We start from the raw sequence: 57,671 nt of genomic DNA, 5'->3' as shown, positions 1-57,671 counted from the left end.
TTCGCTGCGCAGCGAGGCCGGAATGTCGAAGATTTGCTTGATCCGGCCCGGGCGCGAGGTCATCACGGCCACGCGTTGGCCAAGCGCTACGGCCTCGTCTATGCCATGGGTGATAAAGACGATGGTCTTGCCGGTGGCGCGCCAGATCCGCAGCAGCTCGGTCTGGAGCGTCTCGCGCGTCTGGGCATCCAACGCGGCAAACGGCTCGTCCATCAGCAGCACCTCGGGATCGTAAGCAAGACTGCGGGCAATCGCGACGCGCTGCTTCATGCCGCCGGAGAGCTCGTGCGGATAGCGGCTGGCAAATCCGGACAGGCCAACGAGGTCGAGGAAATGCCGCGCGATCTCGCGTCGCTGCGCGGCCTTCAGCCCGGCGATGTCGAGCCCGAACTCGACATTCTCCAGGGCGGTGCGCCAGGGAAACAGCGCGTATTGCTGGAACACGATGCCGCGGTCGCGGCCGGGCCCTTTGATCTGCCGCCCGTCGAGCAGGATGCGGCCGCTGGTCGGCGTCGTCAGCCCACCCAACAGATCGAGCAGGGTCGATTTCCCGCAGCCGCTGGGACCGACCAGGGCCAGGAACTCACCAGTGCGAACATCGAGCGTGATGTCCTCGAGGGCGGTGAAACGGCCCAACGGGCCGCCTCCCTCGCCGCGCGTCACGAATTCCTTGCGGACGTGTTCGAAGCTGATTTTGATCGGGCTCGCTTGGGTCACTGGGCCTCCGCCGTCTTGCCGGGACGGAAATAGTTGAAGGCGTTGGTGTAGGTCTCGGAGGCCTTGACCTGGCCCGGCTTGAACAGACCGTCCTTCTCCAGCCAGTCGATCCACACCTGGATCTCGGCATCCGAGATCACCCCGCCTTTGCTCGCGACGCCCGTGCTCTTCCAGTATTTGATCGGCGTCGCGTCCTCATTACGTTTGCGCTCCGCGATGATGCGCCCGAAGCGCGCGCGCACCTCCTCGGGCGGCGTCGACTGCGCCCAAGCGATGGCGCGCGAAATGCCCTCGATCAGCTTGCGTGAGGCCTCCGGATTGTCCTTGATGAACTTGTCGCGCAGGACGTAGGAGCCGCCGGTGAAATTGCCGAACAGACCGGTGTCGTTGAACAGCGAGTGGATGCCGCCACGCTCCAGTGCCTTGTCGCGCAGCACGCCGCTAAGGGTGCTCACTTCGACCTGGCCCTGGCGTAAGGCCTGTTCACCGCTGACCGGCGGGATCGCGACCAGCGTCACCTGCTTGGCTTCCGCTGATGTCAAGCCGTTGCGGGCGAGATATTCGCGGAGCACAAATTCCAGATGGGCACCGAGCGTATTGACGGCGACCTTCTTGCCGATCAGGTCGCGCGCGGTCTTGATTGGGCTGTCGTCCCTGACGAAGTAGCCGTTATAGGTGTTGGCGTCCGAGCCGTAATAGCCGACCACGGCCTTGATGGGCGCCTTTGCCGCGATCAGCTTGAGGATCGCGCCGTAGAAAGCCCCGCCGATGTCGATATCCCCGGTCACCACGGTCTGGATGTCCTGTGGGCCGCTGATGGTGTTGCCGACCCATTTCAGCTTCAGGGGCGCCAGATAGCCGAGGTCGTCGGCGAGCTCGATGAAGGTCACCTGCCCCGCCCAGCCCTGATACCGGATCTCGCTCTTGTCGAGCGGCGGCTCGGCGAAGGCGGGAGCGGCAAGGCCCAATGCCAGCGCGCTGACAAGCAGCCGCCGTGCGGCGCTCCGTGCAGCACGATGCCGCGCTTGAAAAAATTGAAACAGAGAGTTCATGTGTCAAACCCGGTCAAGTGTTGGAGATCAAGCGGCCTTGGGCGCCTGCGCCTTCGGCGCCTTGACGCGCGTCACGCTGTGACGACCGTCGACGCTGACAGGCACTTCCCCATCGATGGTGGCGCGGCGGACGACGCGGTGCTGATCGCCATAATCGTTGACGGCGTAGTGCTGGGTTGCCCGGTTGTCCCAGATCGCGAGGTCACCGGCCTGCCAGGTCCAGCGTACGGTGTTCTCGGGCGCGGTGATGTGGGACTGGAAAAGCTCGAACAGCTTCTGGCCATCATATTTCGGCAAGCCGACGAAGCGCTGCACGAAGTTGCCGAGCACCAGGGTGCGTTCGCCGGTTTCGGGATGAACCCGCACGACCGGATGCTCCGTCTCATAGATCGTGCCGGTAAAAACCTCGTCGAAATGCTTGCGATCCGCTTCGCTCGCGGGCGTCTTCACCGCGTAGTCGTAAGCGTTGCTGTGGACCGCCCAGAGCTCGTCGGCAAGCTTGCGCAGCGGCGCCGGCAGGTCGAGATAGGCCGCCGCCGTGTTCGACCACACGGTATCGCCGCCGTATGGCGGGATCACAACGCCACGCAGCACCGAGATTTTCGGATAGGCATCGACGAAGGTGACGTCCGTGTGCCACTGGTCTGCACGACCGCCGCCACGACCTGAATCGAGCTCCAGGATCGATGAAGTGCCCTTGGTCGCACCGACCGTCGGATGCGGCACGAGCTTACCGAGCCTGATAGCAAAGCGCTCCTGCTCGGCATCGTCGAGATGCCCCTGGTTGCGGAAGAAGGTGACCTTGTGCTCCAGCAGCACATGATTGATGGCGCGAATGACGTCGTCGGACAAATCGCCTGATAATTTGACGTTCCGGATTTCGGCACCGAGCCGGGCCGCACGTTTGACGATATCGGCGCGCGGAATGACGTTGTCGATGGTGATCGGGTTGCTCATGATCGTATCTCTCATTGAATTCGTGGACAAAGCTCCGCCATACGCCGGTCATGCCGGCGGCGGCGGACAGTGACGGGTGGTTTCCTGGTTGGCCCTAGGGGATCACGTCGGCGGCTAGACAGTCGGCAGCAGGCGGATCCCGGCGGTACAGCTCTCCGCCATCGCCGCAGTGCGAAGCGATGCGCACAGCACCATTAGCCGGGCCACATTGCGAACGATGTTTGGATCGGATTGCCGCATGGTGAACGACCTCGCTTGGACGTTGCCGATGGTAAAAGCGATGGCGCTCCAGTCAATGAAACGAAACCAGCGTTGTTTTCGGCGCCGCGCAATGATCGCTTCGTTGGGACGGCGAGCACGGAAAGATTTGCGATCATGACGGCCCATGCGAGCGCCTCACATGCGCGAAGACGAGCAAAATCGAGCCAACGGACGCACGAAACGACGCGGTTCATTTGCCTTGATCACCAGCACGAACGCACTCATCTCCCGCTAGCGACGCGCTCGTATCGTTCATGCTCGCTTCGCCGACAACAACGCAAATTCATTACATCGACAGCTTTGCGAGCATCGACATAGAGTCAACTGCAACGCGCGCGGTGACGCCGCGATCCGGAGATAACCAACCATTGCGAGCCAGATGATGAGCAAACGCCAGCTTTCCCTCAACTTCTTCATCTATCCGGACGGTCATCACGAGGCCGCGTGGCGGCACAAGGCCTCGACGACGGACCGCATTCTCGACGTCACCTACTATCAGGAACTGGCGCAACGCGCCGAAGCGCACAAGTTCGACGCGGTCTTCTTCGCCGACGGGCCGGTGCTCTCGGATAACGTCCGCTACGCGCAGCGCTTCCGGCTCGAGCCGATCACGCTTCTCGCCGCGATCGCGTCGGCTACCACGCACATCGGCCTGATCGCGACCGCTTCAACCACCTACACCGAACCCTACAATCTCGCTCGGCTGTTCGCGTCGCTCGATCACCTCAGCCGCGGGCGTGCAGGATGGAACATCGTGACGACAAGCTCGCCACAGGCAGCGCAGAACTTCGGCCTGCCTGAGCATCCTCCGCATCACGAGCGGTACGAGCGGGCGCGCGAATATCTCGATGTCGTCACCGCGCTATGGGACAGCTGGGAGGACGATGCGCTCGTCAATGACCCCGTCTCCGGCATTTTCGCTGATACCAGCAAGATCCACGCGATCGACCATATAGGGAAATACTTCCGCGTGCGCGGCCCGCTCAACGTCTCACGGACGCCGCAGGGCCGGCCCGTCTATGTCCAGGCCGGCTCTTCCGAGGACGGACGCGCCTTCGCAGCGCGCTTTGCCGAGGCCATCTTCACGGCGCACCAGACGTTGGCGAGCGCGCAGGAGTTCTATGCCGACATCAAACGGCAGGCGCGTGCGTTCGATCGCAGCCCTGACCAGATCAAGATCCTGCCCGGCATCTCGCCGTTCATCGCCAGCACACAAGCGGAGGCCGACCGGCTTCAGGACGAGTTCAACGCGCTGATCCAGCCGGAGTTCTCGCTCGCCCAGCTCCGCCAGATGACCGGGCTCGACCTCGCCGGCTTTGATCTCGATGGCCCCTTCCCACGTCACCTGATCGATACCGACGGTGCGCATGGCGTTGCCAGCCGCTTCAAGCTGATCGTCGACATCATCGATCGCGAAAAGCCCACGATCCGCCAGCTGGTGCAGCGCCTCGCCGGTGCGCGCGGGCATTGGGTCATCGCCGGCCCCCCGGAAAAGATCGCCGACAACATCCAGACCTGGTTCGAGAACGGCGCAGCCGACGGTTTCAACGTCATGCCTCCGTGGCTGCCGGGCGGGTTCGACCTGTTCGCCGAACAGGTCGTGCCGATCTTGCGCAAGCGCGGCCTCTTCCGCCGTGATTATGCGGGCAGCAGTCTGCGCGATCACTACGGTTTGAGCCGCCCGGCCAGCCTGTTCTCGGGCGCCGTGCGGGCCATTGCGTGAGGGTGGAAAACCAGTCGGGCCGTGCGCACGTCGTCTCTTCAGCAAGGTGCGTTGCCGGTTTTGAACAGAATGTCCGCCTCAGAACCGTCCAGCCTGACCAATTCGCAGCGCCGAAACGCCAAGCCAGTCGTTGAAAGCAGCAAGAAAAAATGCCGTGATCGCAGCACGTCTGGCGATCCGTCGATAAGAACGCGGGCGCCAGTTTCGGACGCCTCGATTAGTATACAGTTGCGCCACCATCGCCCGTCCGCTGCCAGGAGGGTCATCCGATGTTCATGTTCAAAACGGACGAATCGGGTTCCTCTCTTGGTCGGGAGCATCAAGACTCCGCCTGACGGCGCCTTCAAACAAAATCATTGCAATTAGAAGTCGAAGAGCAGAAGGCCAGCGCACGTCTCTGCCCAGACCGAAACATCAAAGTAACTGTGGCTTGATCCGCGCCGGCTCCGATCTAGCGGTTCTCTATAAAAAGGTGAATGCAAACAGGCTTGCGCACAGGAGGACAAATCCCGCTCCAGTCAGGCCCAGGAAGCTTCCTGAGATGAGATCATGTTCGCGCATGAGTGCCTCAGCTGTCTCTGCCAGCTTCGAATCAGAGCAGGTTTGGAGCGGCTGTTGTTAGCCCGCTTGCTCGCACTTTTTCGGCTATTGCGCGTTGAAAATGCATTTTTTGGACACTGCTCGAGACGACTGAGGCGTGTTGCAGCAGCAGGCCTCGTTTAAGGCTTGGCATACGACTTAAGCTGCTTGGACGTTGGCCGTACAAGATGGTCCAGAACCTCCGTCCAGGTAGATGTGAGCGGCTTCATAATTGCGATAAGAGTTCGGGAGTATCCTTTCGACATGCGTGGGTCTCTGATTGTCCTTGCCATCTTTGCAATTATCTTGGCCGTGCGCGGACACCAGCGTGAGAGTGTCGCGTTGCGTCCGACGGAAGCCATGCCGCCTGTCAACGTACCTTAAGGCTTGGCGGGAGCAAGGAATGCGTTGGCAAGATGCTGATCATTTGGGGCGTTTATCTCGTCAGTCAGATTCGAAGAACTATCCGCCGGCGCCGGTCGAGGGCAGAGCGCGGTGAGCAGCGCTATCGGAAGCGTTGAGACAGCCCAATCCGCGGAAACGTTCCGCCGTGCCCGCGAGATGCGGCGAGAGCCGACACAACCATCTGTTTGACATGCGATGCGTTTTTTGGAGGTTGCCGTGACAAAGCTTAGAGTTCTACTTCCCGCCTGCATTACCATCCTGGCGGGCAGCACGTCGACTGCGCTCGCGTGGGGACAGCTCGGGCATTCCGTGATTGCTGAGCTCGCGCAGCGACATCTCACCCCGGCTGCCACGACCAAGCTCAAGGACCTGATCGGAGAGACCTCGTTGGCGTCGATCTCGAACTGGGCTGACGACTACAAGTTCACGGCAGAAGGGAAGAACACGTATCGCTGGCACTTCGTCGACATCGATGTCGCCCGCGCCACTTATGATTCCGCGCTGGACTGCAATGAGGCAAACAATCAGGGCACTTGCATCGTGCGGGGCCTGCCTGAGGCGATTGCGGTGTTAAAGGACACTTCGCGCAGTAAGGACGACAGGCTGCGTGCGCTCAAGCTGGTGGTTCATCTTGCGGGTGATCTTGAGCAACCGCTTCACGCAAGTGAACGGGATGGCGACCAGGGTGGTAACAAGTTGCACGTCATATTGCGTGCCAAACGCTCGGATGGAACGTCATACACGCGCGCATCGACGTTTCACAGCATGTGGGATGATTCTCTGATCGACCTTCAGGCCTATTCGTGGGGAAGCTATGCGGACGCAATCGACGGTGCATCGTTGCCGGCGGTTGAGCCCGCTCCCTATGATGAGGCACGCATCGCTGCTTGGGCCAATGACACCCATGCGCTCGGGATAAGGGCCTATCAGCTTCTGCCTCAAGGTGCGCCGGAGCAGAACGACGCTGGTCATCCCATTGAGCTCGGAGCGGAGTATGCCGCTGCCGTCAAATCAGATCTTGATGGCGAGCTGGCAAAGGGAGCTGCGCGATTGAAAGCCATCCTTGAGGATGCACTTGGAGATTCGTGATGTGAGGCGAGCGTTGACCAACAGACGCGTCCGATCACAACTTTGTTCATCTCTCGAAGGCAACGCGAAACGCCGCCGTTGATTTGATATTTCTGCGCCCTTATTTGCGTCCTAGAGGTGGCGTCGGCTGCTACAGCACCGCCAGCTCGTTTGATGAAACCAAGGCTGGAAATGCAGTCGACGACGAAGCATTTGGACGAGATGAGAGGACCGTCGGCTCCAGCTCTCGGGGACGGTTTCGTTGTTGCGCTATTTGGACGGCGGCCACAGCGGGCTATCCGCCCACTTCCGCGCAGCTGGATCGTGCAGGGGATCGCCTCCGCAGGCGAGGCAGACGTAGCCCGGCCGGCCGGGCGCCTCGTCGTCAGGCACGGCCGTCATCGGCTTGCCGCAGGTCGGGCACAGGGTTTCGGCTTGCGTAGAGCCTTGTGATCGGATTTCCCCCCGTGTCGCGCGGCGATCAGGATGGAAGGCGCTTCCTACCCAGATTGCCGCGCTACACCTCCGCTGTGAGCTTAGTTTCTCTGGCGCCGTGAGCTCAAGCAGATCCTTTAAATCCGTCCGACGCATCAGCAGGCCCTTGACGGAACGCGCATCCGGCAATGATATTCGGGTTATCAGTGATGTTGCGGGGGGGCGTCGTGGAAGAGTTCTATAGTGGCTTTGCGCAGCGGGCGCGCGATCTAGCAGAGAAAGCCGACCCATTCACCAAGCGGCGGCTTCTCGACCTCGCCCAGCGTTACGATCTGAAGAGCAGACCGGGATCGCCAGGCGTTCGGTCCCTCCCGCCGCCCCGCGCAACGCCGCCGACGGTGCTCTTCTCCGGCGCTGGCGAAGTGTGATCCAACCCTTCGAAGCGATTACCGCCCGCCCGAGACGGTTATCTTCTCCGGACTCTCATTACGCAGGTCCCCGAATTCTCTTGCTGAGATTATGGCAATTTTCTCATCATTTGTTGCAGAGAATAGCTTGTCAGCGCAATGATTAGCTTGCATAATCTCTGCAAGAGATGATGAGATTATGGCCTACATTCATGAACTGCCTGCTTGGCCCACATTCACTTGGGATATGCAGCGGATTGCAGACCGATTGGCGGCGGTCCGTCATAAGCAGGGCCGCCTGCTCGGCCGGATGGAGCGGCTCGGATTCCCCCTCAAAACTGAGGCTACTCTTCAGACCCTCACTGAAGAAGTGGTGAAGTCGAGTGAGATCGAGGGTGAGATCCTCGATCATGCGCAGGTTCGGTCCTCCATCGCTCGTCATCTTGGTATGGACATTGGGGGCCTTATCCCTGCCGACCGGTACGTCGAAGGCGTGGTCGAGATGATCCTCGACGCCACCGAACACTATGCCGAGGAGCTAACTGCCGAACGCCTCTTCGGCTGGCATGCCGCGCTCTTCCCCACTGGGCGCAGCGGTATGACCAAGATAGTCGTCGGCGCGTGGCGGACGGTCGAGACTGGACCCATGCAAGTTGTCTCGGGCCCGATGGGTCGCGAGCGCGTACACTATGAAGCTCCATCGGCCGAGCGTCTCGATGCGCAGATGCAGACCTTCTTGGAGTGGTTTAACCGTAATATCGTTAGCATCGATCCCGTGTTGAAGGCCGCTCTCGCTCATCTTTGGTTCGTGACCATCCATCCATTTGAAGACGGCAACGGTCGTATTGCGCGTGCGATCGCTGACCTTGCGCTGGCAAGATCAGAGCGGAGCCCGCAAAGGTTTTACAGTATGTCCGCGCAGATTCGGCGCGAGCGGAACGACTACTACTCAATTCTCGAGCGGATCCAGAAAGGAAACCTCGACATCACCGATTGGATGGCGTGGTTCCTGGATTGCTTAGATCGCGCCTTTGACAACGCGGATGCCATTCTCGGGAGAATTCTCCAGAAAGCGGACTTCTGGGATCGTCATGCGGCTCGCCAGCTCAATGAACGTCAACGAACTGTGCTTAATTGCCTGTTCGATGGATTTGAGGGCAAGCTAACGTCCTCAAAGTGGGCAAAGCTAACGAAGGTCTCCCAGGCGACGGCGGCAAGGGACATTGAGGAATTGATCGAACATGGCATCCTTAAGAAAGATGCCGCCGGGGGCAGAAGCACCAGCTACTCGCTCGTTGACACACACAGCTGATGGCGGAACGGGAAGGATGAGGAGGAAGAAGCATTTGAGAAGATCCTCTCAACGCAACTTAACCGCAACATCGACGTCGTTAATTCGTCGAGACAAGAACTCTCGTTGCTGAGGCTTCCTCAACACGGGTGATCGGCTCTATCAACCTGCTGATCGAGTAGGCCGGCTTGCCTGCTTACGCTGTGATGACCTATTGTGCAGATGTCCATCGATGTGCGGATGCCAAGCGCAAGTTCGTGTTCACGGCAATCTTGATCCTTCGCCGCCGCCGATCTCCTAGGGTGCTCGCCATTTACTGCGTTAACCTCGGACTCGTTCATCCTCGTCCTTAAGAGAGACTGTCGTTCTAGAACGCCGAAGTAGGGCAATTTGAAAGGCGTTGAATGCGATGATTGGCACCGAGACACGAACTGCAGCCGGCATTCTCACACTCACCGCTTTGCGCGGTATCGGCCCTGCTACGGCCGAGCGTCTCGCTGAACGATTCTCGCTTCTTGAAGCGATTTTGGGCGCCGAGCCTGCGAAGCTTCGATCGGTCGTTTCGGCCGCGGTGGCTGAATGCCTTCAGGAGCCCGCCGCCATTGTTAAAGCCAGCGAGAAGGCACAGCGAGTGCTCGACGAGGCGGATCGGCGTGGGGTGCGTGTTCTGTCGATCTTCGATACGGATTATCCAGTGGCTCTGCGCTCTCTTGCCGATCGCCCGCCCATCCTGTTTGTGAAGGGCCAGCTTCCGCCGCGCCGCAGCGTCGCTTGCATCGGCACGCGCGAGCCGTCCGAATTCGGCGAAATCGTCAGCGATAGGATCGTGGAGACACTGGTCGGCGCCAATTGGGCGATCGTGAGTGGCCTTGCGATCGGCGTCGATACGTTGAGCCACCAAAGCGCATTGCATCACGGCGGGCGGACCGTCGCTGTGATGGCGGGTGGTCTTGAGGGCATTTACCCGAAGCAGAATAGCAAGCTCGCCGAAGAGATTCTGGAAAAGGATGGCGCGCTGATCAGCGAGCAGCCTTTCGGCGTGCCGCCATCCCCGCGCAATCTTGTGCAGCGCGATCGCCTGCAAAGCGGGCTTTCGATAGCAACCTTTGTCATGCAGACAGACATCAAGGGCGGCTCGATGCACACGGTGCGCTTCACGATCCAACAGGACCGCGTGCTGTTTGCGCCAGTGCCGCAGGGCCGTCATGCCACAGAGCCTAAGAGCCAGGGCATCTTGGCCATGACGCAGTTGCCCGCGAGCCGCTTCGCCGAAGCTGTGCGGGCTGAAGGTGACTACCGACGCATACTCGCCGAGAGGTATGGCAACCGCCCGGTGGCTGTGCCGCTAGCCAGCAAGGAAGACTACGCCTCCATGCTTGGCTTATTGGAAAGCCGCTTGGCTGGTGGCGAAACCCAAACAGTCGCTCCGCCGTCGTCACCCACGCAGATGTCGATGCTCTAACGGCTGGGATGTTCCTGTTTGACCTCGACATGACGCTTTTCGATAGCTCGGCCATTGCGCAGCAACGTCGCTTTCAGATGTGGGACAATGTCCGGCAGAATATGCATCTGATCCGGCCGTTCCCCGCGCAAGGCCGCGCGGCGCCTCATGAGCTTCCCGCCCTTCTCAGGGCGGACGGACAGAGGATCGGCATCGTCACCTCTTCGCCTGAATGGTACGCGACTTCAGTCCTCCAGCAATTCCGCATCCCTTACGACGTGCTGGTCAGCTACGGCAATACCCAGAACCACAAACCCGACCCCGAGCCGATCCTGGAAGCGCTACGTCGTGTCGGCGTGGCTGCGACGACGGAAACGCTCTACATCGGTGATGATGTCGGTGACATCGAAGCCAGTTACCATGCCGGGGTGACTTCTGTTGCGGTCCGATGGGGGCCTACGTCAATCTTCGAGCTTTCCTCCAGTGCACCGGACGTCTTCATGTCGAAGGCATCCACCTTGCTGAGACGCGAACATTCCTGGCCGCGGCTATATTGGCGAAGCGTGAGCGCAGCCGTGTTGTCGCTGAAGAGTGATGATACCCACGCCAAGATTCTCGGTGAGGCCGTAGGTCGAGCCATCGCAACCCTCGACTGGGCACCGGACTATGTTGTGCCGGTTCCGATGAAGCCTTCTCAACAGCGCAATCGCTTTGAATTGCTGCTCAATGAGGCAGCAGATCATTTCGATGAGGACATCGAACTGGAGCTGAAGGGCCTGCGTGTCGTCAAGGAAATCGAGGGCTACAAGCAGATGAATTCGCTGGAGCGCGCCGAAGCAATCAAAGGCGCTTTCCATTCTAATTTCAGATGGAACAATAACAAGATCTTGCTGATCGACGATGTCTACACGACCGGGGAGACCACCGGGGAATGTGTCCGGACACTCGCCGCCAGCGGCGCCGGCGAAGTCAGGATCATGACGCTGGCGAAGGACCAGCGGGTATTTGCTCGCAAGACCTGCCCCGCCTGCGGTCGCTCTATGAAAATCCGGGAGAATCACACAACCCATTTCAAATTCTGGGGCTGCTCGGGTTATCCTCACCACTGCCAAAACACTGAAAACTTCTAGAGCATGATCCCGAGAAGTGTGCAGCGGTTTTCGGAGGCTCAAACAATAACCTAAAGCGCGACGAGGATTCATCTCATTCTCATCGCGCTTTAATGTGCGCGTGAGCGATTGATCCGCGCTCCAAGCCAGAAAACATGCCGAGCGAGCGCGGAACGAACGACGCCATCGACAACGACCGGCATTGAAGAAGAGGAAGACGGACGTGGATCTGAATGGCCAGCGGTTTGAGGCCCGTCCAATCAGACGTGCAGAGCTCACGCGAGATGAGAGTTGACGTTGACGAATAACCCGGCCGAACCGTTTCCACCCGTCTGCTCGTCGCTCACTCCGCTCGGGCGGTCTTGCGGGCACGCACAACATGATCCCGTGTAGAGAGTGCCAAACGGCGGCGGCTAAATCGCGTCAGGCGAGCCATTTTCCGGAGCGCCGCGCTCTGCCTGCTCCTGCAGCTCGCGTTCGGCTTGATGCCAGAATTCGAGTTCGCGCCCTTCCGGCCTGCCTGCTTTCTCCCAGAGCTCGTGGGCCTTGTTTTTGATCTGCTCTTCGGTCGGGAATGCCATGGCGGACTCCGCGGGGGCACGGTCCCGCCTTTGGGGGGCTTTGGGGGTATGCGGCAGGACCGTGGGGGCACAAGGGCCCTTTCATTGAACCGCCCAGAAGCCAGCATGTTCCAATAACCAGGGCGAGGCATGAGATGCGCCCGAGCAAAATTAGCGCGCTCCAACCTCAGAAGGCCGGAAGGCCTAGCTAAATTTCCCCTCAGCACGATCTTACCTTCACGAGCGTATGATGCGTTTAGATGCAGACGTGCGGGCCGCTGCCGGCCGCCTTGGCGACCGGCTCCATCCGCGTGCAGCCAAAGGCGTCGCTAGAACACCGGCTTGCTTGTTGTCATGCGCTGCGGCTCGCCAGCTACAATCGCATCGAGAAAAGCGCTGTTGATATTGGTGCCCTCGCTGACAGCAGGCGACTTTACTTCCATCGCCTCCAGGGCACGGGGCTCTGTTCGGTGACGCGCTATCTCGATCGATGCGCTCGATCAACTTCTGAGAAAAGGCTAGCTCAAGTATGCGATCATTCTTCTCGAGCGCTTGGCCTAATCGGATCCACCGTAGCTAAACCTGGTATATTTGCTTGAGATCCGGCATCTGTGCGAGGCCGTCTTTGCCGGTGGCCAGGATGTTCAACACGAACCTTGAAAGTCACAGCCACGCCCTTCCCTAGCGCCACATCGTCGGCGTCGAGCGAAGTGCCTCAAGCGCGACCTGCCTTAGGCGCTCCGCTGTTGTCTCACCCTTGGTTGCGGCTTCGATCAACTTGGAGGCGACATGGGCACGAAGGCCAGTTTCACTGCGGGAGATCTCCTGGCAGACCTCATCAAGCACGGCGCGGAGAAGGACACTCGTCGCTGGGTCCAACACGGGCGACTCCGAAAACGTGAAGGAAAATAAGGGCACGAGCAGGCACGTTGCAAATTTGATCTTTCGTCTGAAAGTAGGACAATATAAACTGTTAGCCCGGATGACGCACCCAGGCCGGGTGTCAACGAACACGGACGACATTGCGCAACTAGGGGCAAGAACGGACCCGGCTGTCCTGGCGGAATTCGGCGTTGAACTGGGATTTGTTGATGATTTTCACCGCAGCGGGATTGCAACAGGCCGATCCAGCTGTTCAGCACGCCCCCCAACGGTTGGATGTGAACCCATCCGCTAGGCAGGCGCGGCCGAGCGGGTGGTCCGGAACTCGCCGCGCGCAGACGAACAATGGATTCGATGTCCGACCGTTTTCCCTATTATGAGATTTTGCTCACTCGCCGTGGCCGCGGCTGGTTCTGGTCGCTCTCGACGGATGAAGGGATGCTGGTCATGGCAGGTTCAAAACGTAGCCGGCTGGCCGCCCGGTATGAGGCTAACAGGGCTTTGTTTTTGCTGCTCAGCGCGCCAGGCGGCGCGCGACATCCAGCTTCACCGCCGCGAGCTGGCGAGCGGCCAGGTGTGCGGCGTTAGCTGCTGCGGCGCCGTCCCGAAATCAACCAGATATGTTCGGAGAATGATGATGACGAAGCGCGGACCGAAGGAGCTATCTCAAGCCGGCATCGTTTTTCCAAAGAAACCTCGCCCGGCAAAAGCAAAAAAGCTGACGGCGACAATGAAGCGTCGTGCACTCAAGGTGCAAAAGGTCGAACGAGCTGCAACATCATCGCAGTGAGCGCGGCTGGGATCAGCACGCGCGCTGGAGCACCGCCCTGCCTCCTGGCGCGACGGAGATCGTGCTCGCTTATCACCGCGCGGTCAGCCTGCGAGCCTCCGTGGTATCGAGCAGGATGTTGTCGATCAGCCGGGTTGAGCCAACATAACCTGCGACACAAATCGCAGCAGGACGCGTCAGCTCGCTTGTAGCTGGCGTGAGCGTTTCGGCATCGACGATTTCCAGGTATTGCAGCTCGTCGATCTCTATAGTCTGCCTGGCGAGTGACAACAGCCGGATGGAATCGCGCTCGCCTGCCTGAAAGACAGCCTTTGCTGCGAAAAGGCCGCGGCTGATGGAAAGGGCGCTGCTGCGTTCAGGAGCGCTGAGATAGCGGTTCCGGCTGCTCATGGCGAGCCCGTCCGGATCGCGAACCGTCGGGACGGTGACGATTTCGATCGGGAGATTGAGATCGGTGACCATCCGCCGCACTACGGCACATTGCTGAAAGTCCTTTTGTCCGAAGAACGCCAGATCAGGCTGCACCATGTTGAACAGCTTGCAGACGACGGTCGTAACACCCCGAAAGTGGCCGGGCCTGAACGGGCCACAGAGGGGCTGTGCCGGTGCACCCGGTTCGACAAAGGTGTCGAACCCCGACCGATACACTTCCTCCGCCCCGGGAGCAAAGATAATATCGACGTCAGCCTCGCGGCACAGTCGTTCGTCTCGGGGGAAGTCCCGTGGATACACGCTGAGATCTTCCTTCGGGCCAAACTGGGCCGGGTTGACGAAGATGCTGACGACCGTGGTGTTGCAGCGTGCCCGGCTCGCTTTAACAAGCGCGAGATGACCATCGTGCAGGTATCCCATTGTGGGCACAAATCCGACGCGACCATTCGGTTTGTGACCAGCGAGGGCGCGGCGCAGCTCGCGGACGGTTTTTATGGTGCGCACGACGCTAAATTCCGTCCCGCTCGCCTGGCGTCCAGTTTGCGACGACCTCCGCCAGGGATTCCGGCAAACGGTAGGACTCCTGAGCGTCCGGAAATGTGCCCTCCCGGACATCGGTCGCCCAGCTTGCGAGGGCATCCTGCAAGACCTGAAATCCGTTCGAATAGGGGCGCACGAATTTCGGCCGGTGCCCCTCCGTCAATCCGACCACGTCGTGGAACACGAGTACCTGGCCCGAACATTTCGCTCCCGCGCCGATCCCAATGGTCGGAATCTTCAGGATCTCGGTCACACGCGCTGCAAGCTCGGCCGGAATGCCCTCGAGCACGAGCGCAAAGCATCCCGCTTGCTCTAACCGGTGCGCGTCCTCGAGCAGTTGCAATGCAGCCTCGCTCGTGCGACCCTGCACCCTGAAGCCGCCCATGACGTTGACGCTTTGCGGGGTGAGGCCGAGGTGTCCCATCACCGGGATTTCGCATTGGACCAGCGCGCGTATCATGTCGATGCGCTTGGCGCCCCCTTCCAGCTTGACGGCATCTGCTCCCCGTTGCAGGAAGCCACCTGCGTTGCGGATAGTTTCCTGCGGGCTGACATGGAAGCTGAGAAACGGCATATCAGCCACGAGCAGCGCACGAGGTCTTGTGCGCGCGACAGCCTCCAGATGATAGTTCATCATCGGCATGCTGACCGGAAGGGTATTGTCGTAGCCGAGACAGACATTGCCGACGCTGTCGCCCACGAGGAGGATATCGACGATGGAATCGGCAATCCGCGCTGTCACGGCGTCATAGGCGGTGGTCATCGTTATGCGCCGCCGTTCCTCCTTCCATTGTTGAAGGAGCGGAATCGTCACTCGCGCACTGGGCGCTTGAGATATGTGGCTCATCTGCGATCCCCGGTTGTGTTCAATCCGCATTCGTTGCAGCTGCGCTTCTTAGGGGAGACGACAGAAATGGGTCAATGGTCAATTTAAGAAAGAGAAAATGTCTCTCTGAATGGCAACATCAGCAGGCCGGAGGTTTTGATGATTGCGCGATCATGGTGTGAGTACTTCTTCGCGTAACCAAATCCCGCGGCGTTGAGCACGTGGAGGGGCGCAACTGTTCCGGTGATGGACGGCTTGCGGCGCGCGGCCGGGGACATTGCAGACGAGGTTAGGCAACAGAAACACGTCTATTGCACGCCGAACCAAAAATGCCGCGCGGGTCTTAGGGACGTCCGAAAGGCAGCAGCGTCCCTTGGGCGCCAATGGCTTGATCTCGGAAAAGGCGACACGGGAGTGGTCGTCAATGTAGACGGGCTGGGAGCGCCGGGTAATGCCGTCTCCGATCCCTCCAAAAACGCCACAGCGTTATGATGTCGATGTGAATGATCTCGCCTGGGCTTTCACGCTCATATCGGCCTTCCCCGCTCAGTCAGCTCCTCGCGATCCGGTTCAATTCTAAGCGACGAGGATGGCTGACGGCGGCCGTCGACACTTCGACCTGGTCGGCGATCTGCGTGCCGGTGTAGATGTCGGCGCAATGCGTCGAAGCCTGCACATGTGGCTGGCGGGACTTGGCGACGAAAGGGTCTGGAGGAGCGATTGCGCAACCAAGCAACACCTTCCGCGCGGAACCGCTTGACCTATTTTCAATCGTCTTCGGCAAGATGTTTCACAGGTCAGCCATCGGCTTGCGGCAGCCTACTCCTCCGCAGCATCGCCTATCGACCTTTGGGCATCAACGGCGCATTCTTGTGGGTGTTCATCCGGTCTCTCCCAGAACACTGCAGCTTCGGAAACTCAGCTTTCTCGGTTCAGAACGGATGGGCACTTCCTGAAAGATCACAGCTACGTTGAGCCGAATTATTAGCCAAACTTGAACAGTACGCCGTAACCACCTCGCGGATAGCTCCACTCGATGTCACCTCTCTCCTCGCAGATCACGCGGCAAGTGCCGCACTCGATGCAGCCGTCCACGGCGACTTCTATCTGGTGCTTGTCGTTAGCTACATAGCAGTGAGCCGGGCAGGTTGTCAGCATGCTCACGAGCTCCGAGGATGGCATCGTGTGTGGCCGCACCTTGATGTGAGGGTGCCCAGGATCAAGCAGGTAGCGGTTGTAGAATAGCCTGTCCTCGACGCGCGCGGATCGGTCGGTCGACATGGTTAGCCCTCATGGGGGTGTGAGAGAAGCGTTACCGCCAAGCGCGCGCGAGGCGAACGGCATCACCGAGCAGGCCGCTCCACGAACGGCTCTTGACGAAGGAGTTTAGTGATTGCTTTTCCTTTTCGGCCTTTGGTGTCCCGTCGACCCGCAAGAAATTCTGCATCGATTCCGAGACGAGCTCCGGATATGTCAGAAAAAAGTTCCGGGAGTAGGTGTGCATCAGCGCGGGCATGTCTTTGTACTTCCTTAGGTCCCTAATGACAAACGAATGGTCCAACATCGTCTTGTAAATTGACAGATTCGTCGCTGTCATTGGGGCGCCGCGCGACTTGACTTGGATGATCGCTTCGGCCGCGAGTCGCCCCGATGTCATTGCGAGGTTTGAGCCCTCGCGATGCATAGCGTTGTTGAGTTGAGCGGCGTCGCCTACGACGACCCAGCCCTCGCCATATAGCTGCGGAATGGCCTTGAAGCCACCCTCGGGAATGAGGTGAGCGGCATATTCCTTGACTTCCGATCCCTCGATCAGCGGAGCGACCGAAGGATGCCGCTTGAAGCGATCGAGCAGACCATACGGTGTTTCCCCGGTGCTTGTGAAGTGCGCGACCAGGCATCCGATGCCAAGGGAGATGCATTCCTTATTGGTGTAGATGAAGCCCATGCCTGTCATGCCGCGGGAGATGGTGCCCGCAGCCTCAATGACGAGCCCTTCATCGCCCTTAAGATTGAAGCGGGCCTCGATAACTTCGCGCGGTAGGAAGTGCATCTCCTTCACGGCGAGTGCGACCGTGTCCGGCGTAGGCCGCTTGCGTACGCCGGCCCGCGTGCCAAGAAGGCCGTTGACGCCTTCCGCGAGGACCACCGCGCCAGCATGGATCTCGCCATCGGCGCGGTCAGTCCGCACACCCACCACCTTGCCGTTAGCATCTTGCATTAGTTCGGTTGCCGTTGTCTCGCATAGCACCGTGGCGCCAGCTTCGCGAACTTTCTGCGAGAACCACCTATCGAACTGAGCGCGGATGATAGTATAGCGGTTCGGCCTTTCTTCGTTGAAGTCGTCGGAGCGGTAGTGCAGGCCGGTGTGAGAGCGGTCATCCATCATCCAGAAGCGCTGTTCGACCAGATGCCGCTCAAGCGGCGCGTCTTGTCGAAAGTTAGCGACAAGCGCCTCCAGCATATCGGCATAGAGGATCGCACCCTGCACGTTCTTCGACCCGGGATATTCGCCACGCTCGAGCTGAAGAACCTTCAGGCCGTGCTTGGCAAGCGTGAGCGCCGCTGCATTGCCGGCCATACCTGCCCCGACGACGATGATGTCAAATGTTTCCGCGGTCACGAGGTCTCTCCTTGTCCTATCCTGCGATCCGGTCGCGCGAATGCGGCGACAGCCGGGCGCGAAACGCCTCGGTCAGGATTGGCAGCAACCGGATCGCGTCCTCGACAATGCCTAAATGCGAGAACTCGAAGATAGGCGCGTTCCTTTCGGTGTTGATGGCGACGATAAGGTCGGCGCCGTCGACACCGACGCGGTGCTGAATGGCTCCGGAGATTCCGGCGGCGATGTAGAGCTTTGGCCTGATGGTTTTGCCGGTTTGGCCAATTTGCCGGTCGGATGTGACCCAACCCTTTTGCACCAGGGGGCGCGAGCAGCCAAACTCGGCACCTAGCACGTCGGCGAGCCGGCGCACGAGCCGGAAGTTTTCAGACGAACCAAGGCCGAGGCCTCCGGCAACGACAACATCGGCATAAGCGAGATTGGATCGTGCGGAATCGCGATCCGGTAGGAACGACAGCACCTTCGTTACGATATCGTCCTCGACAAGTCCAAGCGGGAGGGTGATGATGCGGCCGATCGGGCGCGCGCAGCGTTCTGGCACAGGCATCACGCGCGGCCGGACTGTAGCCATCTGCGGACGGTAGTTCAGCGTATAGATCGTGCATAGCAGCGAGCCGCCAAAGGTCGGACGCGTCGCGGCGAGGGAACCGTCGGCATCGACGTCGAGCTCTGTGCAATCGGCAGTCAGACCAGTGCGCAATGTCGTTGCGACTGAACCTGCTAGGTCGCGGCCTAGAGTGGTCGCGCCTAGGAGCAAGATCTCGGGCTTGTAGCTATTGACGAGCTTGGTGAGCGCCTTGATATAGGATTCGTTGCGATAGTCCTTGAGCAGATCATCGGCGACCATATAGACAAGGTCGGCTCCGTAGCAGAACGACTCGGTAGCGGCGGCCTGCGATGCCTCGCCCTCTTGCCCGATCACCACTGCGGCGAGATCAACTTTGAGCTTGTCAGCAAGCTTGCGGCCAACGCCCATTAGCTCCCAGGATACAGAGTGGACCTGGCCGCGTTCTTGCTCGATGAAGACCCACACATGTTTGTAGGTCTTGAAGCGGTCAGACAGCTGCTTCTTAGCCGCGGCGCGACTCGAAGGGGAAGCGCCGATTTCAGATGCGGTATTCATGTTGCGCCTTTCTTTAGCTCAATAGCCGCGCGCCAGTGCCGCGAGCTCGATCTCGAGGGCCGGCCGGCACCTGAAAATAGCGTTGATCAATGCCTCCGCGGGCTGCTCGTCAGGCTCTATCATCGTGGCCTTCTCGTTGCGGGCGGCTGGTGCGAAAACGCGCTTGACGACGGTGGGCGAGCCCCGCAAGCCGCATTGTGAAATGTCATCAACCCCCGCCTGTTGCGCGCTCCATTTCAGGATCGTCGCGCGGGCAGCGCGCAGCGCATCAGCCATCGCACCGCGGCGGATCTGGTTCGTCGCTTCGAGCATCGTGACCAGGCAGGGGAGCCGTGTCCGAAGCAACTGGACGCCACCCTCAGAGCGTCGCTCGACGTCGATGGTGCGGGCATGCAAGTCCAGTGCGCTGATCTTGCCAACATAGGTGAGCTGAAACAGGCCAAGCCGTTTTGCGATGCCAGGGCCGACCTGTGCGGTGTCTCCATCGATGGTCTGCTTTCCTGTGAAGACAATGTCAGGGGCGCCGAACTCGCTCGAGATCCTACGGATCGCTGTCGCCAAAGCGTAGGTTGTGGCTAGGGGGTCCGCGCCCGCGAAAAAGCGATCGGTCAGGAGCACCGCACGATCCGCGCCGAAGGTGAGCGCCTTGCGAAGACTGTCCTCGGCAGAAGGGGGGCCCATAGTCAACACCGTGACTTCGCCGCCGAACTGATCGCGTAGCTCAAGGGCAGCTTCCAATGCAAAGAGATCGTACGGGTTGATGATGGTCGGCACGCCCTGACGCATGATGGTATTTGTCACGGGATGCACGCGGATCTGTCCGGAGTCTGGAACCTGCTTGATGCAAACGAGCAAGTGCATGATCTTCTCCAAGACTAATCTCCCCAAAACAGTTCAGAGTGGAATGGCAATCACACCAACGAGAACGAGAACGTTTCAGTCGGCGGAGGTTTCGGGTGTAACCGCTAGGCGCCCGGAGGGCAGTACGCCGCTGCGACTAGGCGTAGCCAGTCCGACAGAGGGCAGTTCAATTTCGTTACCAATCTGCACTAGTACGGGTACAGGCTTGGTGTCGGGCGCGGCGTCCTTTAAGACCTTGAACACGCGCTGTTCAATCGGCGGTGACGTGACGAAATCTGAATATGCGCGCTCAAGCACGAGTTTGCACCGTTTAGCAACGCTGTCGTCCGCCAGATCGCTAAGGCTCTCCTTAGCAAGATATTCGCCCATGCGCCTGAGAATGTGCAGCCGCGCAACGTTGACCACTTTAGGATCGTAGTCGACGCCTAACAGAGCGAAGAACTCTTCGGCAGAAGCGGCTTTGCTGAGGCGCGCGATAATTCCATCAGACATTCAAGTTCCTTCATACTCTGCGGTCTCTACCGGCCGGGTCTGCTTCGCGGGTGCGCTGATATGCCGAGCGAGCGTTGCGCCTCAACGTCCGGCCCGGTGCGATCTAATTGGTGGCGATCTGCACGCCGCGAGTCCGCATCGGCGCGCTCACTCCGGGCGTCGGCAACAGTGGCCGATGCTGGTAGTCCGGAGCCGACCGTCGTCGGACGAGTTGGCTGGCACGACGGACCGGTGTTCGCGCAAGGCCGTCACTTCCCCATGAAGCTGTGGCGTTGTTGATGCTTGCGGAAATTAGCGCTGATGCGATCGGCACCGTCTTGCTTTCTGGAGGTTGGCGCTTGGTGTGCCATCGGTCGAGATGATGTTGTTGGTCGACGAGAGATCGGGACTGATCAAGGTCTGATGGTGTCGGGCGGGGTGCCGTCATCTGGGTCTTTCCATATTCATTCCAATCATCGAAGTGAGCAATGCACGTGCCACCTCAGCTACAGCTTGCGTTCGACCAGGCGGCTCTCACCGCTCTCTTCGCCAAAGCAACGACCAAAATCGGCGCATTGGGTGCAGACTGGCGCCCTGCACATACCTAAACTATCGCGTTCGCAGAGCACGCGATAGAAGAAGCGCTTCCAACGCATATTCCCGGTGTTCCGGCGGGCCAGTGGCGCGAAATGGCGCGTCAGGAGACGGGACAGCTCCGTACGCCCGCGCAGCCCGAGATCCTGCCAGAGGTGGTGAGGCTCCATTGCACGTCGCGCTACCATTGCCGCGAGCCAATGGCCGACGTCGCCGGCAGTCGAACGCTGCGCGAGCAGGAGCTCGCGCAGGACAGCGGTTTCGTCATGGACGTCGGAGGATGAGTTTGGTATCCATGTGAAGGCGCGGGCCGCGGCCGCCGGGAAAAAGCCGGCGAGCAGTTTTCTCAGGGCATGCTCTGGAATTCCAACGCGTTCTACGATCGAGCCGCCATCCAACGCGGCAGCGACCAGGATTGAGGCCAGTGCATGACGATCGAAATCATCGTCGGCGCTGATTTCGGCTTCCGCTGGGTTGCTGCCCGTGAGCAGTCGATAGAGCGCGATTCCGACCTGTTGCACAACGGCGCTCGGCTCAGCCGATCGAGAGTTCGACACTTCCATGTTACTCGCTTGCACCTCAGCCAAGAAATGCCCCGCCGCTATTGGAAAGACCGCTGGATAGCCGGCCCCATGAGACGAGGAGACCGGCAGGATCCTTATGGCGTCGCGGGCTGGGCCGCGGTTTTGCCGATCTGGCTCTCGTCTACCGCCTTCATGATCCCGTGTTCCATCAGCATATCCTCCAGCTCGTCCATGCTGATCGGGGTCGGAACAACGCCCTTCCCGCCGTTGTTGTGTATCTTGGATGCAAGGTTGCGATAATGATCCGCCTGCTTGGAGTCCGGCGCATACTCCAGCACCGTCATGCGGCGCAGCTCAGCATGCTGCACGATGTTGTCTCGCGGCACGAAGTAGATGAGCTGAGTTCCCAGCTTCTTCGCCAGCGCGTCCGCTAGCTCCAGCTCCTTGTCGGTCTGACGCTCGTTGCAGACAAGCCCCCCAAGACGGACGCCGCCTGAATGGGCGTATTTCAGAATGCCTTTGGAGATGTTATTGGCGGCGTACATGGCCATCATCTCGCCGGACATCACAATGTAGATTTCCTGCGCCTTGTTCTCGCGGATCGGCATTGCGAAGCCGCCGCAGACGACGTCGCCGAGCACGTCGTAGGATACGTAGTCGATGTCCTCATAGGCACCGTTGTGTTCTAGAAAATTGATGGAGGTGATGACCCCCCGCCCAGCACAACCGACGCCAGGCTCTGGACCACCGGACTCCACGCAGCGGATGTCCTTATATCCGATTTTCATGACGTCCTCGATCTCAAGGTCTTCGACGCTGCCGACACTGGCGGCGAGGCTGAGAATGGTGTCTTGCGCCTTAGCGTGCAGGATCAAGCGCGTAGAGTCCGCCTTAGGATCGCATCCCACGATAAGGATTCTGTGGCCCATCTCAGCAAGCGCTGCGAGCGTGTTCTGGGACGTAGTCGACTTTCCGATACCACCTTTGCCGTAAAATGCGATTTGCCTCAGTGACGACATGTTCATCTCCATTAAGCGGGTGCCAAAAGCACCGCGCAGTCTCGCGTCGCATTGAGCCACCGTCAGAAGCGGCGACCCGAGGATTCGGTAGGGAGAGTTTGGAGCCGCCAGCCGAGCTCTCAGCTCCCACCGTGTTGCTGTATGCGAAGTGCAACTGGTGTGCCGTTGGCTCCGCGCGGACTAAGGCGCTGAGTACGCTCGCAAAGTGGTTCGCCCGGAGCCGAAGTTGGAAGGGATGTCGCCTCTACGAAAGTCAGGCCAGTGTGAGGATCCAGACAAAGGAGCGCCGCCATGGTAAGATCACAGCGTATCTGCGCCGCCATAGGCGGGGGAAAGGTTGCTTCAGGTTGGGCGCTAGCGTTTAGACGCGTCGGTGCAGATCGGTATTGCGACAGTTAAGGAGCCATTGTCCAATGTCTGTGACGGACGAAAGTGGATCAGCTATGCCGCCCAGAGCCTGTCGCATGCGGGAATCGAGAGCGACAGCCTCGCCTCGGGCGGAGGCCGACTCTCCCGAAAGGGGCGTGGGCTGGCTGAACCCTGCTCGGCTGCTGTTCGGCGCCTTCTTGATGGAGCGCAGCGTTAAACCGATCGCCTAAGGCAGGAAGCGCGCTCCCGGCGCGAACATCTCGCTGTCGTCGACAAGTGCGACGAAGCCACGGATAAGCGATGAATACTGGCGCTAACGGCTGTTGCAATCATGCAGGTGCTTGAAGACGTTCGGGCAACCTGAACTGCAGGCGCCTCGCCAAAGCGCGATAAGAAGGAGCTTCTGGCGCGAGCAATGGACCGCACAGCGATGGTGCGGCTTCCTTAGGAAGACGCCTGTCACGTTATGGCTGGACTGGCCGCGGCAGGGAAACCCGAGAGCCGAGATAGAGCGAGCCGGGTCGGATGCGGCGGCGCCTAGTTACGCCAATGCTCTGGGATATTCTGGTCTTACCCCTGGCTGACGAGCGCTGAAGCGAGCGTCGATCGCGAGGCCTCAGGCCGGCCATTGGCCAGCGAAGAGCCGGAAGTGTGCACCGGCCGCCGTTGTCCTGCCGTGCAGAAGCACCGCCGTGTGTGCGATCTTCCATAAAAGCACGTTCTCACTGGAATAATCGTACGTAGATGCGTCGCTCGTGTGCCCTCTCATGTTTCGATGTGCATCCGGTGATGCCTTCGTGCCGCAAGCGCATGCGTACCGCCCGCTTTCTCGCCTGGGAGGCGACCGACCGCCACCCGCGGAATCAACGATTTGGATCGACAGGTCTGCATAGTGTCGGTCAGCAACATAATGCGCCTAGTTGGTCGGCGCGCGCCTAGACATCGTCGGTCGATTCTTGGAAAAGACGCGGTCGTGGTGCCGATCGACTGCCCCTTACGTGCCGGCGACTAACAATTGTCAATCCAGCGCGACTATCAGCACTCGTCCGGTAACTGGACGTGCCTGATGCCGTCGCGCGGCGCAACGCGATCAAGCTCCTTGCGCTTCATCCCGACGCGGCGACCGCTTTCGATGAAATCGACGCCATAAATGTAGAATCGCTGGAGGAAGGTGCCAATCGAGACGACATAGCCGATCTCGCCCTTCACAGCGAGAACCTCGCCGATCTCCTTGCCAGCATACGTCCCATCATTTCGAATGGTGCGCGTTGCCCGCACTTTCTCTCCATAGCTGAAAAACGGCTGGGCCGTTAGCTCGATAAAGTCGTCGTCGTTCACGTGGTCGCTCATACTCGCATTTCCTCGCTCCAGCGGAGGGGTGGCCGGCGGCCGCGCGCGTTTTGCACGAGGCTATCATGGCTTTCGCCCCGCACCATGAGCTCGCCAGCCACGGCACGAGCCGTAACGCTGAAATGGATGTCGGATGGCGGGCCGTCAAGTGCACTGCAGCGTGGCGTTAGGTAAGCATGCCGGGTAGCCATGCGTAAAATGCCTTGGGCCACGACCGGGTGGACATTGGCCTCGTCTTGATTATCCCTCCAGGGAGCTCCGGTGTTAGCCGGTACATGCTAGCATCTGAGTTTTCGCCGGCCTCGCCGGCAACGATCGGCTGCAGGCTGCCATTCTCGATCGGCTTTCGAACTCGCATCTTCGTCGCGCGATGCGGAGCGTTTCGCGACGGCACACCAAATTGCTCGGCCAGGCGTTGAGGGGATGCCCGCGGATCTGTTGACGAGATCGCCCAGCAGAGGTGACGCAAGACCAGAATGAGAGCCCTACTGCGATTGCGCAGCGACGATACGCGAATATGGCGGGTGGGCCTCGTCGAGGCGCTGGGCGAGGAAAAGGCGGTGCGGTGCTAGCAATGGTACACCTAAGCGCGACTGATCTGGTAGGCGCCCGCGCCATGGACCGCCAATTCAGACAACGATTGCGTCGACCTGGCGTTCCGGTCGAGAGCCTCGACGCCGCCATAACTCATCATAGTGTCTGTCCTCTCGAACACGTTCAGCAAAACCTTGGCGTCGATTGTATCGCTGGGGTCGAGCTCCAGTAGCTCCTGGATCTCGAGCCGCCGCTCGGCGACCCGGCCCGCCGGTCGGGGCTCAGCGGTTACGCTCGGGCGGCTGCCAGGCTGGGAGCAGTCGCCCGAGCAGAAAGCTGCCTCCAATGCCGCGGTCGCTGCGGGGCATTCTTGACGTCGATTGGCGCGTTGTCGGTATGACCATGAAGGTCATGCTGTTTCCCCTCTAGCAGGCGCTTGGTAGCGCGGTAGCGAGGTATCGATGACGCAGGTTCTGTCCACAGGACAAACGGCCACACATTGCGGCTCGTCGAAGTGCCCGATGCACTCAGTGCACTTCTTTGAATCGATTACGAAAGAGCCATCCCTCTCAAAGATTGCTGCATTCGGACATTCCAGCTCGCAGGCGGAGCAGCCCGTACATTGCGAAGAAACGATCTTGAATGGCATTGATGTCTCCTCAAGCTGCAGAAATAACCGTGGCGTTGCGACTGCCGGCCTGAATGCGCTGCACGTGTGCAATCTCGCCGCTGTTGACTTTCTTCAGATAGGCTGTGAACCACACGATCGCCGACTTGACGATGAAGTCATGGGCGAATTGATCGACTGGCGTGATGCCTGCCTTGATCAGGGCCTCCCTCGGGCAGGCGCCGATCTTAGCCACGAACACTGCGTGGCAATCATTGATTGCGCTGATAATCGAAGCCAAGCTGCCCTCCTCGCCGTAGCCGCCCTGGCAATAGACATCGACGCGGCGGTGGCCTACGAATTTCGCCCCTGCCTTCGAGAGCTCGTAAACCTGGAACTCCGCAGCGTGGCCAAAGTGCTCATTGATCAGACCAGAGCCCTTAGTCGCGACCGCAGCCAGCACCTTGATGTCGCTTGACACATCCGCCAGTCCGACAAGCGCGTCATGCCCTGCCACAATCATAGCGGCGCGCTCCTTCTCGACCTTGGCTCGGTAAGCCTTACGGGTGTCCATATCGTAGTTCAGCTCCATTGACATGATCCTCTCGATGGTGAACTCGGCGGTGCGGCTCTCGCCAAGCAGACCGACAGCGTCAGCGCGGCACTGACGGCAGTGCCGCATCATAATCATCTCGCCTTCGCAGGAGTCTTGAACGGCTTTCAACTCCTGAGGGCTCGGGCCACGCTGACCGCTGGCGCCGAAAGCAGTGCCGTGCTCCGGTGAGGAGATAAGCGGCATGATGTTGTGCAAAAAACCGCCGCGCGATTTCACTACCTTGTTGACCTCCGCAAGGTGATGGTCGTTAATCCCCGGTATCATTACAGAGTTGACTTTGGTGAGGACACCGCGCTCGGTGAGCATCTGAAGCCCCTGAAGCTGGCGTTCAGTCAAAATCTTAGCCGCTTCATGGCCGGTGTAACGCTTGTGCTTATAGAAGATCCAAGGATAGATCCGAGTGCCGATCTCAGGATCGACCGTGTTGATGGTGATCGTGACATGGTCGACGTTGAAATTGGAAATGGCGTCGATGTAATCCGGCAGCATAAGCCCATTTGTGGACAGGCACAGCTTTATGTCGGGGGCCGCGGTCTTGACTAGCTCGAAGGTTTTGAACGTCCTTTTGGGGTTCGCCAGCGGATCGCCCGGGCCAGCAATGCCGAGCACCGTCATCTGCGGGACGGCCGAGGCGACCGCCAGTACTTTCTTGACAGCTTGTTCGGGCGACAGCCTCTCGCTGACCACGCCAGGGCGCGACTCGTTTGCGCAGTCGTATTTGCGATTACAGTAGTTACACTGAATATTGCAAGCGGGTGCCACCGCGACATGCATGCGCGCGTAGTGATGATGCGCCTCCTCGCTATAGCATGGATGGGTCTTCACTTTGTCCCAGAGTCCGGACGGCAGATCTCCCTGCCCTTTTTGCGATCCGCACTTTCCTTGACCGCAACAACCTGAGGTGCTGCAGCTCTTGCGCCCGACCTGCTTGGTATCGCCGAGAGCGGTGAGGATATCGCTCCTGCTAGCGCCGTGTTGAGCTGAAGCGTACATTTGGTCATTCTCCCTGGAGACCGAATAGATTGGAAGCTCGGATCTTGCCAAGCGTCTGATGCGTCGTTCTAGAACGGCCTTCAGCAACCTCTATGCCAGCGTTGGGTCCATGCGCTGGTTTGCGCCTGCAAGATTGGTCGTTACAGAAGTCGAGTATGTCGGGTAGCCGACGCACGTTGGAAAATGGACGAATTTGGCGTTACCAGAGAGCGCTTTTACGAAAATGGTCTGCGCATCCCCGGTTCGACCGATCGTATCTGGCTATCATGAGCCAGAGCGTCAGCCCGAACCTGGCCGCGCGCGCAAATTAAAATGAATCGAATTGAAGCCCAGGGCGCAAAGAGGAGTTCGCTCTAAAGACAGCGTTTGGTCGCGCGCCGAAGGGGGACGCCCGCCAAGCGTAGGGGCGTCCGTCGCGTTCTAGCAGGCCGTTGAAAAAAAGTCGCTCGCCGCTGATGGTGGTACCGTGATCCATTGGCGGCTCCGACAAACTTCGGAGATGGTGCCTGGGTCGCGGCGATAATCGAATGGGCGAGCTGTATAGCTAGCTTGATCTGGAGACGCGGGTGCGGCGTGATCATCCGCCGCGATTCTAACGATTGTGAACGAGGCGCTGTCGGCGTTGGAGCGGGACTGCGCTGCGCTCTATTCGACGATTGGACGGGCTGCGATCTCGCAGAGTGAAGCTGCTGCGGGCGACGCTGTTGCAGGCGTTTTATTTGATCCGCGCGGAACGGCTTGTGAAGAGCGGCTGGAATACCCGCCCGCTGTCCGCTGGTTTGTCGCAATCGGGGGTGACGACGTGGTCCGGGATGTTCGATGTTCTCGAAAAACGGCGGCCGGGTGCTCAATCGGCAGTCCGAAGGACGACTCTGGCGAGCCGCCGGCCCGACTTCCATAGCCAAAACACGCTGGAAGGACCTCCATGCGTCGACCACCAGTCCCGATGCTAGGCGCTACCGCGCTGCAGGAAGGGCAAAGGCAAGAGGACGCCACTGTGGACACGGGCTGATGCAGAACCGCCACGACCGGCTGGCCGACGCCTGCCTCATGCTGGCGGGCATGCCGAATGCATCGCAGCGCTGCACATGATGGAGCCGCGTGCTGAATGGCCGGCCCACGATGCGGAAGAGTTCGTCAATGAGCCGCGCTCGATGAACGTGACGCGCATGTTTCACAGAATACCAGCGGCCGTAGCTCTGAGTTTGGGTCGGTCACTAGCCGTAAGCCAGCGCATCTGCAAGCGGGTCGGGAGGCATTCGGCGGGATCAATACGGTTGCCGGGCAAGAGACAGGTTTCATGGTGGTGAGCGCGCCAAATGGGCCTCTATCTTCGTTGCCACCGCCTACAAGCTGGTGCGATTGCCGAATCTTATCGCGGGACCGGGCTGAAGGCTAAGGTGCACGGCTTCGGCTGGGGCTTGGCCGGTCGCTGACGAACATTGTCAAGATGGACAACCGGGACAGAGAGTTTCTCGATCTTGTCGAAGAGGCGCATCTCACCTTCGAGGACAAGCCCGACAACAAATGTGCCTTCGCTGCCCTGAAGGGCTTCCTTGATGGCTGCCAAGTCACCCGCCACGGATCGCCCCGCACCGAGTTGTCATGTGTCGGCGATGAGCCACTTCTAGATCCACATTGGCGACGACTTTGCGTTCGCTGTAGACGCGGCTGAGTTCTTCAACAGCCCGGTAGGTGCGCAGGAGTTGCCCGTTTTCTGCTGCAGGCGAAAAACGTGAAGACCGTAGCCGATGCAGCACGCCTTATGACTGTGGTCCATCCTTCTTTCGCGGCTTGCCATAAAAAAAACCGTACCAGCGATCATCGCCGAGATCGGTGCGGGCTACGCCAGGTGGGCGGGGTCAAATGGCAGCGCCCGGCGAAGAGGGCTTCCCGTTGCGCAATTTTACTAGCCTCTTCTGATTGGCGGCAACTTAAGCGGCGAAAACGAATGTGGCTTGGCGAAGGCGCTTGCAGGGGTGCCTTCTCACGGGGCATGGGCGGACTTGGTGAGGTCTTCTGATGTGCTTCAGCGCCGGGGTGGGGCCGGCGAATTCGTGTATGGGGCGAGCGCATTCATCACTCCTATCCCTCTCCGCCCCGCTTCCTGGCGCTGATCGTGATGGGCAACTGGGTGTCGGAGGCCATGTGCGGCAGGTCGAGCACCCAGCCATTGGCGATCTTGATCCACCCGCCCCACAGCGTCTCGTGCTCGGCTTCGACGATTGGCTCCTCGAGATCCTTCTTCGGCACGTAAATCGACAGACCGGTCTCCGTTGAGCGGCGGATCGTGACTTTCATGATCTGAACTTCTGGTTGCGGGAGCCGCTGCTCGTGCGCTCTTCGCACGGCGGATGCGATGCTCTCTGATTCCATAGGGACTCGGGCAGTGCGTGCATCACATCGCTACTTCGTTAGTCGTTGTGTGAGTTCACATTGGGGTTATCAAACGTGAAACCGGAGCCATCTAGACCCACGACGAAGTCCATGGTGGTGCCGTTGAGGTGCGTCAGGCTCTTGCGATCGACGAACAGCTTGACGCCGTGACGCTCGATAACAGTATCGTCCGGATTGGCTTCCACGGCGAGGGCCATCACGTACTTGAACCCGGCGCAGCCGCCGGTTTCGACTATGATGCGCAAACCGCTCGTTTGTTGCGGCGCCATCGAGATCGCTGCCTTCACCGCATTCACCGCGCTCTCCGTCAAATCAATCATCGCACGTCCCGCTGTTATGGATCGTTCAACAGATCGCAACTCTCGTGCCAGAGCACACAGAAGACGGAAATCACTGGCATTTCGCCGCCACCGCCCGTTGCTCCGCCTCGCGTGTCGGATCTGCGACAACCGGCCTCGGTGGCGCACGAGAAGCGGAATGGCACAGCTGTACCGGGCGTACCGCACACAGCAGTCCGGAATCCCATGTATGGAAACGTTCGTCGACGCCGGCGGACTAAGGCGGCCGAAAACCATCGCGCCTGTGACAGGTCGGCGGCGCTAACTCTGGCGCTGTCGGCGGACTCGTCCATAGATGTGTACTATCATCCCATCCCGCGTCGCCTTCTTGGAGGTCGATCGGACCAGACACGAACGGCTCTTTTTCGTTGTCTCAACGCTGCCGTGGCGTACCCCAAAGCTAGGGCGTCACGGTCAGGGCGTCGTAAGCGATGATCGGCGTGGTGACGAATAGTTCGCTGTCGGCGATGCGTTTGCCGAGCCTTAGGCATTAAGCACATCCGCGCTAACCTAAGCTCCATAGCACTAAGAACAACGTGCTCAGGAGCTGCCCACTGGTTGCGGCAAAACAACTTGCACCGGAGCATGGTGGTACAGGCGCACAACGCCGGCTAGCGGGTTCGGTCTGTTCAAGGACAAGCCCTCGAGGCTCAGAGCACGGTCGCACGAGAGAGCAGACCGTCGTCAGGTTCACCGGGCTCGGTGTGTTCACAGTTCCAAGTAGAAAAGTTACGCGGGGGAACGGGTGCGATCGGGTTCGTCGCAGTGATGTCCGGCGCCGAGCCGCCCACGGGCCGACAGATGGCTTGCGGAGGCCAAGAACGCTGCCTAAAACGGCGGCGGATCGACTTGCGGGTTCGTCCACTCCGGCCCGAGTTCAAGCGGCCGGGTGTGAGTCTGGCAGTTCGCAGGACAGATCCGCGAACAGGCGCCGCAGCCGATGCATGCACCGGCGTCTTGCATCACCATGGCCTTCCTCTCTAAGTCACCATCATCATCATCGAGGCCGATGACCTCGCCATCCTCGTTGATGCCCTTCAGCGTCATGACTTGCCGGCCGCAAACCTTATAGCAGCGGCCGCAGCCGATGCACTTCTGGGTATCGATTGATACCAGATAGTCCGGTATCCAGGCGCGTCCGTCGCGGGTTACGTAGGACATGATTGCGATCATTTTGCGCTGTTTTCTGTCTCTTCTGTTTGCGCTTGCGATCAAGCTTGGTGAAGGCATCATGAGCCTTCTGCGCGACGCTCAGGATCGAGGCCAAGTTCGGCGTAAGCGCCGTCGATAGATCGTGCAGGTCCGATTGGCCTACGCCGCTCGGCCGACAGACATATTAACCGTGGCTGCGAGCGTGCCGAAATCGTCGAAGTCTAAGCGGTTCACGTCGCGCGGTTGTTTGTTGATGACGATGAACCGGCCGCCGAGCAGGTCCATGCGCTCAAATTCTTCGAGGTGCATCTCTAAGTATCGTCAAGATCATGACGCCAGTCGCTTTCTCGATTGCGAGCGCGGCCGACTCGAGTCGCAGTGCGGGAGAAAGCGGGTTAAGCAGCGTCTGTCATGGAAGCGTCCTGCAGTCGTCAAAATGGAGGGGGGCTTTGCTCGTACCTCCGAGCGCCTTGCGCAACCAGGGTGGTGGGGAGCCCTTCAGCGCATCTTCGAGCTTGATGCAGAGGGTCTCGATCGCCTCGCGCTTGATCACCGTTAACGGATGGATTTTGTTGGCAACGACGCGTGCCGCGGCCGAGCCGCCGATCGCAGCGACATAAAGGATCGTGCAGTCCTTGATGGCGTCGATTTTCCGCGTCAGCTTATCCTTGCGGCCATCTTCCGTGAGATCGTCACCGAACTCGATGACCTGAAGGATGCGGTGAGCGTCCGGAGTGACGTCGTAGATAGCGATGTTCTTGGCCCAACCGAAATGCGCATCCACGCACTTCAGATCCTGGGTGGCAAAAGCGACTTTCAAGATCTATTCTCCTTATTGGGTTATTGCGGGTAGGACGGGACGGTCTTGAAGTCGCGGTCAACGCTTCGCCAAGTATCGGGCGTCGGCTGGTGCTTCGCCTCGCGATCGGCAATGACAAGATTGGCGAGGCCGAAGATGAGATCGCGCGTGCCGCGGTAGCCGACTGAGAGCTGGTGGCCGGCGCCAAGACGATCGAACATCGGGAAGCCAGCGCGAAAAAACGGGATGTTAAGGCGCGAGGCCGCCTGGCGGCCGTGCGAATGGGTGATGAGGAGATTGCAGCCGTGGGTCTTGGCAAGTTCCTCGAGATCTTCGAGATCTCCGATCAGGACCTCCTCCGTCCTGATACGCTGCAACACGGGGGAGGCTGTTGTGGTCACGGCGACTGCGATATTGGCACCCATGTCGTACAGCATGCTGGAGAGATCGAAGAGCAAGTCCGGCTCGGCGCCGATCGCCAGCTTACGGCCCCCGATGTAGAAATGCGCATCCAACATAGCATCCGCGAGTTGGCCGCGCTGCCGGCGGTACTTTAGCGGAACTGGCCGGTCACTGATCTTGCTCAGAAACGCGATGAACTCGTCGTTGGGAACGAGGCCGCAGAGGCGTTCGAACAAGCGAAATCGTACGCCTGTTTTCGCATACATGGCCTCCGCCGCACGTTGCATCTGCGCGCCGATCGCGATCGTCCATGCCGCCTGCCCCATTGTCGCAATCTCGTCGACCCCGATGCCGCCGATCGTGGTGGGCGTGAACTCATCGGGAATTTGACCGTCGAGCGAACCGGCCAGGTCCGGCAGGAAGGATGGTTTCAGTCCGAAATCCTCCAGGATCGTCCGCAGCTCATTGAGATCGCCTGGCGTGAGGTGGCAGCCCGGCAGAACATTGATGCGAGCGGGATCCCGCGCCCGACCCGTCTCGACGGGATGGACCAGGACTTCCACCATTCGTGCGACCGTCTTGTCCCAGCCGTCCTGGAACGCGCCCTTGAAATCCGGGGTCGAGACGTAAACCAGCGGAAGCCTTTCGAGCTGTGGGTGCTTTTGCTGAATCAGGTAAATGAATCGTTCGACGTCCTCTCCCTTTATCTCGGTCAGGCCGGTCGAATTGATCCCGATGATTTCCGGTTTCGCACCATTGTAGATGTTAAGTATCGCCTGTTCGACATTTTCCTGACCGCCGAACACGGCCTCGACTTCACTCATTGCGGTGGTCTGCATCGGCACTGCCTCCCTGAAGTGCCGCACGAACAGGGTCAGGCCGAACGAGGTGCAGCCCTGGGAGCCGTGTAGCAGCGGCATCGCGCCGCGAAGGCCCATAAAGGCGAAAGAGCCGCCGATCGGCTGGCTCATCTTGAGCGGATTGACCGTGCAGGATTTCTCGGAGGTGGAGACGATGGCCATTGGCAGACGCCCTATTCCGACGCCTGGACGGCGCATGTTGCCTGCGCAGCGGAAATGTGCCCAACGACCCACCTGCCCGAGGCATTGGCGCGTTCCTTGAATCCGGCGGCGCTGGAATGACCTCGCACGGCGGTGGAATTCTCTGCGGCGTGCGAATCCGTGTGCGGGATGTTGGTCTGCCGATTGACCTCCGCTTCGTCCCAAGGCGCGGGACGGCGTAGTTGGGTCCATATTGGATTGTAGAGCGCCTTATCAATCTCCTCCATCAGCTTGACCATGCCAATATACCCCATGTACGCCTGAGAACGCTCCTGGTTGATGTCAAGCCAAGGTATCATCGCCTTCAGCGCGACGAACTGCGACTTGCCGCCGGAGAGCATCATATCAGCCCGGGAGTTCATCAACATTTTGTAGATGTCGCGCGGCGCCGCTTCCTCGATCATAAGGGCGTGCCGGCCCATCAGCTCCTTGATGCGGTCTTTGTCCTCTTTGGTGGACTTCTTCACGGAGGTGCCGGCGATCTCTAGACCGGCCTCCTGCAGCGCCGCGACCACCGACCACGACTTAACACCGCCGGTGATCAACAGAACCTTCTTACCCTTGAATCGTGGTTTGAAGCGCTCGATCGCCGCGCGTACCCTTGCTTCCTCACGCATGATGACAGCCTCGGTACGCCCTCCAAGCTCCAGCGGCGCGCCGCGCTCGATCAGCATGCGCGCGATCGTCCGCAAGGAGTTGCTGGAATCCTGCACGCCGTAGAACGAGCCCTCGAAGTAGGGAATGCCGTAGCGTTCCTCCATCTTACGGGCGACGTTTATCATCGCCTTGGAACACACTAGCATCGCAGCCTTTGCGCGATGCGAACAGGCCAGCTCGTGATATTTCCCATCGCCGGAGATACAAGAAAGGATGCGGATGCCAAGTTCATCGAGCAGCGGTTTGATCTGCCAGAACTCGCCGGACAAGTTGTATTCGCCGATGATATTGATGTCGTAGGGAGTGGTATAGTCCGGTTCCTCAGTGCCGATCACATGCTCAAGCAGCGCCTCGCCGGCAAGCTTGTTTCCGAGGTTCTTGGACCCGACGAACCCCGGCGAATTTACAGGAATGATAGGCTTACCGAACTTGGCCACGGCAGCCTTGCACACGGCCTTGATGTCGTCGCCAATCGCGGCTGGCACGCAGGTTTGGTAAACAAAGACAGCCGGCGGATCGAACTTGCCGATCACCTCCCCGATCGCTTGATAAAGGCGCTTTTCGCCGCCAAAGATTACATCGGTTTCGTTCATGTCGGTCGTGAAGCTTCGGCGCCAGAGATCGGAGCCTGAGGAGGCGCTGCCTCGGTTGTCCCAGGAATTGCCCTCGCAGGCGATTGGGCCGTGGACCAGATGCGCAACGTCGGTGAACGGCTGTAGCGCGATTTTGGCGCCGTCGAATGCGCATCCGCCGCCCGCCTCTCCTGGCTTCAACTGCCTAGTGCACCCCATAGTACGTTCGGCCGCCGTCTTGTTGTCGTTTCTGCCACAACCCGGCTCGTTGAAGACGTCCTCGATGGCGGACGTGTCGACGCTCATACGTATCTCCTATTTTCTTCGACCCGCCGCGCGAGCCTTGTGCCGCGACGTGGATCTTTCTGGCTAGACACCGGCCGTCGACCCTGCTCTGGCCGGCGCTAGACCAAATCATTTACGTCAGCGGATGATATCAAAGCTATAGTCCGCTCCAGTCCTGTCCATCTGGTCCAGGACCTTGTCCAGTATCTTGACAAGAACGTTTATGCCGCCCTGATAACCCCAGACGGGATACCGATGTTGATGGTGCCGATCGAACACAGGGAAACCGATGCGGATCAGTGGCGTCCCGGTATCGCGCTCGAGGTACTTCCCGTAGGTGTTGCCAATCAGGTAATCGACCGGCTCAGTGCATAATAGGGAGCGCATGTGCCAGAGATCTTTGCCGGGATATGCAGAGCAGTTCTTGCCAAACAGTGAACTAACAAACAGTTCCTCCATTTTCTCTGCCCAAGCCTTGCCACCATTCGTAGACAGCACATGAGCCGGCTCTGCACCGAGCTCCAGGAGGAATGAAGAGAGCCCGTAGCAGAGATCCGGATCGCCGTAGATCGCGAACTTCTTGCCGTGCAGATACGCACTGGAGTCTGCCATGGCGTCCACGAGACGGCCGCGCTCCCGCTCCAATGCCTTCGCGATCGGCTTGCCGGTCATGCGGGACACAGTCATTAGGAATTCGTCCGTCGCGCTGACACCGATGGGGTAGTTGAAGGCGGCAACCTCATGACCGTGCCCCTCGACGAAGGACAGTGTCTTCTCGGTGCAGTGTTGCTGCATGGAGATCGTGGCTTTGGCATGGATCGCGTTAGCCGCGTCCTCCAGCGTGGTGCCGCCATCATACATGCGGAACTCGCCGTCGGTCGGAGTATCGAAGACATCGCTGTTGTCGGCGAGTATAGTATATTCGATTCCCATCAACTCGAAGACGCGCTTAATTTCCCGGATGTTCCCGACCGTGTACCCGTCGAACCCACCGATGAAATTAATCTTGCCGTTCACCTTGCGCTCTAGTTTGGAGGCGGTGCCTGCCTTGCCATCCCAGAAGTGCTCAAGGATGCTCTTCAGCGCATTGTCATACCCGGTCACGTGGCTGCCGACAAAGGCAGGTGTATGAGCGAAGGGAACATCATATTGTGCCGGGACTGACCCCTTCTCCTTCGCTGTCTTGATGAAGGCGTTCAGGTCATCCCCGATCACTTCGGCCATGCACGTGGTGGAAACCGCGATCATCTTGGGCTTGTATATGTTGTAAGCGTTAGCGAGCCCGTCAATCATGTTGTTTAGACCACCGAACACCCCGGCGTCCTCAGTCATCGAGGAAGAGACGCAGGAGCTTGGCTCCTTAAAGTGTCTCGAAAGATGACTTCGGTAGTATGCGACGCAACCCTGTGAGCCGTGAACGAAGGGCAGCGTGCCCTCAAAACCGGAGGCAGCGAACACCGCACCGAGTGGCTGGCAGGCCTTGGCGGGGTTCACAGTCAATGCTTCACGCGCGAAGTTCTTCTCGCGGTATTCTCGCGTCTTTGACCATTCGCTGATCCGCTCGACTTCCCTTTGGTCATGCGGGTTCTCGAACAGCGCCTTCTTTTTGGCGAGCATTTGCTGATATTCCGGACCTCGGAATAGATCCAAGTGATCGAGGACGTGTTCGGCATTCTGTGTCAACGCGGCACTCTCCTTTTCGGCGATTGGTTTATCGACTAGGTTGGCCCGCCTTCTCGCATAGGCGGAGCCAGATCTGTGCATTCCTTTATTCCGCGGCCATTAGGCCTGGCGCTGGAGTATCCTTCCAAGGTGCCTTGAGTTTCTTCCAGACGGGCGAGTTTATTGCCATGTCCATGTCACGAGCGAAGATCGCGAAGCCGTCATAGCCGTGATAAGGACCGGAATAGTCCCAGGAGTGCATTTGACGGAATGGAATGCCCATTTTCTGGAAGACGTACTTCTCCTTTATGCCGGAGCCGACGAGATCTGGCTGAATGGTCTCGACGAAACGCTCAAACTCGTAGCCCGTGACGTCGTCATAGATCAGTGTGCCGTCCTTTAAGTAGTGCTGAGCAGTGCGCTGGTAGTCGTCATGATGGCCGAATTCGTAGCCCGTTCCTACGACCTCCATACCAAGGTCCTCATAGGCGCCGATTACGTGGCGGGGACGCAAGCCGCCGACGAACAGCATCACTGTCTTGCCCTGGAGGCGGGGGCGGTACTTCTCAATTACCGAGGCCATCAGCGGCTGGTACTTGGCGATCACACGCTCGGCACCTTCCTTGATGCGTTCGTCGAAGAAGCTGGCAATTTTGCGCAGCGAATCGGCGATCTTGGAAGGGCCAAAGAAGTTGTACTCGCACCATGGAATGCCGAACTTTTCCTCCATGTGTCGGGAGATGTAGTTCATCGAACGGTAGCAGTGCAATAGGTTGAGCTTCGCCCTGGGCGTTGCTTCCAGTTCGGCGAGGCTGCCGTCGCCGGACCATTGCGCAATCACACGCAGGCCCATCTCTTCGAGCAGGATACGCGATGACCAAGCGTCCCCACCGATATTGTAGTCGCCGATGATCGTGACATCGTAGGGCGTTGACTCGAACGCGGGTGTCGCTTCCGGCGACACTCTGTCCAGGATCCAGTCCCGCAGCGCATCGTTGGCGATGTGGTGGCCAAGCGACTGCGAGACGCCGCGAAACCCTTCGCAGCGAACCGGTACAATGGTCTTGCCATTGTGTTCCTTTGACTTCGCCTTCGACACAGCCTCGATGTCGTCGCCGATAAGGCCGATCGGGCACTCGGACTGAATCGTAATGCCGTGGTTGAGCGGAAAGAGCTCCTGAAGTTCGTCAATGACCTTACCGAGCTTCTTGTCGCCGCCAAACACGATGTCTTTCTCCTGGAAGTCGGAGGTGAACTGCATGGTGACGAAGCTGTCGATTCCGGTCTTGCCTATGTAGTAATTGCGGCGTGCAGCCCAGGAATATTGGCCGCAGCCGACCGGACCGTGGCTGATGTTAATCATGTCCTTGATCGGGCCCCACACGACCCCCTTGGAGCCAGCGTATGCACAGCCGCGAGTCGTCATTACTCCGGGGATCGACTTCAGGTTCGACTTAACCCCGCAATCGTGCTTACCCGCCTCGTGTACGTTCAGGTGTTTGGCGCGGCGCTTGGCGGTCTTTTCCGGGTAGATTTTTAAGGCCTCATCGATCAGTTGCTTGTTGCGGGCCTTCATCTCCGCGGCGCTCTGGGTAGTGACTATGCTCATACGAATTCCTCGGATGCGGTGCTTGAACGATCGGGCGCCTTGCGCGGCGCGCGCTTCTGGCGATCTATTAACGCGAGGCTGCATTAGAAGGCGTTTGCAACAAGTGTGCCGACGGATAGGAAGGAAAAAGGTCGGAGGCAGACAGCGTCGATGCACCCGATTGTCGCAAAGTGGACGTAGCCGCGTGCTGATATGTTCTTACTCGTAGCATTGTTCGAAATGTGACATGCCCCGTCGAGCCATATTAGCGGGACTTGTTTTATAAAGGCCGCGCTTAATAAATTTCACCTTCTGGCCGCCGCCCCTTGGGCATCGGGGCTAGCGTCTATGTGGCAGCTCATAAAAAATGTTCCTGCGGCCGGAATGGAACGTGGGCCAAAACGTGGTATCTCTCAGGCGAGAGGCGTGCCATCGCGGTCGCGCCGCGGCGTGCGAGCAACGGCGCTATCCTGGCTCGTACGGCGTGGCCGTTGGATCGAAACTGCGGAATCAGGAATTGCTAGTCGGGAGTAACGCGAGCGCTCAACGCTCCATGCGGGAGCTGCCAATTAATCGATCGCGCGTGAGTAACTCTTCTTGGTGTCTGATCACACATGCTGCCCTCCATTTGCAGGCACTTCGGCACCTGTGACATAGCTGGCAGCCTCCGAGCAAAGGAAGAAGATAACCTTCGCGACCTCGTCCGGTGTTCCGACCCGGTGCATCGGGATAGTTGGGATCAAATTGGTTTCTGTCTCCGGCGACAGAATGTCTGTCTTGATCTCGCCTGGTGCAATAGCATTGACGCGAATCCCGTAAGGCGCATAGTCATGCGCCATCTCGCGGGTCAAGCACGAAAGTGCCGCCTTTGATGTCGCATAGGCAGTACCGGCATACGGATGCACTCTCGATCCGGCGATCGAGGTGACGTTCACGATTGCACCAGAAGCGAGCGTTAGCTGATGGAAGAGCCCCTGCGAGAACATGATGGGTGCGAGCAAATTGACATGGAACACGCTCTTCCAGGTGTCGACCGGAGTGTTCAGCGAATTTAATCGGGTGCCGTCAGCGGCCTTCGGGGAAATGCCCGCATTGTTGATAAGCGCATGCAGAGGGCCGCCATTGAGCCGCTCCTTGATCTCCGCGATCGCGTGCTGCAACGCTCGAGAGTCGCTAAGTTCGGCTTGAATATGGTTGTCCAATCCTGCTTCCCAAGGACAACGGCTACCCTCGAATGGCTGCCGAGAACACGTGATGATCCGCCATCCAGCTGCCGAAAACAATTTGCCGGTCGCGTGGCCTATACCGCGGGAAGCACCAGTCAATACGAGCGTCTTCCCCTCGGCATTTTGAGTGCGCCGCTTATTGCTAGATGGGCACGCGGCGGGCGCTGGCGCGCCATCTGTTACATTTTGGCGGTCCAGCAGATTGAGGGTCACGCGAAGCTCCTGATAGCGCCTCGGCGGGCGCACTCTAATGATGCTAGCAGGTGGCCCTGCAGGACCCGGGCCACGCGTCTCCTGGCCGGTAGTCGCGATGTGCGCGGCTCGATGTCGCTTACGCGACATGTAGAGTGTAGGACGAGGCGGGCCGCTTTGATTCGGAGCGTGGCGTGCCGCGTCATCACACTCCAACAAGCGAGGCTCGTCGACAGATCCCGCTTGAACAGAACGGCGTCTAGACGGCACGGCACGGCCGCTACATGAAACTGAAAACCGGCGCTCATTGGGTATGATCCTGTCAGCTTACTGGTAAGCGCCGATTCGGGTCACGCTGGCGTACCCGGCGCCGCAGCGGTCGCTACAGGACGCCCGAGGACACGAGCGAGAGAGTTTCTCCGCAGCGTCCCGACGCACCGTCATCGATGCCATCGGGTGTCCGCCTTCGTTCCTGGTAGTTGTGTATGTCTTGGCATCACGGCCGTCTCCTGCTGCACAAAGATGTTGTTGCCGCTGACTTGCGGACAAGCCGGCCGACCGCTATGGCCTTGTGCTTTTGAAGCGCAATCATTGAGAGCTCGGCTGGAGGCGAAGTTCATGTGCAAGTGACGGCTAGATAGGCTCGACGCGTGGGCGTGGAATGGCCAATCGGCGTTTTGATCATAAGTGAGAAGGTCTCACAGTTGTCTATTAAAAAAGCTGCTTTGGGCCGGAGGCCAGCGAGCGGAAAGAGTGGCGCTAGTAGTACAGATGTCAAGCCGTGGGTTCGTCGAGCCAGGAGCTGCCATTTTGCTATTGCGCCGATCAAGCCACCGATTGTGTCTTGCAATCGGCAATCTGAAGGTCCCCGGCGCGCGAACATCGTGATCGTCGCGCCGGCAAAATCCGCCGAACGTCTCTGAGCAGTCTTCAAAGGCGCATCGATCCTGCAGTGATGATCGCTGCTTCCCAGGGAGTTCGGCGGGCTTGAGCTCTCATGCGGCATACAACATAGGTGCCTCGCTAAGGCCGGCCCGGCGCCCGGCAGTTCTCGGGAACTGAATGAATGCCGAGGATCTTCAGACATTGTGGTGGCCGCAGAAAATGGCTCGAGTTCTTTTGGTTCCGACATTCTTCCGTAAGGTAGCTGTTGGGCGTAGGCCACAGCGAACGGCTCAGCGCCGATCGCCAAACCTTCGCACGCTCGGCTGCCAGCGCCGCTTTCGGGGTGGGAACGGGATCCCGAACAGCGTCGCGATCTACATTTGTGCGACGCAGTGAATAAGCAATTGGACGCGGTGGGATTCACCAAAATGCAAGAAGCGACAGAGTCCGCGCTCAGCCTGCGCTCTGCGGCTGCTAACTCAATGTGGAACTCCGCCAGCCGATGCCTGCTAGCATGTAAGTCATTTGCGCCGTCCTGATCGATAGGGCGTTATCCGACACCATGTGAACAGAACCTATGAGCCATCCCAGCCGCATGATGCCGCAGACCCTCTCCCCGGCCTGCAAGATTTCCTCGACCGGGCAGACCTACTCGAAGTAACTCTATCCCGCCGACGTTCGGCGCCCAACACATTGACCTGGATCTGATCTTCCCCCGATAAAGTGGACGGGTTAAGCGGCTTTTAGCTCCATCTCGATCGGGGGGATATATCCGAGTGCGGAATGGAGCCTTGTCCGGTTATAGAATCCCTCGATGAAGGCGAAGATATCGCGTTGAGCTTCGGCGCGGGTCTTGTAGTTGCGATGATGGACGAGCTCGGTCTTCAGGGTATGGAAGAAGCTTTCCATCGGGGCGTTGTCGTAGCAATCGGCCCTGCGGCTCATTGATGCCGTCATGCCGGCCTCCATAAGGGTGCTGCGATAAGCGTGCGAAGCGTACTGCACACCCCGGTCGGTGTGGCAGATCAATCCGGCCTGCGGCCGCCGCTCCCGGATTGCCATCGTCAGGGCTGCGGAGGCGAGCTCGACGTGCATGTGATCGCGCATGGCCCAGCGGACGATCTTTCGGCTGAACAGATCCATGACGGCGGCCAGATAAAGCCATCCCTCGGCGGTCGGGATGTAGGTGATGTCGCCGAGCCAGACCCGGTTCGGGGCTTCCGCCGTGAAGTCGCGCGCGATCAGGTTCGGTGCGACCGGCAGGTCGTGATGGCTGTCGGTGGTGCGCACACGGCGTGGCTTTGCGGTGATGGCGCGGATGCCATGCCGGCGCATCGTCCGCTCGATCCGGCCGCGGCTGGCGCTGCGTCCCTGCCTGCGCAGGGCGGCATGGACGCGCGGACTGCCGTAGCGGCCGCTGCTGTCCTGATGGACCTGCCGTATCTCGGCCAGCAGCGCGGCATGGGATTTTGTCCGCTCACTCACGGGGCGGTCGCGCCAAGCGTAGTAGCCGGCCGGCGAGACCTCGAGCACGGCGCACATCAGCCGCACCGGATAGGTGTCGCGATGGTCCTCGATGAAGCGAAAGCTCATGTCCGGGTTCCGGCAAAGATCGCGATCGACTTCCTAAGAAACAGCCGGATTGGCGTCGCCCGGGAGGGCCTGCAACACGAAGCCTAGCGATTTCGCCCGGCGCTGTAGGTTGGCGAGGACGCGGCTACGATATTGCTGCTCATATTGGTCGGCGCCAGGATCCTTGTAGCTCATGCCGTGCCGGAGTGTGTTGTAGAATAAAACCGCAATCTTGCGAGCCGTCGCCGTCACCGCCTCAATCGACGCCCAGCACTCCGTACAGTGCGGTCCTGACATCGAAGGTGGGGATGTTGACCTGCTTGGTCTTTACGCGCGGCTTGGCTAGGTTTCCGACCGGTCTTGCTCCTTTGGTGTTCAATGCACTGATCAGGACTTCGAGCTTGCGATCACAGTCGAGCATCTTTGCCTGATAAACGTCGTAGAGCTCCAGTGATTGAGCTAACGCGAAAACATGTTCGTGGCGGTCATTGCCTACGAGCGCTGCGCGGATCGTCTCGATCGATGAGTGGCAGCGCACGTCCCGATAGGTTGCCAGGAGGTCGGGATTGCGTTCGCCTGCAACAATGGCTCGGATAATCCGCATGCCGGTCGCGCCGGTGATATCCGACACAACATGATGGAGCTGCAGGTTCATCTCCATCAGAGCCTTTTGCATATGTTGGATATGGGCGGCAGCATATTCCACGAGCCGCTCGCGCTGGCGTAGATAGGCTCGCAACGTTGCGATCTCGGCATCGGGTCGGAAGCTGCCCCGTAACAGGCCATAGGAGTGGAGCTGGCGTAACCAAGCGGCATCGCTGAGATCGGTTTTACGGCCAGGTACATTCTTGGCGTACCGCGCGTTGACCAGAATGACCTCAAACCCGCGCTGTTCTAGGATCTCGTAGACTGGGATCCAATAGACCCCAGTGGATTCCATCGCGACACTGGTCACGCCGCACATCTTGAACCAGTCCGCCAGTTCATGCAGGTCTTGCGTGAATGTGCCGAATGCACGCACTGGCTTGTCGGTGCAGGCCGGGTTTACCGCGGCCATGTGCATCTTTGATCCGATATCGATAGCGGCCGCGCCGAGGTTGACCAGCTTTAGGTCCGGGCCGCGGTCGGTTGTCCTGTTAGGCATCGCAACTCCTCCGTCCGATGATGGGCTGGAGGGTCTGGGCTATGCCAATTTGTCATCTTCCTAATCGGGATCGCCGTCGAAACGGCGTCACCACTCTCCGGCCGCTACCCTCCGAGCTAAATGATAGCACAAGGCTGTTTCTATCCCGCGCAGGCGCGCCACGACGCTGGACAGTTTTTTAAAATGTCGCGTTCCATCCGCAGCCGCTCGTTCTCCTGGCGCAGCAAGGCGAGTTCCGAAGCCTGGTCCGCCGACATCGGCGTCGCCTGCGTGGTGGGGCGCCACGCCGCCGATGCCGGCTCGCGCCGGAGCTTATCGACCCAGCGCCGCAGCACTGAGTCGCGCAGACCGAGCTCCTTGGCGACCGACCCGATCGAGCGGCCGCTCGACACCACCAATCCTGCCGCCTCGCGCTTGTACTCTTCAGTAAACGACCGTCGTGCACGTTCCATTCAACACCTCCAGGCTCAACGAGCCTACTACAGGTGTCCACTCATTCGGGAGGAAGTTCAGCTATCAACTAATGTGACGAACTTGCGTTCCAGATGACTAGCTAGTCACGTGAATCTAAAGTGCGCCACATACGCGCGGCCATGTTCGACGAGTAGCTCAGCCGGTTGGGAGAGTGGTCGCGAGCAGTGTCATTGCGCTATTCCAGGCAAGCGGATAATCAAGCCCCACCGCAAGCCAAAACAGGAGGAGATCGAGTTGAAGATGGTGTTGTGCGTCGTCGCATTAATGGCAACGATTGCGAGTGTTCGCTCAGGCGATGCCGAGCAACTGAAGGTATCGTTATCTGAAAAGGGCGCGTATAGGTCAATACAAGACGCGGTAGACGCGCTACCTCAGGCTGGTGGAAGTATAGTAGTCGCGCCGGGTACCTATCGCGGAAAGGTTAGAGTGACGAAACCCAATGTCAATATCAAGGGCGCCGGTGGTGGGCCGGATGAAGCGGTGATTGTCTACGGTGATAGCGCCGTCACTGCGGGTGGGACTGTCCGTTCCGCGACCTTAGATGCGTCGGGCGATAACTTCCGGCTCGAAAATCTGACTGTTTGGAACGACTATTCTGCCAATTCGGGCAATCCAGCATCTCAGGCAGTGGCACTTTCTGTCACCGGCGACAAGGATGTTTTTGCAAACGTCAGAATACTTGGTGCGCAAGACACATTGTTTGTCAACAAGGGGCCGAACAGGAACGCCAGTCGTCAGTTCTTCGTAAACTGCTACGTCGAAGGCCATATCGATTTTATATTTGGTAACGCCAAGGCCTACTTTAGGCAATGTGAGCTACACGGTGTTGCAAACCACGCAGTCGTCTATACCGCACAAAGCAGAGCCTTCCCGGACGAAGACAGCGCCTTTGTGTTTGATCATTGCACGCTGACAGCCGACAAGGGCGCGCGCGACATTGCTCTTGGGCGTCCATGGCGTCCCTATGCTGCGGTGATCTTCTTATCGTCGCAGATTAATGCGCCGGTCATGGCTGAGGGGTGGGTGGAATGGGACCCGGGCAAGAGCCGCCGCTTAATGAACGCCTACTATGCTGAATACAGATCCTCCGGTACTGGTGCCGATCCTAGAGGAAGAGAAAGATATGCGCGCCAGCTAAGCGATCGGGAGGCAATGCAATGGTCGCTCCAGACATTCTTCTCGCACGATACGAGCTGGATCCCGCAAGCGCGATAGAACGCAGCGGGAGTGCCCGCAATAGCAGCGCGCCGGTGCCGATTAGCGACAGGCCTGCAGACGGGCTGTCTTGGCGGGCCCGAATTGGGACCATCTGTGTGGGAGCGTGAGTATCAGGAAGCACTGGTGCGAGTTGCGTACCAAGCACGGCGGGTACGAAGCTGACCGCAACCATGCAATCCGGCTTTTACACCGGCCAATCCTTTGTGATCGTCAGCGATCGATTGGAGCTGCGGCCCGAGGGTCGCGCTCAATGCCACCGTTTTTGCTACTGGTGGCTTCAGGGAACGGGCGGAAGGCAACTACGCACGGGTTCGATGCGCCGTAATGTGGAGTAGCGGCGGCACCTGGCGGAGATGGAAATACATTGACCGCGGTCACTGTTGCATTCTCCACTTGCCAAGTTGCGCGGGGAGAAAAGCGCACATCTTCCATCGCAATATCGAGCGGATGCTGTTGATCAAAGCCTCGCATTACGAGCGTACCATCAGTCCCATAGACGTGCCTTAGGACGATCTGTTGATAAAGTGGCAAGTTATTGCCAGCGAAGGGGCCGTAGCGCGTGTCGAAGTGTATGGGCCATTTGTTATTTCTCATACATATATTCTCGTAATTAACCCGCTCAACTAAGCCGCCTCGGCTGGGATCGCTTTTAATGCGCAGACCAAATGTCGTGCCGTCCAAGGTCAGGTTGCGAACCAGCACGTCACTGACACCGGAATTCAGTTCGCTACCAATCGACATGCCGTGCCCCCAGCCGAATTGGTTGTCTAAAATGGAAATGTGGCGTGCAGGGCCGCTTGTGCCAGCCTTGATCGCGATATTGTCGTCTCCGGTGCGGATAAAGGAGTGGATTATCGTCACATCCTCGCTTGCGGCTGGGTCTATTCCGTCGGTATTGCGGGCATCAGCGGGTGTATCAATGATGACCGCCCAGATGGTAGCACGTTCCACGTGGCTCATCGCAATGTGAAAGTTTGCTGCGTTGCGCAAGGTGATGCCATGAACAGAGACGTCCTCAGCACGGTCCATTTGGATCAATCGAGGCGCGTTTTGTTTTGCGCCCTCACTTTGTGCACGACGGGCCAGTTGCCACCAAGTCTCAGCCGTGCCCGCCATCAAGGTCCCGCCTCCGCCGTCTATTGTACCGTATCCATAGAGACCGCCGCCTTTAGTCTTCGTGAAACTGATGAGGGGCCGACAGCCATCACCGCTCCGATCGATGTGGCCACAGCTTCCCGAGCTCTTTTGGTATGCTTTTGGGTCGGCTACAGCCGTCAGTATCGCGCCCCCAGCGAGCCACAGTGTTGTGCCGGACTTCATTTCGATTGGACCCGAAAGGAACGGCCCTGGGCCTAGATATACGGCGGCGCTTGGGACGCAATGGTCTATGGCGGCTTGCAATCTGGCAGTGTCATTTCCACCTGACGGGTCTAGGCGCGCGCATACCCCTTTAGGCGCGGCCGGTTCGCGAACATTGCGGCGATCCTTTGCCTGAGACGCGGCGGAAAGCAGCCCGACCGCAAGTATGAAAACTGCGGCTAGGTAGCGGAAACGGGCGGCCATTGCCACTCCATTGGTTTCATAGGCAGGCAAGTGCGGGCGGTCGCTACGGCTGTGCAAGTCTCGTAACCTGTAGATGCGGGTGCAATTGCCGCGTGGTGAAACGGATGGCCATCCGGCGGAAGTGCGCTGGTGGAAAGCGACGACCGCAGACGTCTCCCTATTCCCGGAGTCGAACGAAATCGCTGGCGGGTCATTTAGCCATCCGAATGTACTGCTACGTCCGCATACTATGACCGTATTTGCCTTTGTCTTCCGGTCTGCCCGTCGCAGTCACCCGGAGGGTACGACCTATTTACGCAATTGGCTTGCATCGAAGTCCCTCAAGTGACCGATCAGAAAACAGCTGGGTCGCGCCCCGCGCAGCTTGTCGAATGCCCGTCTCGCGTATGCGCGTTTGTCCGAGCTTAGTAAAATTGAGTGTTTGGATGGGGCCCATTTAAATGATGGATCGTAGCCACTTTGGCTTTTGAGGCGATGATCGGAGGGGCGATCCGATGGTGGAATGGAGCCGGGCGGGAATGTAGCAGTCACGAACGAACGCGGAGATATACACGCGGTGCATCGGCACGAGTCTCCTCCTGACGATCGTGAACGAGCTCGGCAGGGTGGTGGACAAGCTCTCCATCAAAGCATTGTAGAAGCAGTCGCCCTTGTGGCGCGTCGATCGGGTACAGCCCGCAGCCGCAGGGCTCCGCACGCGATATGTGGAACGTACTGCTCGCTCCGACCTCAATCATGGATCAGTCCGTCAGAGGCTGCTGGCGGATCGTCGTTATCACAGCACAGGGGAGTTAGCCCGCATGTGATAGCACATGGGCCGATCGACCATCTTGCGGCCGAACCGGTCGGTGATGGCGGCGCGATACAGCCGGCACTCGACAGGCGGGATATAGGTGATGTCAGCCAGCCAGAGCCGGTGTGGAGCTGTGGTGGTGAAGTCGAGCGCGATCAGGTTCGGAGCGATCGAGAGATCGTGACGAGTTACGTTGGCGCGGACAGGAGGTTACGGCCCTAATCGCTCGAATGCGATTGCGGCGGATCAGAGCTACGGCCAGCGCCGCTCCCTGCGTCCGTAGAGCGCCTTGGACCAAACACTGCATAGCGCTGGCCATGCTCGCAATGCTGCACCACCATTTGTTCTGCCATATTTGCAAAAAGCGTGTCTTGGGGGAAAGGCAGACGCGAGCGGGTGGGAGGAGGCGTTCGCTGCATGGCCTCGATGTCAGTGCGGCCGACCAATTCAGAATATGAATGCGCTCTATCAGAACAATCGATTTCACTGATGTCGATCAAGCCTGGTACTCAGGTCGCAGGGGCCGCATGGCGTGCGTTATACGCTGACTAGCCGTTTCACTCACGGCGCGCGTCCTGGTACAGAACCATATAACGGGTGGACGTGATGATGATGATGAACAGTACCAGAAACTCGACCTCGGCGGAACAAATCAGCATGGGAGATCAGGCCTTAACGTTGTGGTTGCCGAAACTGAGGCACTATCTGTCGTGGTGGCGACTGTTTACAAGCCCCTTACCTTCCCGGCGGCCCCACCTCGAATCGCTTGCTGACCCGCCTGATGCGGCTGACCCGAGCGATTCTCAGGAACGTCTCAGGCAAAATATCGAAGCGCAAGTTGCGGAGATTGGCAGGTTAGTGGGCGGAGGTGAAGCGCCAGGCGAAGCAACCCGCCATCTCACTGAGTTGACAAATCAACTCATACTCGCGCAGCTCGGGATTGTTTCCAAAGTCAAATGCGTCACTACTGAGGCGACGGATCGCTTCGCTAACCGTGCTCCGGTAGAAATGAGCGACATCTATGAGCCGGAAAGGCTCTTGAGATTGGGCCATCTTTTTGACAAAGCGGTATCGGCGTTAACTCCGAGTTTGCGGACGCAATGCCATAGAACAGATATAGCTAAACTTATCCTCGGCCGGACATCTGAAACCAAAGTCGAGTTTAATCGTTTCATCAAGTGCGTCGCTGCGATTGCTGCCGCCGCCGAAGAGATGTGACTGTACCTAACATCGTTTCCGAAGTAGCGCAGCCGCGATTGCTCGCGTTGTGAGGAGATGCCGATGTGCTCGGCTTTGACGTTTTCTGTTAGTCGACTGGGCAGGGCGGGTTGCAATCGCATAGTGTCGTAGCGGGCAGACAACCTTTCTGCGCTCCGGTGCTGCGCATGTTGGATCGCCGCCTCCTCCCTGGCTCTCTGGAGAATCGCTTCAGAGCGGACGGCCGTACGCCCGCTCATGGTCTATGGATCGGAAACCTCGCAGTATTGCCATCAGGAGAGAAGCAAGCGGAGAGCAAAAAAAATAAATATCCATGTCGCAAGGCAGTACAGTGCGGCGAAGCGCCATACTCCCGCTCTGAATCGGCGGCGCCAATTCACAAGTTGCGGCGCGCAACCGCTGAAGCGACGGCCGCGGACAACCTCGATCATCTCTCGATAGCTGTCAAAAGCAAAATACGAGCGATTGTTTCGAATGTACGTTATCCGCTCTTGAGGGGAAAGGCACAATTGCCAGACGTACTGCGCCTCCTCGCGCACACTGTCAGAACGTGGCTCGTGCCCACCTGAGTTGTAAGCACGCCGATCAATGGAGAGTGGCGATGGAAGTTGACGCGATCGCGTGCTCCCGATGAACGTGAATTTCTGCTGAAGCATCGAAGTGTCCCTTTCGCAATTCGGCGAATGATGCGTACAACGTGACGTAACGAGAGAATCAAGAAGATCCTGCGCAGATCCAACGGATCAGCTGTGCGCTCTGTCCACGACCCGCGCCGATCTAAGTGTAGGTCCGAGCGAAAGGGCATTGCGAAAAGCGGGCGCTATAGTCAGGCCAACGTGGCCGGTGCTGGCTGTTGATTGCGAGATACAGCTCCCGAGGCAATGATGGTGGCCGTTGAGAACTCTCTGAGGTGCCGGCTCGTTGAACCGGGGCGGCGAGTGTGGGGCGCGGGCACGGCTGCTTACAAATGTGCTCAGTTGGTTAAGAGAGGGGTTGAATCGGACGCAGCGAGAGATTGTACGATGTGAAGCAAATGAGCAGTTCGAGACGAGACGCGCGAGGCCGCAATGGTGTTATCTTTGGGCGATGTACCGGGCATCGTGAGCCAGATCGGGCGGCTCCACAAACAGGGGCGCTGCTCGTGGTTTGGATTGGCCGTGCGGTCGATAAACCGGGATCAATGAATTGATGGTCATCGTCCGTGCAGATGGATTCAATCAGGTTACGATGGCCCACTAAGCAACCGTTCGAGCCATACCCTCTCGGTAGCACTCGAAGTCGTCGACTTGCGACCTACAAACGTTATAGCACACCGTGTCCACCTAAGCCGACCTACCTTGAGAGGATATCATGCGTCGAAGGCAGCTCAACTCATCTTGCTGGAGCGACAGATTCAAGTACTATATGCTAACGGTTAGTATTGTTGCCGCGCTAAACTCGTTGTCATTCATGTACGCCAAAGCCGGCGGGCCTCTACCCACGGAACAGGAAAAGCAGGCGTGTATCGCCGACGTCTTTCGGCTCTGTAGCGCGGCCATACCTGATGCGAACGCAATCACTTCGTGTCTGAAGTCAAACGTGGCCGGTGTGAGTGCGGAATGCCGCTTGGTTCTGTCAACCCGCGAGCGGCCGAGTGGTGTATCAAAGTGAGCCGGCGATCATATAGATTGTCGTACGGTGTTGGCGCTGGCTGACACTAAGTAGCGCGGTCGGTTACGTCCGGCGTTCGACGCACGGTGAGCAGCGTGTCCAGGAGATGTACGTGGCGTCGGATTGCAAGCGAGTATCCAGCCTAAGGGGCCTGATGTATCGTCGAAGTAAAGGCGCCTGGCGGAGCGAATTCATTGAACCAGTGTGGTCGGGTGCTAGATGAGCAGAGTCGCTAAGTGGTTAGTCAAGGTGGGCCGCCACACGAAAGCATCAGATGAGCAACGGTGTGAGCTGTCGCTGGCGCACCGTGGTGTAGATGATCGGTTGAACTGCGCCTCTGCCTTGAAAGCGGTCTATCTTACGAGAAGCATCCGGCGGAGTCTGCGTGTGATTTGCTCGTGCCTTAGTGGCCCGGTAAGCTGAAGCGTGAACCTGTGCTTTCAAACGATCCCCCGGTTGCAGTCAAGGGTGATTATAAGTGCTTTAGCTCGACTCCGTGTTTTTTGAGTGCGTAGCCTATTTGGCGCGACGTCAGTTTGAGTAGCCGTGCTGCTTTCGCCTGTACCCAGCCCGCCCTTTCCATGGCCGCGATAAGGTGCTCGCGATCAATTATTCGCTCACCTCTCGTAACCTGCAGGTGCGAGAGCGTGGTTCCGTGAGCGGGTTCGGATGAAGCATCGCATGGCCCCGTATGCGGCAGCGGTTGTGACGGCATCGATAGCGGCTGCTTACTCTTCCAAAGTCGAGCGGAGAAGCAACCATCGGATTTGCAGGCGAAATCGCGACTGTTAATCGCTGGACCGGCCGCCATGGTGGCAGTCCGCTGAACGCAATTGTGAAGCTCCCTAATATTGCCGGGAAATTCGCAACTTTTCAATACGTCGAACGCGCTTGGTTCGAAAGTCAACGAGCGCTCGTTTTCGGAGTTGAACGTGCGAAGAAATTCAGTAGCGAGCAACGGAATATCGTCGCGGCGCTCACACAATGGTGGGACAAGCAAAGGGATGACGCTCAGACGGTAGTAGAGATCCGCGCGAAATTGTGTCTGCGAAACGGCGACCTCTAGATCCTTGTTAGTCGCTGCTATGAGTCGAACGTCAACTCTTATCGTGTGTGTACCGCCGACTCTCTCAAATTCCTGCTGTTGTAGCACTCGCAGCAGCTTCGCTTGAAAAGAAGGTGAGATTTCACCAATCTCGTCGAGAAACAGCGTGCCTTTGTCAGCCAGCTCGAAGCGCCCTTTGCGCGAATTGATGGCTCCGGTAAAGGCGCCCTTCTCGTGTCCAAACAGCTCAGATTCCAAAATAGTCTCCGATAATGCCGCACAGTTTAGTTTGACGAATGGGCGGTTGGCTCGGGGCGATAGGTCGTGGATCGCTTGTGCAGCAACCTCTTTTCCGCTACCGGACTCGCCTCGCAAGAGTATCGTTGCATTTGATTTAGCGACCACATTGATCTTGCGGAGGAGCTTGCGCAGGGCCGGGCTGCGACCAACTACGCCAGGTAGCGTTAGGTTGCGGTCCGCTTCGGCTTGATCATCCTGCGGCAACGTTGTCTGGTTGCCATCGGTCGCAAGAGGCGGCTCGCTGTCATCGTGGGCCGTGGAGAGGTATGACCTCAGAAAGTGGCCGAGCATGTTCGCGATAGCGAGGAGAAGGGTCACGTGTGAATTGGGATCTAACGATGGGGACCCGTCCCGGAACAGCTCGGCCGAGAGCACCCCGACGGTCGTGCTCTCGACAGCGATTGGAACGGCGATGAACGACAATCGACTATGTGCCGTGGCGTCAGATGAACCTGAATCGCTTGTGGTCTGGGAATTGTTCGGTTGCGTAGGGGTTATTATAAGGGGTGTGGCCGTATTGAGCACGCGCTCGACAGCTCCTTGCGGCAGGCGGAGTCGAAAACGCTGATCGCTCCCTTCAGTCCAGCCCGCGCCCACGGCAATCGCCGGAGCGTTGTGACCGGCATGCAGACAGACCACACAATGTTGCATCTGAAGCTGAGACTGTATTAACGCGACGACGGCCTCCAGCCGAAGCTCGAGCCGAAAGGGCGCGGCGAGTTGTTCCGCTATGCGCAGCAGGATCTCAGGCACTTTCGGGTGTGCCCATTGAGCGTCGCTGCGAGAGGCCTCCGCTCCCGGTGACTTGAACTGTGATGTTGAAGACAAAATGTCGCTAGTCATATTGTCCGGTTTCCGCCGATCGTTGTTACGCCGGCCGTGGCGCCTGCGCTGTCGCGGACCTAACAACGTTTCGTGCAGCGACGACAAGGCCAACCATGATTAAAGAGTCAGCCCTGGACGAGAGATTTGCTCCGGTGCAGCGTCGCCAGTTTGAATATGTGAGGTCCTTTAACGCAAGGAGTGCGCCATATTGGCGCATCTTATGCAAATGATCCTCGAGTGCTTTCAGAGATAGCAGGTCGTCTGTCGTCCATGCCGGTCCCTACTGCGGGCAGCATCTAGGCTCAGGTGAACAGGTTCGGCGAAGCTGCGAGGGCCGCCATTTCCGATTGGTGACAATCGGACTTCTTTCAAAGTCGTGGTCATGCAGCTCGCTCCGCTCGTCCTGGACTGGTGTACCGATGAAGGTGCCACCGCAAATCGCTTTCAGCGCGCTGCTGCCCATTGGGAGGGCTGCGAGAGGCGCGGCATGCGAGCTCAGCCGTAGTCGGGCAAAAGTGCGTTCGGACGAGGTCCGGGTACTGTGATTTACGCGAGAACAATGGCCGTAACAGCTGTAGAGGCAGCTGTAGGAGCCGGGACGTTTCGCTCGAGACACGTAATCAGGCACCAGACTGGTTTGCGAGGTCGTCGTGCTCCTTGACCTCCTTTGGCCGCAGCGCGTCGCTCCGACGCTTAAAGCTGTGCCGGATTCGCAGGACGCTGACGAAGCATTCGCAATGGCCGGCTGACTCGGTCGCCTCGAGCCGTCAACACCGCGCCCGTAAGCGGTGGTTTCACGGTCGGAGGCCTATTGACGAAGCATTGGTGCCGTCGACCTAGAGTGATTTACTGACAGGCTGCATGCAAAATGGCAGAGTGAGGCGGTCGGGCAAAGGCGCTTTGCGCGGCCGGTGACGCGGTCCTCCGCGTGTTCGCTCAACGGCTTGATGCGACTGATCCCGTGTCTCCACTGGAGGGCGCCCGGTATGTCAGCATGGCCGATTACGAAACGTCCGCTGACGAGGGCCGTCAGGGCGGTTGAGTCTGGAACCGGCACGTCGCAATGGCGAGAAGGTCAAACGAGGGAGTGTAAGGCGATGGTGCGCGTTGGTCCGCAACCACGGAGCGCCTCTCATTGCTACTACCGTTGCCAAGAAGCGAATCGCAGAGCGGCGTCTCAGGATAGAGCTCGTCCGCGGTTCCACCCTGAGGGGGTGCGTCATGGGACAGCAGGACGAGTCGAACGACACCGAGACCCAGGCATCACGCGATAGAATGAGCGCCTAGATGATCGTGAGCATCATCGCCACGACCGCGTGGCAGCCTCGTGTGGCATGTCGTTCCTGCTCCCTGCGGCTAACTCCTGCTTGTGGTAATCGTATCTAGGTTTGCGGCGGGAGCCGAGTGAACGCCTGATAGGATTCATAGGCGCGCATCAAGCCGTCGCGAAGCGACGTCGTCGCCCGCTAGCCGAGCTTGTCAAGGCGGCGGAGATCGAGCAGCTTGCGTGGCATGCCGCCGGGACGCGAGGTGTCGAAGCTGATCTCGCCTCGATAACCGATGACCTCGGCGACGAGGCGGGAGAACTCGGCGATGATGATGTCCTCGCCGCTCCCGATATTGACGAGCTCGGACTCAGAATAGCGCTTCATCAAACGGAGGCAGGCATTCGCCATGTCGTCGACATAAAGGAATTTGCGCGTGGCAAGCCGGTGTCCCTGACCACAACGTTTTTCGCGCCGGCAAGCGTCGCTTCGTGAAAGCGCCGGATCAGCGCGGCTACGACGTGGCTGTATTCTGGATGACAATTGTTGCCAAGGCCGTACAGAGTAGTCGGCATTACACTGACGAAGTCGCTGCCATACTGGCTGCGATAGGCCTCGGCCATCTTGATCCCGGCGATCTTTGCATGGCGTAGGGCTCATTGGTCGGCTCCAGCTGGCCTGTGAGTCCTCGCGAAGCGGCTGTGGCGCCAGCTTCGGATAGATGCAGGAGGAGCCAAGAAACATCAGCTTCTCGGCGCTATTCAGATGCGCGCCATGGGTCACGTTCGGCGCGATGGCAATATTATCGTAGATGAACTCAGCGCGCCGCGTATTGTTGGCGAGGATACCGCTGACTTTGGCCGCGGCAAGGAAAAACGACTTGCGGCGTCTTCTTTGCGAACCAGTCGAATACGGCGGCCTGGTTGCAGAGGTCGACCGTGCCGGTCGACAGTCACAAGTTCAACCTCCTCCTGCGCGAGCCGGCGCGCCAGCACGCTGCCGACCATGCCGCGATGACCGGCGACGTAGACGCGTGTGACCTTCAGCTCAAAGGAAGTGGCTGCCATTGTCGGCGTCCCGTTTTGCTTCGGCCAGATCACTCGCCATCATTTCCTGAACCAGTTGGACAAAGCTCCGCTTTGGCTTCCACCCGAGCTTGGTGCGCGCCTTGCTGGCATCGCCGACCAAAAGATCAACCTCGGTGGGGCGAAAATAGGTCGGATCGATGCGGACCACGGTCTTGCCGCTTCTAGCGTCGAGGCCGGTTTCCTCGACGCCCACGCCCCGCCATTCGATGCGGCGGCCGACCTGCGCGAAGGCCAGCTCGACCATCTCCCGCACGGAATGCATCTCTCCGGTGGCAAGCACGAAGTCGTCTGGCTTATCGGCCTGCAGGATCAAATGCATGCCCGCCACATAGTCGCGGGCATGGCCCCAATCCCGCTTGGCTTCGAGATTGCCAAGATAGAGCGCATCTTCCAGGCCGACCTCGATGCGCGCGACGGCACGCGTGATCTTGCGGGTCACGAAGGTCTCGCCACGGATCGGGCTCTCATGGTTGAACAGAATACCGTTGGAGGCGAACATGCCATAGGCTTCGCGGTAGTTTACCGTAATCCAGTAGCCATACAGCTTTGCGACGCCATAAGGCGAGCGTGGATAGAATGCGGTCGTCTCCTTCTGCGGAATCTCCTGCACCAGGCCATAAAGCTCCGAGGTCGAAGCCTGATAGAACCGCGTGTGCCTCTCCATTCCAAGAATGCGGACTGCTTCCAGGAGGCGCAGCACCCCGATTGCGTCCGCATTAGCGGTATATTCCGGGCTCTCGAAGCTGACGGCAACATGGCTTTGGGCGGCGAGATTGTAGATCTCAGTCGGCCGGATTTGCTGTATCAGGCGGATCAGATTGGTCGAATCCGTCATGTCGCCGTAATGCATCAGGAACGGGACCTTGCCGACATGCGGATCCTGGTAAAGGTGATCGACGCGCGCTGTGTTGAACGAGGACGAGCGGCGCTTGATGCCGTGCACAACATAGCCGAGCGACAGTAGATAGTCGGCGAGATAAGCCCCGTCTTGCCCGGTTACGCCGGTGATGAGAGCGACGCGCTCAGCCATATTCACAAATGCTCCCAAATGCCTCAGGGGCCTACCGACTTCCAGCAACGGCCGAAGCCTGTCCCTCTGACATATCGTCCGGCGTGGTCAACCTACTATGGCGCTAGTGCTCATATTCCGGGGAAGTGTGGCGGCGCGCCCTGGCTCCACCATCTCTCAGCCGTGGAGAAGTTGGCAAGGCGCTGTGTGGTGAAAGCAGCAAGGAATACCAAGTACGTTGGGGCCTGAATTAACGATCCTGGGAGGCCTGCATCCGGCATCAACCCGCGCGAGGTGAGCTCGGCGCCCTTCCCTCGTGTGCATAGAGAGGTCCAGCACAATGTGTGACCACCTTATCTCCAGGTATGGGCATCGGTAACTCATTTGAGAAATCTACTCCCGCCGCACCTTCATCCGCAGCACTCGCCTTCACCAAACAAGGTGCTTGGGATACGAACCGAGCCGGCTCCGTCGGAGAACGGCATAGGTCGGTGAGACATTACGACAGCAGTGTCGCACCCTCGCTTCGCGCGGAGTCCATTGGATGGCTTCGAACCGATGTCCAGATATGGCACCGAGGCGTTGTACCTGGTGACTGCTGAAGTAAGTGCTAGGCTCATTTAAGCCTTTCTTGGCGCTGGTGGGGCTTGACGTCCTGTGGCAAGCATCAAAAGGCCGGCTTCGCTGGCCGCCGCTCGTGAGGACCGGCGAGAGAGCGCGCATCTGGCGCGTGCTCGGCGGATGACCTTTCGGCTAAGATCAAGTGGCTTGGATCGTCCAAGCTAAATTCGATTACTTGGGGGACGACTAGGCTTGCGTAGCGCGAGAAAGCACTTGTCGACGGAAATCGGATAACGGTATGGCAGTAGGCCAGGAGGTACATTTCCACGAGAGCAGCGAATCCGCCCTCGACTCCAAGATCTGCAGTGTGCAGCGGGCCAGCATCGTTCGCTCGGAAGCGTTTGGGAATGCTGAAGAGCTCAGAATAGACAGCCGAAAGGTGATCAGCGACGCTGGGACTGTCAGTGCACAAAAAGAGCCTTGTCGGTCGTGTATGATGCAATGCTTTTGCCCGTTCAACTGCAGCGCATACCTGCTCCATAGCGACTCGTGGGTCGGTCCAATAAGGCCTATGACCCATAGTATCTTCACCGTTCCCGTGCCGAACGTGTATCCCGATTACATCGTGCCCCTCAAACGCTCGATGGTAAACATCGTCGATGCGACGCCTGATCTCCTGGCGTGGTGTGATGCTTTGGAATATGTTGCGCTCGGCCTCCTGATCACAGCCCCACATTAAGCAAGCGTCACAAACGATAGTATTCGCCTGGATATCCCTTGACGTTACCAACAACCTGCGCAGCTCATCACGCTCGTGGAAAATTTGGTCATCCGACCGGTAAACGCCGTCAATTGCAGGCCTGTTCCACCAATGTGGAAAAAACGGCCCAGGAAAGCAGAGTTGATTGATCTTATCGTCGCAGATAACGGGTACGCCCGAGATGTTGTCGAGCGGCTCAAAGAACACGCTGAAGGCGTTTGTAAAGGGGTCAGAGAGATAGCAAGATCCGCGCCAGTCAATGACCAAAGTGCGCCCTGTTCGCTTGGAGTATTGCCAGGCTGACGCGAGCGACCATAAGCAATCGCCGAAACCGGTGCGACGCCTGGAAATGACGAAGCGCTGTTGATGAGTCATCTTGAATCCATTGCTCCGGCAGTTGAATAAGTTGCTCACCCTGGACGGCAGGAAAGTACCGGCAGTGTTATCGTCCGCCAGGCCGTCGCGAGCCGTATGTTAGGTTGCGAGAGCTTGTCCGCTTCGCGACCAAGAGGTCGGTTATGGATTGCCGTTCGCTAGCTAGACAAAGAGATACCTATCAAGTCGCATGCGCCTGATCGCGCAGATCTCCCAGATTGTTGGCGGCGGGACGCAAGCAGATGCGGCGCTTTTCCCACAACTGCCGAAGTTCAAGGATGATTGCGTCGCGCCGCTCGCCCTTTACGTGAGCGAGAAGCTCGCCGAGGGCGGCGTCCCCTTTGATTCCATGCAGCAACTCGAATAGATCGGGCGAGATGCGCACAGCGCCGCCATCGGAGAAGGTGGTATAAGTCTCGCAGACGATCTCCCGACACTC

Annotated in this window: 44 protein-coding genes and 5 pseudogenes (2 of these 49 cut by a window edge); 10 read left to right on the top strand and 39 right to left on the bottom strand. The window is 58.9% G+C overall.

The annotated features are described in order from the left end of the window. From X268_RS38040 to X268_RS38025, 4 genes are all read right to left on the bottom strand, one after another. A protein-coding gene (locus X268_RS38040) for an ABC transporter ATP-binding protein (RefSeq protein WP_206733218.1) crosses the window boundary here: on the bottom strand, positions 1-717 show its 5' portion. It extends 159 nt beyond the left edge of the window; the window shows 717 of its 876 coding nt (coding positions 1-717); the start codon lies at positions 715-717; its stop codon lies beyond the left edge, outside the window. Next, the gene (locus X268_RS38035; protein ID WP_128929950.1) at positions 714-1,769 is read right to left on the bottom strand and encodes an ABC transporter substrate-binding protein; all 1,056 of its coding nucleotides are present in this window, start codon (positions 1,767-1,769) and stop codon (positions 714-716) included. Before X268_RS38035 ends, X268_RS38040 begins: the two co-directional genes overlap by 4 nt. A 27-nt stretch (positions 1,770-1,796) precedes the next feature. Beyond that, positions 1,797-2,726, bottom strand: a complete 930-nt coding sequence (locus X268_RS38030; protein WP_128929949.1) for a TauD/TfdA dioxygenase family protein — start codon at positions 2,724-2,726, stop codon at positions 1,797-1,799. A 114-nt stretch (positions 2,727-2,840) separates the two neighbouring features. Further along, on the bottom strand, positions 2,841-3,113 hold the full coding sequence (locus tag X268_RS38025) for a hypothetical protein (protein WP_128929948.1): 273 nt from the start codon (positions 3,111-3,113) through the stop codon (positions 2,841-2,843). A 253-nt stretch (positions 3,114-3,366) separates the two neighbouring features. Between X268_RS38025 and X268_RS38020 the strand changes: the two genes are divergently transcribed. The 6 genes from X268_RS38020 to X268_RS37990 all read left to right on the top strand — a co-directional run bounded on the left by X268_RS38020 (position 3,367) and on the right by X268_RS37990 (position 11,466). Further along, positions 3,367-4,710, top strand: a complete 1,344-nt coding sequence (locus X268_RS38020; RefSeq protein WP_128929947.1) for an LLM class flavin-dependent oxidoreductase — start codon at positions 3,367-3,369, stop codon at positions 4,708-4,710. Positions 4,711-5,910: 1,200 nt separating this feature from the next. Next, on the top strand, positions 5,911-6,783 hold the full coding sequence (locus X268_RS38010; protein WP_164934264.1) for a S1/P1 nuclease: 873 nt from the start codon (positions 5,911-5,913) through the stop codon (positions 6,781-6,783). A 641-nt stretch (positions 6,784-7,424) separates the two neighbouring features. After that, the gene (locus X268_RS40475; RefSeq protein WP_128929944.1) at positions 7,425-7,625 is read left to right on the top strand and encodes a hypothetical protein; all 201 of its coding nucleotides are present in this window, start codon (positions 7,425-7,427) and stop codon (positions 7,623-7,625) included. A 178-nt stretch (positions 7,626-7,803) separates the two neighbouring features. After that, positions 7,804-8,916 carry a Fic family protein gene (locus tag X268_RS38000; RefSeq protein ID WP_128929943.1) on the top strand — a complete coding sequence of 371 codons (1,113 nt, stop codon included), beginning with the start codon at positions 7,804-7,806 and terminating at the stop codon, positions 8,914-8,916. Positions 8,917-9,304: 388 nt separating this feature from the next. Further along, positions 9,305-10,357 carry a DNA-processing protein DprA gene (locus tag X268_RS37995; protein ID WP_128929942.1) on the top strand — a complete coding sequence of 351 codons (1,053 nt, stop codon included), beginning with the start codon at positions 9,305-9,307 and terminating at the stop codon, positions 10,355-10,357. 8 nt (positions 10,358-10,365) lie between these two features. Next, positions 10,366-11,466 carry an HAD-IA family hydrolase gene (locus X268_RS37990; protein WP_128929941.1) on the top strand — a complete coding sequence of 367 codons (1,101 nt, stop codon included), beginning with the start codon at positions 10,366-10,368 and terminating at the stop codon, positions 11,464-11,466. A 392-nt stretch (positions 11,467-11,858) separates the two neighbouring features. On the opposite strand, the gene X268_RS37985 is transcribed toward X268_RS37990, so the two are convergent. Beyond that, complete coding sequence (locus X268_RS37985) at positions 11,859-12,026, bottom strand: DUF2934 domain-containing protein (protein ID WP_128929940.1); 168 nt, start codon at positions 12,024-12,026, stop codon at positions 11,859-11,861. A 1,498-nt stretch (positions 12,027-13,524) separates the two neighbouring features. Between X268_RS37985 and X268_RS39800 the strand changes: the two genes are divergently transcribed. Next, a complete protein-coding gene (locus X268_RS39800; protein WP_164934263.1) occupies positions 13,525-13,677 on the top strand; it encodes a hypothetical protein in 153 nt (50 codons plus the stop codon). Positions 13,678-13,749: 72 nt separating this feature from the next. Here the strand turns inward: X268_RS39800 and panC are convergent, their stop codons facing one another. The 13 genes and pseudogenes from panC to nifB all read right to left on the bottom strand — a co-directional run bounded on the left by panC (position 13,750) and on the right by nifB (position 27,156). Beyond that, positions 13,750-14,613, bottom strand: coding sequence for a pantoate--beta-alanine ligase (gene panC, locus X268_RS37975; protein WP_164934262.1), 864 nt, complete (start codon positions 14,611-14,613; stop codon positions 13,750-13,752). Between the two features lie 4 nt (positions 14,614-14,617). Then, positions 14,618-15,496, bottom strand: a complete 879-nt coding sequence (panB, locus tag X268_RS37970; RefSeq protein WP_128929937.1) for a 3-methyl-2-oxobutanoate hydroxymethyltransferase — start codon at positions 15,494-15,496, stop codon at positions 14,618-14,620. 529 nt (positions 15,497-16,025) lie between these two features. Beyond that, complete coding sequence (locus X268_RS37965; protein WP_128929936.1) at positions 16,026-16,259, bottom strand: hypothetical protein; 234 nt, start codon at positions 16,257-16,259, stop codon at positions 16,026-16,028. Positions 16,260-16,459: 200 nt separating this feature from the next. Further along, positions 16,460-16,756, bottom strand: a complete 297-nt coding sequence (locus X268_RS37960) for a ferredoxin family protein (protein ID WP_128929935.1) — start codon at positions 16,754-16,756, stop codon at positions 16,460-16,462. A 31-nt stretch (positions 16,757-16,787) separates the two neighbouring features. Beyond that, on the bottom strand, positions 16,788-18,095 hold the full coding sequence (locus tag X268_RS37955) for an FAD-dependent oxidoreductase (RefSeq protein WP_128929934.1): 1,308 nt from the start codon (positions 18,093-18,095) through the stop codon (positions 16,788-16,790). Positions 18,096-18,111: 16 nt separating this feature from the next. Beyond that, complete coding sequence (locus X268_RS37950) at positions 18,112-19,218, bottom strand: electron transfer flavoprotein subunit alpha/FixB family protein (protein ID WP_128929933.1); 1,107 nt, start codon at positions 19,216-19,218, stop codon at positions 18,112-18,114. Between the two features lie 18 nt (positions 19,219-19,236). Beyond that, positions 19,237-20,079, bottom strand: a complete 843-nt coding sequence (locus X268_RS37945; protein ID WP_128930195.1) for an electron transfer flavoprotein subunit beta/FixA family protein — start codon at positions 20,077-20,079, stop codon at positions 19,237-19,239. 180 nt (positions 20,080-20,259) lie between these two features. Next, positions 20,260-20,571 (bottom strand): annotated as a pseudogene (gene nifW, locus X268_RS37940) (nitrogenase stabilizing/protective protein NifW); the annotation flags it as partial. 485 nt (positions 20,572-21,056) lie between these two features. Continuing rightward, positions 21,057-21,707: a nitrogen fixation protein NifQ gene (locus X268_RS37935; RefSeq protein WP_128929931.1), complete on the bottom strand. Its 651-nt coding sequence runs from the start codon at positions 21,705-21,707 to the stop codon at positions 21,057-21,059. A gap of 95 nt (positions 21,708-21,802) precedes the next feature. Then, positions 21,803-22,687 (bottom strand): nitrogenase iron protein, encoded by an 885-nt coding sequence (nifH, locus tag X268_RS37930; RefSeq protein WP_128929930.1) that lies wholly within the window; start codon positions 22,685-22,687, stop codon positions 21,803-21,805. 1,404 nt (positions 22,688-24,091) lie between these two features. Further along, complete coding sequence (locus tag X268_RS37925; protein ID WP_128929929.1) at positions 24,092-24,406, bottom strand: nitrogen fixation protein NifZ; 315 nt, start codon at positions 24,404-24,406, stop codon at positions 24,092-24,094. A 943-nt stretch (positions 24,407-25,349) separates the two neighbouring features. Then, complete coding sequence (locus X268_RS37920) at positions 25,350-25,589, bottom strand: 4Fe-4S binding protein (RefSeq protein WP_128929928.1); 240 nt, start codon at positions 25,587-25,589, stop codon at positions 25,350-25,352. A gap of 10 nt (positions 25,590-25,599) precedes the next feature. Beyond that, the gene (gene nifB, locus X268_RS37915) at positions 25,600-27,156 is read right to left on the bottom strand and encodes a nitrogenase cofactor biosynthesis protein NifB (protein WP_128929927.1); all 1,557 of its coding nucleotides are present in this window, start codon (positions 27,154-27,156) and stop codon (positions 25,600-25,602) included. A gap of 554 nt (positions 27,157-27,710) precedes the next feature. On the opposite strand from nifB, the pseudogene X268_RS37910 reads away from it, so the two are divergent. After that, positions 27,711-28,406, top strand: a pseudogene (locus X268_RS37910) (transposase); the annotation flags it as partial. A 122-nt stretch (positions 28,407-28,528) separates the two neighbouring features. Here the strand turns inward: X268_RS37910 and X268_RS39795 are convergent. From X268_RS39795 to X268_RS37835, 15 genes and pseudogenes are all read right to left on the bottom strand, one after another. Continuing rightward, positions 28,529-28,726 (bottom strand): hypothetical protein, encoded by a 198-nt coding sequence (locus tag X268_RS39795; protein WP_164934261.1) that lies wholly within the window; start codon positions 28,724-28,726, stop codon positions 28,529-28,531. Positions 28,727-29,241: 515 nt separating this feature from the next. Then, the gene (nifT, locus tag X268_RS37900; RefSeq protein ID WP_128929926.1) at positions 29,242-29,457 is read right to left on the bottom strand and encodes a putative nitrogen fixation protein NifT; all 216 of its coding nucleotides are present in this window, start codon (positions 29,455-29,457) and stop codon (positions 29,242-29,244) included. A gap of 113 nt (positions 29,458-29,570) precedes the next feature. Next, positions 29,571-29,873, bottom strand: coding sequence for a HesB/IscA family protein (locus tag X268_RS37895; RefSeq protein ID WP_128929925.1), 303 nt, complete (start codon positions 29,871-29,873; stop codon positions 29,571-29,573). Between the two features lie 846 nt (positions 29,874-30,719). Further along, positions 30,720-31,052: a ferredoxin III, nif-specific gene (gene fdxB, locus X268_RS37890; protein ID WP_128929924.1), complete on the bottom strand. Its 333-nt coding sequence runs from the start codon at positions 31,050-31,052 to the stop codon at positions 30,720-30,722. Beyond that, positions 30,958-31,158 carry a hypothetical protein gene (locus X268_RS37885; RefSeq protein WP_232995641.1) on the bottom strand — a complete coding sequence of 67 codons (201 nt, stop codon included), beginning with the start codon at positions 31,156-31,158 and terminating at the stop codon, positions 30,958-30,960. The genes fdxB and X268_RS37885 overlap by 95 nt, the downstream gene beginning before the upstream one ends. A 44-nt stretch (positions 31,159-31,202) precedes the next feature. Continuing rightward, complete coding sequence (locus tag X268_RS37880; protein ID WP_232995640.1) at positions 31,203-31,352, bottom strand: DUF269 domain-containing protein; 150 nt, start codon at positions 31,350-31,352, stop codon at positions 31,203-31,205. A 100-nt stretch (positions 31,353-31,452) separates the two neighbouring features. Further along, positions 31,453-31,863 (bottom strand): nitrogen fixation protein NifX, encoded by a 411-nt coding sequence (gene nifX, locus X268_RS37875; RefSeq protein WP_128929923.1) that lies wholly within the window; start codon positions 31,861-31,863, stop codon positions 31,453-31,455. A 20-nt stretch (positions 31,864-31,883) separates the two neighbouring features. Next, the gene (gene nifN / locus X268_RS37870; protein WP_128929922.1) at positions 31,884-33,266 is read right to left on the bottom strand and encodes a nitrogenase iron-molybdenum cofactor biosynthesis protein NifN; all 1,383 of its coding nucleotides are present in this window, start codon (positions 33,264-33,266) and stop codon (positions 31,884-31,886) included. A gap of 11 nt (positions 33,267-33,277) precedes the next feature. Further along, positions 33,278-34,840 (bottom strand): nitrogenase iron-molybdenum cofactor biosynthesis protein NifE, encoded by a 1,563-nt coding sequence (nifE, locus tag X268_RS37865; RefSeq protein ID WP_128929921.1) that lies wholly within the window; start codon positions 34,838-34,840, stop codon positions 33,278-33,280. Between the two features lie 117 nt (positions 34,841-34,957). Next, a complete protein-coding gene (gene nifK / locus X268_RS37860; protein WP_128929920.1) occupies positions 34,958-36,502 on the bottom strand; it encodes a nitrogenase molybdenum-iron protein subunit beta in 1,545 nt (514 codons plus the stop codon). 85 nt (positions 36,503-36,587) lie between these two features. After that, entirely contained in the window at positions 36,588-38,090 is a 1,503-nt protein-coding gene (nifD, locus tag X268_RS37855; RefSeq protein ID WP_128929919.1) for a nitrogenase molybdenum-iron protein alpha chain, read from the bottom strand. 587 nt (positions 38,091-38,677) lie between these two features. Then, the gene (locus X268_RS37850) at positions 38,678-39,508 is read right to left on the bottom strand and encodes an SDR family NAD(P)-dependent oxidoreductase (protein ID WP_232995639.1); all 831 of its coding nucleotides are present in this window, start codon (positions 39,506-39,508) and stop codon (positions 38,678-38,680) included. Between the two features lie 1,596 nt (positions 39,509-41,104). Continuing rightward, positions 41,105-41,989 (bottom strand): annotated as a pseudogene (locus X268_RS37845) (IS3 family transposase); the annotation flags it as partial. Positions 41,990-41,998: 9 nt separating this feature from the next. After that, positions 41,999-43,088: pseudogene (locus tag X268_RS37840) on the bottom strand (IS110 family RNA-guided transposase). Between the two features lie 140 nt (positions 43,089-43,228). Then, positions 43,229-43,540: a transposase gene (locus X268_RS37835; protein WP_128929916.1), complete on the bottom strand. Its 312-nt coding sequence runs from the start codon at positions 43,538-43,540 to the stop codon at positions 43,229-43,231. A 262-nt stretch (positions 43,541-43,802) separates the two neighbouring features. On the opposite strand from X268_RS37835, the gene X268_RS37830 reads away from it, so the two are divergent. Beyond that, positions 43,803-44,777 carry a pectinesterase family protein gene (locus X268_RS37830; RefSeq protein ID WP_128930193.1) on the top strand — a complete coding sequence of 325 codons (975 nt, stop codon included), beginning with the start codon at positions 43,803-43,805 and terminating at the stop codon, positions 44,775-44,777. 213 nt (positions 44,778-44,990) lie between these two features. Here the strand turns inward: X268_RS37830 and X268_RS37825 are convergent, their stop codons facing one another. Continuing rightward, positions 44,991-46,100, bottom strand: a complete 1,110-nt coding sequence (locus tag X268_RS37825) for a glycoside hydrolase family 28 protein (RefSeq protein ID WP_232995663.1) — start codon at positions 46,098-46,100, stop codon at positions 44,991-44,993. Between the two features lie 1,642 nt (positions 46,101-47,742). Here X268_RS37825 and X268_RS37820 point away from each other — a divergent pair. Then, positions 47,743-48,354 carry a hypothetical protein gene (locus X268_RS37820; RefSeq protein ID WP_128929914.1) on the top strand — a complete coding sequence of 204 codons (612 nt, stop codon included), beginning with the start codon at positions 47,743-47,745 and terminating at the stop codon, positions 48,352-48,354. Positions 48,355-50,476: 2,122 nt separating this feature from the next. Here the strand turns inward: X268_RS37820 and nifA are convergent. The 5 genes and pseudogenes from nifA to X268_RS37785 all read right to left on the bottom strand — a co-directional run. After that, positions 50,477-52,192 (bottom strand): nif-specific transcriptional activator NifA, encoded by a 1,716-nt coding sequence (gene nifA, locus X268_RS37805; RefSeq protein ID WP_128929911.1) that lies wholly within the window; start codon positions 52,190-52,192, stop codon positions 50,477-50,479. A gap of 1,364 nt (positions 52,193-53,556) precedes the next feature. Beyond that, a pseudogene (locus tag X268_RS37800) lies at positions 53,557-54,506 on the bottom strand (GDP-L-fucose synthase family protein). Further along, positions 54,487-55,557 carry a GDP-mannose 4,6-dehydratase gene (gmd, locus tag X268_RS37795; protein ID WP_128929910.1) on the bottom strand — a complete coding sequence of 357 codons (1,071 nt, stop codon included), beginning with the start codon at positions 55,555-55,557 and terminating at the stop codon, positions 54,487-54,489. The pseudogene X268_RS37800 and the gene gmd overlap by 20 nt, the downstream one beginning before the upstream one ends. Before the next feature lie 646 nt (positions 55,558-56,203). Further along, on the bottom strand, positions 56,204-57,232 hold the full coding sequence (locus X268_RS37790) for a nodulation protein NodZ (protein ID WP_128929909.1): 1,029 nt from the start codon (positions 57,230-57,232) through the stop codon (positions 56,204-56,206). A gap of 181 nt (positions 57,233-57,413) precedes the next feature. Further along, positions 57,414-57,671, bottom strand: partial view of a carbamoyltransferase family protein gene (locus X268_RS37785; protein ID WP_128929908.1) — the end only. Its footprint extends 1,776 nt past the window's final position; 258 of the gene's 2,034 nt are visible here — the last part of the coding sequence; its start codon lies off the right edge, out of view — the gene reads right to left on this strand; its stop codon occupies positions 57,414-57,416.

It is taken from the genome of Bradyrhizobium guangxiense (assembly GCF_004114915.1).
GTDB lineage: Bacteria > Pseudomonadota > Alphaproteobacteria > Rhizobiales > Xanthobacteraceae > Bradyrhizobium > Bradyrhizobium guangxiense.
This window is presented reverse-complemented; position numbering and strand designations above follow the sequence as displayed.

Coding starts and splice junctions, on each gene's coding strand:
- X268_RS37880 (WP_232995640.1), bottom strand. CDS start 31,352: ATGCACCTCGAAGAATTTGAGCGCATGGACCTGCTCGGCGGCCGGTTC.
- X268_RS37895 (WP_128929925.1), bottom strand. CDS start 29,873: ATGATTGATTTGACGGAGAGCGCGGTGAATGCGGTGAAGGCAGCGATC.
- gmd (WP_128929910.1), bottom strand. CDS start 55,557: ATGGCTGAGCGCGTCGCTCTCATCACCGGCGTAACCGGGCAAGACGGG.
- X268_RS37830 (WP_128930193.1), top strand. CDS start 43,803: ATGGTGTTGTGCGTCGTCGCATTAATGGCAACGATTGCGAGTGTTCGC.
- X268_RS39800 (WP_164934263.1), top strand. CDS start 13,525: ATGACGAAGCGCGGACCGAAGGAGCTATCTCAAGCCGGCATCGTTTTT.
- X268_RS37960 (WP_128929935.1), bottom strand. CDS start 16,756: ATGTCGACCGACCGATCCGCGCGCGTCGAGGACAGGCTATTCTACAAC.
- X268_RS37835 (WP_128929916.1), bottom strand. CDS start 43,540: ATGGAACGTGCACGACGGTCGTTTACTGAAGAGTACAAGCGCGAGGCG.
- nifE (WP_128929921.1), bottom strand. CDS start 34,840: ATGAGCGTCGACACGTCCGCCATCGAGGACGTCTTCAACGAGCCGGGT.
- X268_RS37935 (WP_128929931.1), bottom strand. CDS start 21,707: ATGGAAGTGTCGAACTCTCGATCGGCTGAGCCGAGCGCCGTTGTGCAA.
- X268_RS37995 (WP_128929942.1), top strand. CDS start 9,305: ATGATTGGCACCGAGACACGAACTGCAGCCGGCATTCTCACACTCACC.
- X268_RS38020 (WP_128929947.1), top strand. CDS start 3,367: ATGATGAGCAAACGCCAGCTTTCCCTCAACTTCTTCATCTATCCGGAC.
- X268_RS37920 (WP_128929928.1), bottom strand. CDS start 25,589: ATGCCATTCAAGATCGTTTCTTCGCAATGTACGGGCTGCTCCGCCTGC.
- X268_RS38035 (WP_128929950.1), bottom strand. CDS start 1,769: ATGAACTCTCTGTTTCAATTTTTTCAAGCGCGGCATCGTGCTGCACGG.
- X268_RS38030 (WP_128929949.1), bottom strand. CDS start 2,726: ATGAGCAACCCGATCACCATCGACAACGTCATTCCGCGCGCCGATATC.
- nifA (WP_128929911.1), bottom strand. CDS start 52,192: ATGACTAGCGACATTTTGTCTTCAACATCACAGTTCAAGTCACCGGGA.
- X268_RS38000 (WP_128929943.1), top strand. CDS start 7,804: ATGGCCTACATTCATGAACTGCCTGCTTGGCCCACATTCACTTGGGAT.
- nifB (WP_128929927.1), bottom strand. CDS start 27,156: ATGTACGCTTCAGCTCAACACGGCGCTAGCAGGAGCGATATCCTCACC.
- nifN (WP_128929922.1), bottom strand. CDS start 33,266: ATGGCCATCGTCTCCACCTCCGAGAAATCCTGCACGGTCAATCCGCTC.
- X268_RS38025 (WP_128929948.1), bottom strand. CDS start 3,113: ATGGGCCGTCATGATCGCAAATCTTTCCGTGCTCGCCGTCCCAACGAA.
- X268_RS37990 (WP_128929941.1), top strand. CDS start 10,366: ATGTTCCTGTTTGACCTCGACATGACGCTTTTCGATAGCTCGGCCATT.
- X268_RS37925 (WP_128929929.1), bottom strand. CDS start 24,406: ATGAGCGACCACGTGAACGACGACGACTTTATCGAGCTAACGGCCCAG.
- X268_RS37950 (WP_128929933.1), bottom strand. CDS start 19,218: ATGAATACCGCATCTGAAATCGGCGCTTCCCCTTCGAGTCGCGCCGCG.
- nifD (WP_128929919.1), bottom strand. CDS start 38,090: ATGAGCATAGTCACTACCCAGAGCGCCGCGGAGATGAAGGCCCGCAAC.
- X268_RS37790 (WP_128929909.1), bottom strand. CDS start 57,232: ATGACTCATCAACAGCGCTTCGTCATTTCCAGGCGTCGCACCGGTTTC.
- fdxB (WP_128929924.1), bottom strand. CDS start 31,052: ATGTCCTACGTAACCCGCGACGGACGCGCCTGGATACCGGACTATCTG.
- X268_RS37985 (WP_128929940.1), bottom strand. CDS start 12,026: ATGGCATTCCCGACCGAAGAGCAGATCAAAAACAAGGCCCACGAGCTC.
- nifT (WP_128929926.1), bottom strand. CDS start 29,457: ATGAAAGTCACGATCCGCCGCTCAACGGAGACCGGTCTGTCGATTTAC.
- panB (WP_128929937.1), bottom strand. CDS start 15,496: ATGAGCCACATATCTCAAGCGCCCAGTGCGCGAGTGACGATTCCGCTC.
- X268_RS37945 (WP_128930195.1), bottom strand. CDS start 20,079: ATGCACTTGCTCGTTTGCATCAAGCAGGTTCCAGACTCCGGACAGATC.
- nifH (WP_128929930.1), bottom strand. CDS start 22,687: ATGTCGTCACTGAGGCAAATCGCATTTTACGGCAAAGGTGGTATCGGA.
- X268_RS37820 (WP_128929914.1), top strand. CDS start 47,743: ATGATGATGATGAACAGTACCAGAAACTCGACCTCGGCGGAACAAATC.
- X268_RS37825 (WP_232995663.1), bottom strand. CDS start 46,100: ATGAAGTCCGGCACAACACTGTGGCTCGCTGGGGGCGCGATACTGACG.